45 protein-coding genes, 1 tRNA gene and 1 pseudogene (1 of these 47 running past the window's edge) are annotated in these 57671 nt (G+C 65.5%); 19 read left to right on the forward strand and 28 right to left on the reverse strand.

All coding sequences use genetic code 11. The features are described 5' to 3' along the window. Positions 1 to 551 precede the first annotated feature (551 nt). The 5 genes from QX124_RS25585 to QX124_RS25605 all read left to right on the forward strand — a co-directional run bounded on the left by QX124_RS25585 (position 552) and on the right by QX124_RS25605 (position 7563). Positions 552 to 2636 (forward strand): hydantoinase/oxoprolinase family protein, encoded by a 2085-nt coding sequence (locus tag QX124_RS25585; protein WP_315798629.1) that lies wholly within the window; start codon positions 552 to 554, stop codon positions 2634 to 2636. A 1-nt stretch (position 2637) separates the two neighbouring features. Then, positions 2638 to 4296 carry a hydantoinase B/oxoprolinase family protein gene (locus QX124_RS25590; protein ID WP_315798630.1) on the forward strand — a complete coding sequence of 553 codons (1659 nt, stop codon included), beginning with the start codon at positions 2638 to 2640 and terminating at the stop codon, positions 4294 to 4296. 274 nt (positions 4297 to 4570) lie between these two features. After that, positions 4571 to 5572, forward strand: a complete 1002-nt coding sequence (locus QX124_RS25595) for a TRAP transporter substrate-binding protein (protein WP_315798631.1) — start codon at positions 4571 to 4573, stop codon at positions 5570 to 5572. After that, positions 5565 to 6170, forward strand: coding sequence for a TRAP transporter small permease (locus QX124_RS25600; protein WP_315798632.1), 606 nt, complete (start codon positions 5565 to 5567; stop codon positions 6168 to 6170). The genes QX124_RS25595 and QX124_RS25600 overlap by 8 nt, the downstream gene beginning before the upstream one ends. 88 nt (positions 6171 to 6258) lie before the next feature. Continuing rightward, complete coding sequence (locus tag QX124_RS25605) at positions 6259 to 7563, forward strand: TRAP transporter large permease subunit (RefSeq protein WP_315798633.1); 1305 nt, start codon at positions 6259 to 6261, stop codon at positions 7561 to 7563. A gap of 6 nt (positions 7564 to 7569) precedes the next feature. On the opposite strand, the gene QX124_RS25610 is transcribed toward QX124_RS25605, so the two are convergent. Beyond that, a complete protein-coding gene (locus QX124_RS25610) occupies positions 7570 to 9273 on the reverse strand; it encodes a methyl-accepting chemotaxis protein (protein WP_315798634.1) in 1704 nt (567 codons plus the stop codon). 126 nt (positions 9274 to 9399) lie between these two features. Here QX124_RS25610 and QX124_RS25615 point away from each other — a divergent pair, with 126 nt between their 5' ends. Both QX124_RS25615 and QX124_RS25620 read left to right on the forward strand, forming a co-directional pair. Next, the gene (locus QX124_RS25615) at positions 9400 to 10845 is read left to right on the forward strand and encodes a deoxyribodipyrimidine photo-lyase (RefSeq protein ID WP_315798635.1); all 1446 of its coding nucleotides are present in this window, start codon (positions 9400 to 9402) and stop codon (positions 10843 to 10845) included. A gap of 72 nt (positions 10846 to 10917) precedes the next feature. Then, positions 10918 to 11223: a histone gene (locus QX124_RS25620; RefSeq protein ID WP_315776586.1), complete on the forward strand. Its 306-nt coding sequence runs from the start codon at positions 10918 to 10920 to the stop codon at positions 11221 to 11223. Between the two features lie 235 nt (positions 11224 to 11458). On the opposite strand, the gene QX124_RS25625 is transcribed toward QX124_RS25620, so the two are convergent. Continuing rightward, positions 11459 to 11902: a hypothetical protein gene (locus tag QX124_RS25625; protein ID WP_315737660.1), complete on the reverse strand. Its 444-nt coding sequence runs from the start codon at positions 11900 to 11902 to the stop codon at positions 11459 to 11461. 224 nt (positions 11903 to 12126) lie between these two features. Here QX124_RS25625 and QX124_RS25630 point away from each other — a divergent pair, with 224 nt between their 5' ends. Together QX124_RS25630 and QX124_RS25635 are read left to right on the forward strand one after the other, a co-directional pair. Beyond that, a complete protein-coding gene (locus QX124_RS25630) occupies positions 12127 to 12387 on the forward strand; it encodes a hypothetical protein (protein WP_315737659.1) in 261 nt (86 codons plus the stop codon). A gap of 116 nt (positions 12388 to 12503) precedes the next feature. Next, positions 12504 to 12580, forward strand: a tRNA-Arg gene (locus QX124_RS25635). Positions 12581 to 12690: 110 nt separating this feature from the next. Here QX124_RS25635 and QX124_RS25640 read toward each other — a convergent pair. From QX124_RS25640 to QX124_RS25660, 5 genes are all read right to left on the reverse strand, one after another. Further along, positions 12691 to 23235 carry a LysM domain-containing protein gene (locus tag QX124_RS25640; protein WP_315798636.1) on the reverse strand — a complete coding sequence of 3515 codons (10545 nt, stop codon included), beginning with the start codon at positions 23233 to 23235 and terminating at the stop codon, positions 12691 to 12693. Between the two features lie 14 nt (positions 23236 to 23249). After that, positions 23250 to 24665, reverse strand: a complete 1416-nt coding sequence (locus tag QX124_RS25645; RefSeq protein WP_315737657.1) for a hypothetical protein — start codon at positions 24663 to 24665, stop codon at positions 23250 to 23252. Continuing rightward, positions 24662 to 28285, reverse strand: coding sequence for a hypothetical protein (locus tag QX124_RS25650; RefSeq protein WP_315798637.1), 3624 nt, complete (start codon positions 28283 to 28285; stop codon positions 24662 to 24664). The genes QX124_RS25645 and QX124_RS25650 overlap by 4 nt, the downstream gene beginning before the upstream one ends. 7 nt (positions 28286 to 28292) lie before the next feature. Further along, positions 28293 to 29045 (reverse strand): hypothetical protein, encoded by a 753-nt coding sequence (locus tag QX124_RS25655; protein WP_315737655.1) that lies wholly within the window; start codon positions 29043 to 29045, stop codon positions 28293 to 28295. Between the two features lie 224 nt (positions 29046 to 29269). Further along, entirely contained in the window at positions 29270 to 29665 is a 396-nt protein-coding gene (locus QX124_RS25660) for a hypothetical protein (protein WP_315737654.1), read from the reverse strand. 369 nt (positions 29666 to 30034) lie between these two features. On the opposite strand from QX124_RS25660, the gene QX124_RS25665 reads away from it, so the two are divergent. Next, positions 30035 to 31435, forward strand: coding sequence for an acyltransferase (locus tag QX124_RS25665; protein ID WP_315798674.1), 1401 nt, complete (start codon positions 30035 to 30037; stop codon positions 31433 to 31435). A gap of 205 nt (positions 31436 to 31640) precedes the next feature. Here QX124_RS25665 and QX124_RS31940 read toward each other — a convergent pair whose 3' ends face one another. After that, on the reverse strand, positions 31641 to 31880 hold the full coding sequence (locus QX124_RS31940; protein WP_409997750.1) for a hypothetical protein: 240 nt from the start codon (positions 31878 to 31880) through the stop codon (positions 31641 to 31643). Between the two features lie 472 nt (positions 31881 to 32352). Between QX124_RS31940 and QX124_RS25670 the strand changes: the two genes are divergently transcribed. Both QX124_RS25670 and QX124_RS25675 read left to right on the forward strand, forming a co-directional pair. Continuing rightward, complete coding sequence (locus QX124_RS25670) at positions 32353 to 32535, forward strand: hypothetical protein (RefSeq protein WP_315737653.1); 183 nt, start codon at positions 32353 to 32355, stop codon at positions 32533 to 32535. Between the two features lie 163 nt (positions 32536 to 32698). Further along, entirely contained in the window at positions 32699 to 32893 is a 195-nt protein-coding gene (locus QX124_RS25675) for a hypothetical protein (RefSeq protein ID WP_315737652.1), read from the forward strand. Between the two features lie 63 nt (positions 32894 to 32956). Here QX124_RS25675 and QX124_RS25680 read toward each other — a convergent pair whose 3' ends face one another. From QX124_RS25680 to QX124_RS25695, 4 genes are all read right to left on the reverse strand, one after another. Continuing rightward, positions 32957 to 33403 (reverse strand): host attachment protein, encoded by a 447-nt coding sequence (locus tag QX124_RS25680; protein ID WP_315737651.1) that lies wholly within the window; start codon positions 33401 to 33403, stop codon positions 32957 to 32959. Positions 33404 to 33470: 67 nt separating this feature from the next. After that, positions 33471 to 33884: a DUF3775 domain-containing protein gene (locus QX124_RS25685; RefSeq protein WP_315737650.1), complete on the reverse strand. Its 414-nt coding sequence runs from the start codon at positions 33882 to 33884 to the stop codon at positions 33471 to 33473. 204 nt (positions 33885 to 34088) lie between these two features. After that, positions 34089 to 34541 carry a hypothetical protein gene (locus QX124_RS25690; protein WP_315776591.1) on the reverse strand — a complete coding sequence of 151 codons (453 nt, stop codon included), beginning with the start codon at positions 34539 to 34541 and terminating at the stop codon, positions 34089 to 34091. 114 nt (positions 34542 to 34655) lie between these two features. After that, a complete protein-coding gene (locus QX124_RS25695; RefSeq protein ID WP_315798638.1) occupies positions 34656 to 35360 on the reverse strand; it encodes a hypothetical protein in 705 nt (234 codons plus the stop codon). A 221-nt stretch (positions 35361 to 35581) separates the two neighbouring features. On the opposite strand from QX124_RS25695, the gene QX124_RS25700 reads away from it, so the two are divergent. Further along, positions 35582 to 35965: a VOC family protein gene (locus tag QX124_RS25700; protein WP_315798639.1), complete on the forward strand. Its 384-nt coding sequence runs from the start codon at positions 35582 to 35584 to the stop codon at positions 35963 to 35965. Positions 35966 to 35981: 16 nt separating this feature from the next. Here the strand turns inward: QX124_RS25700 and QX124_RS25705 are convergent, their stop codons facing one another. From QX124_RS25705 to QX124_RS25745, 9 genes are all read right to left on the reverse strand, one after another. Further along, on the reverse strand, positions 35982 to 36443 hold the full coding sequence (locus QX124_RS25705) for a hypothetical protein (protein WP_409997751.1): 462 nt from the start codon (positions 36441 to 36443) through the stop codon (positions 35982 to 35984). A gap of 145 nt (positions 36444 to 36588) precedes the next feature. Further along, a complete protein-coding gene (locus tag QX124_RS25710) occupies positions 36589 to 39270 on the reverse strand; it encodes a PAS domain-containing protein (protein ID WP_315754293.1) in 2682 nt (893 codons plus the stop codon). Between the two features lie 114 nt (positions 39271 to 39384). Next, positions 39385 to 40188 carry an NUDIX hydrolase gene (locus QX124_RS25715; protein WP_315798640.1) on the reverse strand — a complete coding sequence of 268 codons (804 nt, stop codon included), beginning with the start codon at positions 40186 to 40188 and terminating at the stop codon, positions 39385 to 39387. A 2-nt stretch (positions 40189 to 40190) separates the two neighbouring features. Continuing rightward, positions 40191 to 41144, reverse strand: coding sequence for a dihydrodipicolinate synthase family protein (locus QX124_RS25720; protein WP_315798641.1), 954 nt, complete (start codon positions 41142 to 41144; stop codon positions 40191 to 40193). A 75-nt stretch (positions 41145 to 41219) separates the two neighbouring features. Then, a complete protein-coding gene (locus QX124_RS25725; protein WP_315798642.1) occupies positions 41220 to 42098 on the reverse strand; it encodes an SDR family oxidoreductase in 879 nt (292 codons plus the stop codon). Between the two features lie 140 nt (positions 42099 to 42238). Next, complete coding sequence (locus QX124_RS25730; protein WP_315798643.1) at positions 42239 to 43099, reverse strand: MaoC family dehydratase; 861 nt, start codon at positions 43097 to 43099, stop codon at positions 42239 to 42241. Positions 43100 to 43430: 331 nt separating this feature from the next. After that, the gene (locus tag QX124_RS25735) at positions 43431 to 43820 is read right to left on the reverse strand and encodes a Zn-ribbon domain-containing OB-fold protein (RefSeq protein WP_315780868.1); all 390 of its coding nucleotides are present in this window, start codon (positions 43818 to 43820) and stop codon (positions 43431 to 43433) included. Continuing rightward, a complete protein-coding gene (locus QX124_RS25740) occupies positions 43820 to 44968 on the reverse strand; it encodes a thiolase domain-containing protein (protein ID WP_315798644.1) in 1149 nt (382 codons plus the stop codon). Before QX124_RS25740 ends, QX124_RS25735 begins: the two co-directional genes overlap by 1 nt. Before the next feature lie 587 nt (positions 44969 to 45555). Beyond that, positions 45556 to 45747: a hypothetical protein gene (locus QX124_RS25745; RefSeq protein ID WP_315798645.1), complete on the reverse strand. Its 192-nt coding sequence runs from the start codon at positions 45745 to 45747 to the stop codon at positions 45556 to 45558. Positions 45748 to 45955: 208 nt separating this feature from the next. On the opposite strand from QX124_RS25745, the gene QX124_RS25750 reads away from it, so the two are divergent. Both QX124_RS25750 and QX124_RS25755 read left to right on the forward strand, forming a co-directional pair. Then, on the forward strand, positions 45956 to 47008 hold the full coding sequence (locus tag QX124_RS25750) for an alpha/beta hydrolase (protein WP_315798646.1): 1053 nt from the start codon (positions 45956 to 45958) through the stop codon (positions 47006 to 47008). 102 nt (positions 47009 to 47110) lie between these two features. Then, entirely contained in the window at positions 47111 to 48088 is a 978-nt protein-coding gene (locus QX124_RS25755) for a sensor histidine kinase (RefSeq protein WP_315798647.1), read from the forward strand. 77 nt (positions 48089 to 48165) lie between these two features. On the opposite strand, the gene QX124_RS25760 is transcribed toward QX124_RS25755, so the two are convergent. The 3 genes from QX124_RS25760 to QX124_RS25770 all read right to left on the reverse strand — a co-directional run bounded on the left by QX124_RS25760 (position 48166) and on the right by QX124_RS25770 (position 53243). Then, a complete protein-coding gene (locus tag QX124_RS25760; RefSeq protein ID WP_315798648.1) occupies positions 48166 to 48675 on the reverse strand; it encodes a DUF4262 domain-containing protein in 510 nt (169 codons plus the stop codon). Between the two features lie 114 nt (positions 48676 to 48789). Then, positions 48790 to 52281 carry an indolepyruvate ferredoxin oxidoreductase family protein gene (locus QX124_RS25765; RefSeq protein WP_315798649.1) on the reverse strand — a complete coding sequence of 1164 codons (3492 nt, stop codon included), beginning with the start codon at positions 52279 to 52281 and terminating at the stop codon, positions 48790 to 48792. Positions 52282 to 52598: 317 nt separating this feature from the next. Beyond that, positions 52599 to 53243 carry a trimeric intracellular cation channel family protein gene (locus QX124_RS25770; protein WP_315737635.1) on the reverse strand — a complete coding sequence of 215 codons (645 nt, stop codon included), beginning with the start codon at positions 53241 to 53243 and terminating at the stop codon, positions 52599 to 52601. A 155-nt stretch (positions 53244 to 53398) separates the two neighbouring features. Between QX124_RS25770 and QX124_RS25775 the strand changes: the two genes are divergently transcribed. Together QX124_RS25775 and QX124_RS25780 are read left to right on the forward strand one after the other, a co-directional pair. Then, positions 53399 to 53803 (forward strand): hypothetical protein, encoded by a 405-nt coding sequence (locus QX124_RS25775; protein ID WP_315798650.1) that lies wholly within the window; start codon positions 53399 to 53401, stop codon positions 53801 to 53803. Between the two features lie 172 nt (positions 53804 to 53975). Continuing rightward, complete coding sequence (locus tag QX124_RS25780; RefSeq protein WP_315798651.1) at positions 53976 to 54293, forward strand: hypothetical protein; 318 nt, start codon at positions 53976 to 53978, stop codon at positions 54291 to 54293. Positions 54294 to 54396: 103 nt separating this feature from the next. Here the strand turns inward: QX124_RS25780 and QX124_RS25785 are convergent, their stop codons facing one another. Beyond that, the gene (locus tag QX124_RS25785; RefSeq protein ID WP_315798652.1) at positions 54397 to 55215 is read right to left on the reverse strand and encodes an isocitrate lyase/phosphoenolpyruvate mutase family protein; all 819 of its coding nucleotides are present in this window, start codon (positions 55213 to 55215) and stop codon (positions 54397 to 54399) included. A gap of 48 nt (positions 55216 to 55263) precedes the next feature. Continuing rightward, the gene (locus QX124_RS25790) at positions 55264 to 55578 is read right to left on the reverse strand and encodes an NIPSNAP family protein (protein WP_315798653.1); all 315 of its coding nucleotides are present in this window, start codon (positions 55576 to 55578) and stop codon (positions 55264 to 55266) included. 75 nt (positions 55579 to 55653) lie between these two features. Between QX124_RS25790 and QX124_RS25795 the strand changes: the two genes are divergently transcribed. Continuing rightward, positions 55654 to 56352, forward strand: a complete 699-nt coding sequence (locus tag QX124_RS25795; protein ID WP_315737631.1) for a winged helix-turn-helix domain-containing protein — start codon at positions 55654 to 55656, stop codon at positions 56350 to 56352. Between the two features lie 124 nt (positions 56353 to 56476). Next, positions 56477 to 56603 (forward strand): annotated as a pseudogene (locus QX124_RS25800) (alpha/beta hydrolase); the annotation flags it as partial. A gap of 62 nt (positions 56604 to 56665) precedes the next feature. Here QX124_RS25800 and QX124_RS25805 read toward each other — a convergent pair. Together QX124_RS25805 and QX124_RS25810 are read right to left on the reverse strand one after the other, a co-directional pair. Further along, positions 56666 to 57025, reverse strand: coding sequence for a twin-arginine translocation signal domain-containing protein (locus QX124_RS25805; protein WP_315780855.1), 360 nt, complete (start codon positions 57023 to 57025; stop codon positions 56666 to 56668). A gap of 448 nt (positions 57026 to 57473) precedes the next feature. Next, positions 57474 to 57671 carry the 3' portion of a hypothetical protein gene (locus tag QX124_RS25810; RefSeq protein ID WP_315780852.1) on the reverse strand. 267 nt of this gene lie beyond the right edge of the window, so 198 of the gene's 465 nt are visible here — the last part of the coding sequence; the start codon falls outside the window, past its right edge — the gene reads right to left on this strand; its stop codon occupies positions 57474 to 57476.

Below are 57671 nucleotides of genomic sequence, written 5' to 3' on the forward strand. Positions count from 1 at the left end.
CTTTGCCTGTGGTACCTGCCGCCTGCATTTTTTTCGCAGGCGGGCCATGGGTGAGGCCTTCACCCGGCATTCCCTGCACCCTCTCGTTTTGCAGAGGGTAAACAGGCCGCAGAACTCGGGCTGATCATGCCGCGGGAATGCAAACGCACGTCTTCGAGATGCTCCGCACGCGCTCCGATCTCCGTTGTCGTCCCGGACAAGCCACGGCGCGCGTCAGCGCGACGCGGCGCCGATCCGGAACCCATACTCCGCGGCGGATATGATGTGGTGGGTGTCAAACGATCGGCCTGCCCCAAACCGCTCCCTGGGGTTATGGGTGCCGGCTTTCGCAGGGACGACAGCGGAGCATGTGAGCAGCACTGAACGCTGCGTCGTATTCAATATTGCTAGCAAACAACCGCCCCACGATCAGCAAGGTTGCGCGCCCATCGCACCGCGACCTCAAATCCGCACCGCACCAAACGCAGAGCAGCAAGCTGCATCTCCGCTGGCGCAATGGCATAGGAATTGCTGAACTCGCACATCAATTCGTCGCTTGCGGAGACCATCGAATGCTTGAAGGAGCCGAAGTCCGGCTGGCCGTCGATATCGGAGGCACGTTCACCGATATCGTTCTCGACATCGGCTGTCAGCGCCGGACACGCAAGCTGCTGACCACGCCGGCGCAGCCCGAGCAGGCCGTGCTCGACGGCGTCAGCCTCATTCTCGCCGACGCGAAGGCGCGCATCAGCGACATCGACGTCTTCATTCACGGCACCACGCTCGCGACCAACGCCATCATCGAGCGCCGCGGCGCCAAGACCGCGCTGATCGCCACTTCCGGCTTTCGCGATGTTCTGGATATTGGAACCGAGAGCCGCTACGACCAGTACGATCTCTCGATCGACAAGCCGAAACCGCTGGTGCCGCGCTCCCTGCGCTTCACCGTGCCCGAGCGCGTCGATGCCCACGGAGACGTCAGGCTGCCGCTCGACGAAGCGGCGGTGCGTGGGCTGGTGCCGCAACTGCGCACGCTCGATGTGGCCAGCATCGCTATCGCCTTCCTCCACGCCTATGCCAATCCCGCGCATGAGCGCCGCGCCGCGGAGATCCTGGCCGAGGAAATGCCGGGCGTTTCGATCACGCTTTCCTCGGCGGTCTGTCCCGAAATCCGGGAATACGAGCGCACCTCGACCGCGGTTGCCAATGCCTATGTGCAGCCGCTGATGGACAGCTATCTCGCGCGCATGGAGCAGGCGCTAAGGATCGAGCAGTTCCGCGGCGCGATCTATCTCGTCACGTCGGGCGGCGGCGTGACCTCGATCGCGACGGCGCGGCGCTTCCCGGTGCGCCTCGTCGAATCCGGTCCCGCAGGCGGCGCCATCTTCGCCGGCCAGATTGCGGCGCGGCTCGGCGAGCGCAAGGTGCTGTCGTTCGACATGGGCGGCACCACCGCCAAGATCTGTCTGATCGAGAACTTCGAGCCGGAGAGCTCGCGCGTGTTCGAGGTCGATCGCGCTGCGCGCTTCCTGAAAGGCTCTGGCCTGCCCGTGCGCATCCCCGTCATCGAGATGGTCGAGATCGGCGCCGGCGGCGGCTCGATTGCGCGGATCGACGCAATGAAGCGCGTCACCGTCGGCCCTGAGAGCGCCTCCTCCGAGCCGGGACCGGCCTGCTACGGCCGCGGCGGCCAGCGTCCGGCGGTGACCGACTCCGACGTCGCGCTCGGCATGATCGATCCCGATGCGTTCGCCGGCGGCACCATCAGGCTCGATCCCGAGCTGTCGAAACAGGCCCTGCTCCGCGACGTCGGCGCGCCGCTCGGCCTCAACGCGGAGACCGCCGCCTACGCCGTGCACGAGGTGGTGTGCGAGAACATGGCGAGCGCGGCCCGCGTCCACGCCGTCGAGCGCGGCGCGGTGATCGGCCAGCACACGCTGATCGCGTTCGGCGGTGCTGCGCCGCTGCATGCCGCCCGCGTCGCCGAGAAGATCGGCGTCACCAGGGTGATCGTGCCATCCAACGCCGGCGTCGGCTCGGCGGTCGGCTTCCTCGCCGCGCCCATCGCCTATGAGCTGGTGCGCAGCCGCCATGCCCGGCTCGATGATTTCGACACGGCCCTCGTCTCCGGCCTGCTGCAGGAGATGGCCGACGAGGCCCGCGCGCTGGTTGAGCACGGCGCATCCGGAGCGCCATTGCGCGAACGCCGCGTCGCCTTCATGCGCTATGTCGGCCAGGGTCACGAGATCACGGTCGAGCTACCGAACCGTCCGCTGACCGTGGACGATCTCACCACGCTGCGCGCGACCTTCGAGGCCGGCTACGCCGCATTGTTCGAGCGCGCCATCCCGGGCGCCGCGATCGAGGTGCTGAGCTGGTCGGTGCTGGTGACCACCGAGCCGCGCAATCCCACGGCGGTTGCCGAGGTGACGCGCAAGCCCGCCGGGCAAGCCGCCGGCCACCGCAAATTCTTCGACGGCCGCGCCGGACAGTTCGTCGAGATCCCGCTGTATCGCCGCGAGCAGATGGCGCCGGGCGCCGTCATCGCCGGCCCCGCCGTGATCGCCGAGGACGAGACCTCGACCTTCATCTCCAACAGCTTCGATGCGCACATCGACGGCGCCGGCAGCATCGTCATGGAACGGAAGGCGGCCTGAGATGAGCCAGTCACAAGCGACGAGCCTGATCGACCTGCAGATCATGTGGCACCGGCTGATCGCCGTGGTCGAGGAGCAGGCCCAGGTTCTGCTGCGCACCGCCTTCAGCCCGATCGTGCGCGAATGCGGCGACCTCTCGGCCGGCGTGTTCGACCTCCGGGGGCGCATGCTGGCGCAGGCCGTCACCGGCACGCCGGGCCACGTCAACTCGATGGCCGAGTCGGTGAAGCACTTCATCGCGCATTTCCCGATTCATACGATGAAGCCGGGCGATGCCTACATCACCAACGATCCCTGGATGGGCACCGGCCATCTCAACGATTTCGTCGTCACCACGCCCTGCTTCAAGGACGGCGAGCCGGTCGCACTGTTCTCCTGCACCAGCCATCTGATGGACATCGGCGGCATCGGCTTCGGCCCTGACGGCACCGACGTGTTCATGGAGGGGCTGTACATCCCGATGCTGAAGCTGATCGACCAGGGCGTCGTCAACGAGACGCTGATGGCGATGATCCGCGCCAACACCCGGCTGCCGGTCGACACCGAGGGCGACACCTATTCGCTCGCCGCCTGCAACGATGTCGGCTGCCAGCGCCTGGTCGAGATGATGCGGGAGTTCGGCATCGCCTCGCTCGATGAGCTCGGCGACTACGTCTGCGACCGCTCGCGCGAGGCGGTGCTGGCCGAGATCGCCAAGCTGCCGAAGGGCACCTGGCGCAACGAGATGGTGGTCGACGGCTATGATGCGCCGGTCACGCTCAAGGCGGCGCTGACGATCTCGGACGACGGCATCCACGTCGACTTCGACGGCACCTCGCCCGCCTCGAAATTCGGCATCAACGTGCCGCTGTCCTACACCACAGCCTACACCGTGTTCGGGCTCGGCTGCGTCGTGGCCTCTGATATTCCCAACAATGCCGGCTCGCTGTCGCCGCTCACGGTCTCGGCGCCGTCGGGCGCGATCCTGAATGCGCCGAAGCCGGCGCCGGTCGCCTCGCGTCACGTTATCGGCCAGATGCTGCCCGACGTCGTGTTCGGCTGCCTCAGGCAGATCATCCCGGAGCGCGTGCCGGCCGAGGGCACCTCCTGCCTGTGGAATCTCAACGTGCGCGGCCAGACCCGCTCCGGCGCCGGCGGCAATTACGGGTTCTCGATGGCGGTGACGTCCAACGGCGGCACCGGCGCCCGCTTCGACAAGGACGGGCTGTCGGCGACCGCCTATCCCTCCGGCGTGCGCGGCACGCCGGTCGAGATCGCCGAGACGCAGACGCCGCTGATCTTCTGGCGCAAGGAGCTGCGGCCGGATTCCGGCGGCCCCGGCCGCACCCGCGGCGGCCTCGGCCAGATCATCGAGGTCGGCAGCGGCGTCGACGCCCCATTCGACATCCTCGCCGCCTTCGACCGCATCGACCACCCGCCGCGCGGCCGCGACGGCGGCCACAACGGCCAGGCCGGCTATGTCGGGCTCAAGTCAGGAAAGAAGCTGCGCGGCAAGGGTTTCCAGACCGTGCCGCCGGACGACCGGCTGGTGGTGCTGACACCCGGCGGTGCTGGCATCGGCGATCCCATGGAGCGGGCCGCAGAGCTGGTGCGGAGCGATGTCGAGAGCGGACTGGTATCGGCGGACAATGCAGCAAAGCTCTACGGACAGGCGCGGTGAGATCTCATGCCCGCCGGAACATTTGTGGCCTCATGGTTCGAGACGCGTCGCAAGGGCGACGCTCCTCACCATGAGGGTTTAGTACCGCGATCGATGCTGCACATTGACCATGAGAAAAGTCCTCATGGAGAGGATCAGCATCTTGCCGCGCAACGTACCCTCATCCTGAGGAGCCCGCCGCAGGCGGGCGTCTCGAAGGATGGCCGCGAGCATAGTGCTCGCCCAACCTTTTTCGATCTCGTGCAATAGCTCAGCAACGAACCCGGAGACACTCATGATCACGCGACGGACGTTCACGGCAGGTGCAGCGACCCTGCTCGCAGCCAGCCATGTCTCAACGCGGGCCCGCGCCGCAACGACGACCTGGGACATGTCGACGGTCTGGCCCGACGGCAACTTCCACACCCAGAATGCGATGGCCTTTGCCGAGGAGGTGAGGAAGCAGACCGGCGGTGCGGTCGACATCACCGTGAAGGCCGGCGGTCAGCTTGGCTTCAAAGGGCCTGAGCATCTGCGCGCCGTGCGCGACGGCCTGGTGCCGCTGGCGGACGTGCTCAACATCCAGCAGGTCGGCGACGAGCCGTTCATGGGCGTCGAGAGCATCCCGTTCCTCGCCGGCTCGATGGACGAGCTCAAGGTGCTACACAAATATGTGCGGCCCGAATATGAGAAGATCGCCGCGCGCAACAACCAGAAGATCCTCTACATCGTGCCGTGGCCGACGCAATATCTGCACCTCAAGGCCAAGGTTGCCGACGTCGCCGGGCTGAAGAACATCAAGATCCGCGTGCCCGACAAGAACGCGGTCGACATGCTCAACGCCGTCGGCATGGCCGCCGTGATGATCCCCTGGGGCGAGACGATCCCGGCGCTGGCCTCCGGCGCGGTGGCGGGCGTGTCGACCTCGGCAGTCTCGGGCGTCGACGGCAAGTTCTGGGAGTTCCTCAAGTTCATCTATCCGACCAACCATGTGTGGTCGTCGCAGATGCTGAACGTGAACCTGGATTCGTGGAAGGCGCTGACGCCGGAGCAGCAGAAGACGGTCGCCGACATCGCCGCGAAGATGGAGCCCGCCTTCTGGACCAACTCCCTCAAGGCCGACGCCGACAGCCTGAGCCGGCTCAAGGAGGGCGGCATGGAGGTGGTGCCGGTGTCGGACGCGATGATGACGGAGATCCGAACCAAGACCGCGCCGCTGATGGACGCCTTCCTCAAGCGCGTGCCGGCCGCGGAAGCGCCGGTGAAGGCCTATCTCGCCGAGATGAAGCGTGGCTGAGGCCCTCGCGGAGCCGTCGCCGGGCGATCAGGCGAGCCTCAATGCAGCGGCGCCTGCGCCGCTGCGCATCCTGCTCGATGTCATCGACCGGCTCGGCCGGCTCGATGGCTGGATCGGCGGCGGCTGCCTGCTGACCTTGACCGGCCTGATGCTGGCGGAGGTGACGACGCGGGCGCTGTCGAACGTGCTGCCGTTCTTTCCGCCGACGATCTCGATCGCCTGGGAGTACTCGTCCTATCTGATGGCGGCCTCGTTCACCTTCGGCGCCGCCATGACGTTGCGGGTCGGCGGCCACATCCGCGTGGTGCTGCTGTTGAAGAACGTGCCGGCGCCGCTGCAGCGCGCGATGGAGGTGCTGGCGGCTGTGGCCGGCTTCGCCTTCATGGCATTCCTGACCTGGGCGATGACGAAGTTCGCCTTTGGCTCGTTCATGCGCGGCCAGGTCTCGACCTCGAGCGACACGCCGCTGTGGTTTCCGCAGGCCGTCGTCACCTTCGGCATGCTGCTGCTGACCCTGCAATTCCTCGCGCGTGCAATCCAGGCCGCGCTGGGGCTGCCCGTGGAGGATCACCGGATGAAGGCCTCGCCGGTCGAATGAAAACGTCCTCCCTCCGTCATGCCCGGGCTTGTCCCGGGCATCCACGTCCCTCCCCGCCCGCCCCACTCACCGCGGACTCCGTCGCCTCATGACCATCGAAGTCATCGCCCTGTTCGCCATCCTGTTCGCGCTGCTCGCCGGCGGCCTGTGGATCGGGCTGACGCTTGCCTTCACCGCAACCCTGCTGCTGGCGATGTTCCGGTCGATCCCGCTGGACAAGCTGCTTCCGCAATATGCCTGGAACATCCTGACCACCCAGGAGCTGCTGGCGCTGCCGCTGTTCATCCTGATGGGCGAGCTGCTATTCCGCACCCGGCTGTCGCGCTCGCTGTTCCAGGGCCTGGCGCCGTGGGCCGGCCTGCTGCCGGGCCGCCTGCTCCACGTCAATGTCATCGGCTGCACCATCTTCGCCGCGATCTCCGGCTCGTCGGCGGCGACGACGCAGGTGATCGGCCGGATGTCGCTCAACGAGCTGCTGCGCCGCGGCTATTCGCGCGACATCGCGATCGGCTCGCTGGCCGGCGCCGGCACGCTCGGCTTCCTGATCCCGCCATCGAACATCATGATCATCTATGGCGTGCTCGGCGACGTCTCGATCTTAAAACTGTTCACCGCCGGCGTGCTGCCGGGGCTGCTGCTGGCCGGCACCTTCATGGGCTGGGTGATGCTGCACACCACGCTGAAGCCGGCGATGGTGCCGAAGGCGGAGGCGCTGCTGTCGCAGGTCCCCTGGGCCAAGCGCTTCGCGGCGCTGAAGGACCTGGCGCCGGCCCTATTCCTGATCGCTTGCGTGCTCGGCTCGATGTATGGCGGCCTCGCCACGCCGTCGGAGGCCGCCGCCGTCGGCGTGCTCGGCGCGGCGCTGGTCGCCTATTTTCAGGGGTCGATGTCGCTGCAGGTGGTGCGCGACGTGATGATCGGCTCGGTCATCACCTGCTCGATGATCGCTCTGATCGTGCTCGGCGCGTCGATCCTGGGCAATGCCGCGGCCTTCCTCGGCATCCCGCAGGCCGTGGCCGCCTTCGTGAAGGGGCTCGGCCTGTCACCGTTCATGCTGATCGCCGTGCTGATCGTGTTCTACCTGATCCTCGGCTGCTTTCTCGACGGCTTCTCGATGATCGTGATGACGCTCCCGATCGTGCTGCCGATCGTGAAGGGCGCCGGCTTCGACGAGGTCTGGTTCGGGATCTTCCTGGTGCTTGCCGTCGAGATGGCCCAGATCACGCCGCCGGTCGGCTTCAACCTGTTCGTGATTCAGGGACTGACGGAGGACGGTCTCGGCTACATCGCCCGCGTGACCGCCCCCTACCTCGTCATCATGATCGCCTTCGTGCTGCTGCTCACGCTGTTCCCGGGCATCGTGACCATCCTGCCACGATTGCTCTACGGGTAGCGCTTGTCAGGCCGCGCGCATCCCGTCGAGGAACTTCTGCACCTCGGCCTTCAGCCGCAGGCTCTCGCTGGACAGCGCCTGGGCCGAGGCGAACATCCGGTTGGAGCTTTCGCCGGTCTCGCCTGCCCCACGCGCCGCGCTGCGGATGTTCTCGACGACCTCTGCGGTGCCGGTCGCGGCCGAGCGGACGCTCTGGGTGATGTTCTGCGTGGCGGCGCGCTGCTGTTCGACGGCGGCCGAGATCGAGGCGGCGATCCCGTTGATGCGCTCGATGGTCGAGCCGATCGCCTTGATGGCGTCGACCGATTCCTGGGTCACGGTCTGCATGTTGGCGATCTGGCTCGAGATCTCCTCCGTCGCCTTGGCGGTCTGCCCGGCCAGGGTCTTGACCTCCTGAGCGACCACCGCGAAGCCGCGGCCGGCATCGCCGGCCCGGGCCGCCTCGATGGTGGCGTTGAGCGCCAGCAGGTTGGTCTGCTCGGCGATCGAGGTGATCAGCTTGACGACGTCGCCGATGCGGTTGCCGGCGTCGGACAGCTCCTTGATGCGCTGGTCGGTCGCGGTCGCCTGGTTGACCGCCTCGGCGGCGATGGCGTTGGACTCCTGCACGCGACGGATGATCTCGGCGATCGAGCCGGACAGCTCGTCCGAGGCAGCAGCTGCGGTGCGGACGTGCTCGGAGGCGGTTTCCGAAGCGCCGGCCGAATGGCCGGACAGGTCGGCGGTGGTCCGCGCGGTCTGGGTGAGCTGGCGCGCCTCGCGCTCGAACTCGCCCGACGAGGTCAAGACGTTCTCGATGATGCCGCCGATGCTGGCCTGGAACGAATCGACGAAACGCTGCAGCTCGGCCTTGCGCTGCTCGACGGCCGCGGCGGCCGCAGCCGTCTGCTCCTCACGCATCCGGCGCCGCTCGCTCGCGGCACTGCGGAACACGACCAGGCTGCGGGCGATCTCACCGATCTCGTCGCTGCGGTCATCGGACTTGATCGCAACGTCCTCGCGGCCCTCGGCGATGGCGGTGAGCGCGTCGGTCACCGCGGCGAGAGGCTTGGTGACGCGGCGCACCGCCAGCATGGTCAGGCCGAGCACCAGCAGCGCGGCGATCGCAGCGGCGACGACCATGGTCCGCATCGCCTGCGACAGCATGGCGTCGAGCTCGGCCATGGGCACGCCGACATACAGAATGCCGATCACCTTTCCAGCCGGATTGGTGACGGGAAAATAAGCGGTCATGAACGACTTGCCGAACAGCGTCGCGGGGCCCTTGTAAGCCTCGCCGCGGCGCAGCAGCGCCTGCGCCGGATGATCCGCGGCAAGCTGGGTGCCCACGGCGCGGTCGCCATTCTCCTTCTTCACGTTGGTCGAGCGGCGGACGAACTGGCCGCTGTCATCGACCACGAACAGCGTGGCGCTGCCGCCGACATAGGACACCGCGCGATCGACGATCGCGTGATCCTTGATCTCGGGAATCGCCGTAATCTCGATGCGCGTAACGACGCCGTTCTGCACGCTGACTTTCGCGTCCTTGAACGTTTCAGTGAACGTCAGCGCAAAGGTGCGCAGATTGCCTTCGATGTCGCGCTTGGCGCGGTCGGCGAAGTCAGAGGACAGCGACCAGTACGCTGCGCCGACGACCAGGGCGGTATTCAGGGCGATCACGACAACGGCGCCGATCAGCGCCTTGGTGCCGAGCTTCAATTTGACGGACACGTCATAAACCTTCCAGGGGAACTGCAACTGAATCTCAAAGTGCCCGTAGTTCGTTTCAAAGCAGTTATTTTCCGGAGCGTAGAATACCGGAACTCTCTATAAATACGGCAGTAAGATACCCTGATCATGTCCTCCTCCCCCATCATCGTGTGGTTTCGCGAGAGCCTGCGGCTCTCTGACCACCCCGCGTTGTATGAAGCAGCAAGGTCGGGCACTCGGATCGTTTGTAGTTACGTCCACGATCAGGAAAGCCCTGGGTTGCGTCCGCTCGGCGGCGCGACGCGCTGGTGGCTCGCGCAATCGTTGCGTGCACTCCAGGCCGAACTACATGCGCTCGGCGCCGGGCTCGTGATCCGCCGTGGAGCCGCGGCCGAGGTGCTCTGCGAACTGGCGCGTGAGACCAAGGCCGGCGCGGTGTACTGGAACGATGTCGCGCAGGCCGCTCCCCGCGCCGTGGCTGCCGATGTCGAAGCAGCACTCGCCGAGATCGGCGTCTCTTCACGCGTGTTTCCCGATGACCTTCTGGTCGATCCGGCCGAGTTGCGCGGCAAGGATGGACGCGGGCCGCGCGTGTTCACGCCGTTCTGGAAGCGCGTGCTCGCTCTGGGTGATCCGCCGAAGCCGCTGCCGCGGCCGGCCCGGCTGTCGCACGCCCCCGGCGGCGCGAGCTTGCCGATCGACGAGCTCGCGCTCGAGCCGCTCAAGCCCGACTGGGCGGGCGGCCTGCGCGCGTCATGGCAAGCCGGCGAGCGCGCGGCACAGGCGCGCCTCGCCAGCTTTCTCGAAACGGCCGTTCAGACCTATGCCGCCGATCGCGACCGGCCCGACATCGAGGCGACCTCCCGGCTGTCGCCGCATCTGCGCTTCGGCGAGATCAGCCCGCGCCAGGTCTGGCATGCGGCGCGATTTGCCGCCGCCGAGCGTCCGGCTTCCGCCGCCGGCATCGACAAGTTCCTGAGCGAGCTCGGCTGGCGCGAGTTCAGCCGCCACCTGCTCTACAACAATCCCGACCTCGCAACCCGCAACCTGCAGCCGTCATTCGACGCCTTTCCCTGGGCTCAGGATGATGCAGCGCTGCAGGCCTGGCAGCGCGGGCGAACCGGATATCCGATCGTCGACGCCGGCATGCGCGAGCTCTGGCATACCGGAAGCATGCACAACCGCGTCCGTATGGTGGTCGCCTCGCTGCTCGTGAAGCACCTTCTGATCGACTGGCGGCTCGGCGAACAGTGGTTCTGGGACACGCTGGTCGACGCCGACCCGGGCAGCAATCCGGCAAGTTGGCAATGGGTTGCAGGATCGGGCGCCGACGCCGCGCCGTACTTCCGCGTCTTCAATCCCGTGCTGCAGGGCGAGAAGTTCGATTCTCACGGGACCTATGTCCGCCGCTGGGTGCCGGAGCTGGCGCGCCTGCCGGCCGCGCTGGTCCACCAGCCCTGGGCGGCAAAGCCGCTCGAGCTCGCGGAGGCCGGGGTTGCACTCGGCCGCACCTACCCGGCGCCGTTCGTGGATCACAAGCCCGGGCGGGAGCGCGCGCTGGCAGCCTACGCGAGCTTGCGCACAAGTGATTAGTTGGGGTGCGCTTTGACAGCACGGAGAATCCAGCTATCGTCGCGGGGTTTCCAACAAATCGGGGGACCCGATATGGACGACACTCCACTCTCTGATCCGACCGTGACCGAGACCAGCATGCCCGCCGAGGCGCCGAAGGATCCGGTGATCACGACGGCACCTAAGGCCCGGCGAGCGGCCAAGAAGACCGCGAAGAAGACCTCCAAGAAGGCTGCACCCAAGCGGGCCGCCGCCAAGGCCAAGAAGGTCGCGACCAAGAAGTCCGCCAAGAAGACTGTGAAGAAGACCGTGAAGAAGGCGGCCAAGAAAGCTGCGAAGAAGACGGCCAAGAAGGCCACCAAGAAAGCGGCCAAGAAGACGAAGAAGGCCAAGCGCTGATTCTGCTCGGCCCGGCCTGAAGGCAGGCGATCGGCTTGCCCGGCCGACTCGGCGAAACAATCCAGTGCCCGGTCGTGGGGGACAATCTGGCGCTGGATTGTTTCGTGAGGTGTCGTCCGGATGCCGGCCCGGAACCACGATCCGGTGTCCAGGGCATAACGCAGCAAACATGCGGCACCCGGCGCGACGATCGGAGCCGTCGGAGAGGCCGGCGTCTCGAGGAGGAACGTCGTCCTCACCAGACGTCAGGACAGGGGTCGACGATCTTCCAGAGCTCGATGCCGTTCTTGATCCGCTTCATCTCGGTGGTGAGCCCGCCGTTGCGCCGGATCCAGTCCTTCACCGAATCGGGGTAATAGGACATCAGCTCGGACGTCCCCTCCACGCTGGTGACCTTGATGCCGAACGTGAACGCCTTGTCGTAATAGGCCTGGTGGAAGCCGAGGCTGGCCCTGGGCGTGACGCAGATCCTGTTGAGCGGCACCAAGCCGAAGACGAGCGTACAGGCCGAATTGCAGATGCCGTCGATGATGACGCGCTGATGCGTTTCCCGGATGTGCTTGTACTTGGCCTTGTACTCTTCGATGTAGCCACCATGATCGCGCGTAATGTGCAAATCCGCACGCACCGGGCTAGCGGCGACCAGCAGGAGCACGACGCTTGGGATCAGGCGATTCATGGATCGGACGGGCAAACCCGGTCTTTTCTGGCGCTGTCGCGACAACGCCTCGAGCCAAATGCACGACGGCACTTGCCGGACCTTGTCATGGTCTCCTTAAGCATGCGGAAAAGGCCAAAATTTTGACGAACTATCGCCTTTTGCGCACCCTTTCCGCCACTTCCGCGTTAGGCTACCGGCCAGACGGCCGGCCTTGACGTCGTTTTCCGGAGAAGAGAAAAGTCATGAGCAAGCTCGCATCCCTCGCCGCCGCCTTGATCGTGTCAACTGCCGCCCTGGTGCCCGCCACGTCCGAGGCACGCAGCCATCATCGGCATCATCGCCACCACTACGGGCTGCCCTACGCCATCAGCTTCCTGCACAATTATGGCCCCGGCCCGCTGCCCGGCACCTTTGCGTTCTATGACGGTCCTTCCACCAACCACTGCTACCAGAGCTCGGCCGCCTATATCGGCCAGGACCGACGCCGGCATCCCTGCTTCTGATGCCATCCGGGGACGCCGAGCCAGGTTCGGCGAACGACCATTCATGCGCGGCGGAGGCTGGCCTTGCCCATCCAAGTCTGGTATCCCGGTGACGCGGGAGATTTGGCCCGCACCGCGCGCTCGTAGCTCAGCTGGATAGAGCATCGGATTTCGATTCCGAGGGTCGGGAGTTCGAATCTCTCCGAGCGCGCCAGCCATTACCCGACCCAGCACTCGACCCTTGAGCCCGTACCACCCGACGCTGCGGGCGGCATGTCCAGATGATCTCCGGCGACGGCCGCAGTTTCGATGCCGGTACCGCCTTCAGGCGCTCGCGATGTCGTGAGTGAGCCGGCCGACCTGGATTAACGGCTGCGTCGCATCGCCGACGCCACCGAAGACCTTCAGCTCGATCTCGACGCGGGCATGGCCCGACGTCGTTGGCTTGGTCGTCGCCCGCCACATATCGATCATCTGCGCGAACGGGGCCACGAAGGGCGGCTTCACGCCCGGATCGACCGCTGACGGGGTCGGCGTCAGCAGGTTGATCGGCAGCCGTACGCGCGGGATGGCCGGCTGGCCGGCTACGACCTCGTAGCTGTACATGCCCTGCATCGCGACCTCGTCGCTGGTGCTGCCATTGCCGTCAGCATAGAGTCCCGCGAAGAACTTGGTCAGGCGCGCGTCGAGGTCGCCGGAGGCGCCCGACATCGCGTCGAGCGAGAACGCCGTGTAGTTCAGCTGCGGGACCACCGTGGACGCGAAACGCACCTCGGGCGTCTGGAACAGGAATGCCGGATTGGTGCTGGTGGTCTTGAGATCGGCCAGCGGGAACAGCGCGAGATTGCGCTGCACGAACACCGACGCCCAGGCGCTCTGGTACAGCAGCACATCGAGCGGAGCGATCGACACCGTCCGCGCCGGCAGCCCGCGCGCCTCCGCTTCGCGGAGATAGACCGTCTTGCCGTCGACCTGACGCGTATAGACGTAGGCTATCTCTACACCCGGGGGGAGTTCCGCCGGAGGCACGGCTTGGGGCGTATAGAGCTCGGGCGCGATGATTGCGATCACGGGCGCCGGAAGCGTGGTGGTGCCGTTCGAGATCGTATTGGCCGCCGCATTCCAGCTCGCCGCCACGCCATCGATGGTGATGTTGACGAGATTGGTGCGCGCGTGCCCGTCGCTGGTGCTGTCGAGCGTCGACATAAACTTCACGATCACATGCGCCGGTGCGACCGCCAGCCTTGCAGCCCCGACCGTCTCCCGCGCATAGGCATCCGCGATCTGCCTGGTCTCAAGGGCAAAGGCAGCGGTCGCCTTGCGCGCAGCGGCCAGCGTCGCCGGATCGGGTTCGGCGCCGTCGATGCCGACCAGATACTGGTTGAGGTCGCGCAGGATCGCCGGATAGTTGGTGACGAATTGCGCGAGCGCGGTGAACAGGTCGGGCTCGCCGCTCAACCTGGCCGAGCCGCGCAGCGTCGGCTCGGTCGGCCGGTTGAACTCCATCGTGCAGGACACCGCGTCGGCTGCCGCCTGCTGATAGAGATAGTCGAACGAATAACCCCAGGCGTTCAGCTTCGATGGATCGGTCGTGCCCTCGCCGGTGAGCTGCCGTGCCTGCTGCGCGGAGACCGTCGGCGGCGTCGGCAGATCGCGGTTGACCACGGGAATGTTGGTGACCTGCGTCCCCAGCGGATAGCTGAACGGCCCGTTGACGAAGGCGAGCCATCGCGAATCGACATAGCCGTCGATTCCGGGGACGGTACGCCGCTCGAATTCGAGATGAGTGAGCGAGAGCGTGAGCTCGAGCGGCACATAGGCCTGGTCGACGACGTTCTTGGTGGCGAACACGAAGGCCAGCCGCGGATCGTACCAGGTCTTGCTGGCGGGATCGTAGACCTCGCCGAGCGGAATGCGCGTCGGCGTCAGTGTGAAATTCTGATTGTCCGCGGCGCCCTTGATGCTGCCGCCCGGCTGACCATAGAGGTTCGGCGGACCGGCCGGGTTGCTGTCGCCTCCGCCGGTCACCTCGGTCAATCCGAACACGACGGCCGCACCGGCGCGATAGGCTGCGCCGAGCTGGTTGAGCAGCTGCTGGCGCAGCTTCTCGCTGGCGGCGAATCCGGTTGAAGGATCGCCCGCGCTGGTCGACAGCACCGGCAGCGTCTTCAGGCCGATCGTATCGGCCAGGGATTCCTTGGCCGACAGCACGCTTCCCAGCGAACCGTCCTTGAGCGGATCGGTCACGCCGTCAATCCGGTCGAGGATGAAGGCCTGCGGCGCGTAGTCGGCCGACAGGAACTGATCGATTGCATCCAGCGCGCTCTGGAACCACTGGTTCAGGTCGACGCCGTCGAGATGCAGCGTGTCGGTGTCGCCGCTGTCATAGCGCGTGATCGTCGCATCGCCGCTGGCCAGCGCCTTGGCGATCGGCTTCGGCGCGAAATAGCTCGGTGACGTGCCGAGCTTGAAATGGATGCCCTGCCCTGCCGCCTTGCCGAAGCGCACCGCCCAGAGCTGCTGAGCGCCGTCGGCCGCATCCTCGCCGTCGCGGGACAGCCCCTGCCCGACCTTGAGATACCAGTCGGCAGTGGCGAACACGGCCTCGACCGCTTTGCTGAAGACCGTATAGGACACATTGCCGTCGCCATCGGCACGCGGCAGAATCGCCGCGGCCACGCCGCTGCCGCCCTGCAACGCCGCCACCGCCGGATCGACCAGCAGCGGATTGCGGCTGAACGCGAGTGTTACATCCAGCTCGAGGATGTTGCCGGCGGCGATCGCATTGACGTCGACCGGAAGCGACAGGGTCACAGCCGGGGCTGCGGGCACCTGGCCGCGCGTCACGAGCTTCAGATACAGCACGCAGGCGCGCACATAGCCGCGAATGATGTCCGCCTGCGGGTCGCTGAGGTCCACATCGGGCTTGGCCATCAGCGAATTCGATAGCCGCATCGCCACCGCGTTGCCGGAGACGCCCGGCACATGCACGGCGACATCGGCCGAATAATCCTGATGCAGCTGATAATAGATCCGGGTGTAGAGCGAGAGATCGTCGGCGGCCCGCGCCGCGCCGTCCGGCCCGGCATAGGCGGCGGCGTTGAGGGACAGAACGAGCTTGAACGCGGCACCGGCCGTGCCGTCATAACTGTAGCTGGCGTTGGTATTGATCCAGGACCCCAGCCCGATCAGCTCGTCGCGATACAGCATCGGCACCGCCGCACCGTTGAGCGCGCCGCGGTACCCTTGCGGCGGTGCCTCGAACGGCGTCACCGTGGTGTTGCCGAAGATGTCGCGCCACTGCAGCGCGACCTGCGCCATGGTGCCGACGCCGAGATAGGGGTTGGCTGCCTTCGGCGGCAGATCCGGATCAGACGGGTCCGGCGCGGCGTTGACCAGCGCGAACTGCGCGCCGATGCCGATCGATTGGCGATAGTCGAAATCGGCGAGGGCAACCTGCGCCAACCGGTTGCCGCGCGTCCGCGCCGAGCGCGCATGGCTCTCGAACGCGCCGGACTGATCGTCGTCATGGTCCTGAGGACCGAACGGCATGCCCAGCGGAGTAGCCTTGTAGAAGACGTTGCCCGCGAGCCCCGCGGCCAGCGAGGTGTAGAGCTGATACATTGTCTTCTTGGCAAAGTCCGGCGCCGTTGGATCATCCGGCGGCAGGCCGAGATTGTCGCGCGTCAACGAGAACCCGATGTTCTGCGGCGGCAGCTGGTCGCGCAGCGAGAACAGCTGCGGGTCGAGATCGAGCACGGCATTGACCGGGAACAGTCCGGGCGCTGCGCTGGCGCCACGGGCGATCAGGTCGACATCCAACCCGTAATAGGCGGCCATGCTGGCAAAGCTCATCCCGGGCGCGGCGGAGGAACTGACCTGATAGGTCAGCGGCGGGATGTAGAAGACGGCCGCGAGCGCAACAGCGACTTGCGGATTGAACGCGGCGATGTCCTGGCCGCTGATGGAGTGGATGGCGCCGGCAGAGAACAGCCTGGCGAGCTTGTCGAGGGTGGCCTGCGCGTCGATGGACCCGCCGGCACCGCGGACCAGATCCGCGTCGGTCAGTTGGCGTACCGCGCCCACGATCGGCACCAGCGCGCCCGCGGCGAGCGGCTTGGTCGCGTTGACCTCGGCGATCCGCCCGGGCCCAGGGCCGTAGATCGCCGCGAGCGCATCGAGCGATGCCCCCGCCGCAACCGGCGCCGTCTGGCCGGTCGAGGCGAGCGACACCGTCTGTACCAGATCGCTCTGCGGATCGACGGCGTCGGTCGTCACGAAGGCGTTGACGAAATCGGGAAGCGTGGTGCCGAACGACTCGCTGCCCTGCGTAGCGAACGTCACGACCACCGTCACTATGCCCGAGCCGGAGGAATCGAAGACGGCGGCCGGCAAGCCCTCGCCGCTTTCGACGTTCTCGTAATAGAGATAGTAGCCGCCGCTGCGGACCGTGCTGAGCTCCCACATCAGGCGGATGAACTGCGCCGGGGAGTTGGCAATGCCGCGCGGCGGAGCGTCCTCGGTAGCCAGCGTCAGCCGGAGCACCGCCGCCGGATTGGTCTCGGTCGAGAGGTTGGTCTGGGTGATGAAGGCGAGGAAGTTGGCGTCCGCAGGCGTCACCAGCATCGGCGCGCCGGGTCCGGACTGGTTGTAGAGCAGGAAGACGGCGGAGGCGAGGCCTTCGCCCAGGGCGTCCATGGCGGTCAGGATGCGCTGCAGTCGCACCGCATCCTCCGAGCTGGGGCCAACCAACTCATAGACGAACGGCAGCGACGGCGCGGACGCCGGACCGCTCGGCAGATCGCCTGCGCCCACGCCCTGCGCGGCCAGCGCCGCCGCGTCGGGCAGACGCTTGATCTGAACGTCGAGCCGCGTGCACCAGGCCCAACGTGCGATGTCGGCATAGTCGGTGCGTCCCGTTGCAGGATTGCTGCGGCCGGTCTGCGGCTGGAATTTCGGCAGCAGCGCGAAGGTCGAACGAAGATCCGGCATGACGGCGCGGATCGACTGCTCCCGCGTGGCGACCAGATTGGTCTGCGCCGGCGGCAGGCTCCACAGCGTCGGCTGCACCTGCGCGCCGGCATCGGCCGCCGCGGCCACGCCGCCGCGGTTCGTCAGGGCCAACAGGCTCGCGACGGAGCCGCTCGACCAGCGCGCGTAGCCGCTGGCGGTAAACGGCCGCGGCTGGCGCTCGGCGAGCGGCAGCGCCGCGAATGTCGGGCTCGGGACGAAATTGCCCGGCCCCCTGGCCCAGCTGACGACCACATCGAGCGCCGCATAGGCCTGGCTCAGATCAACCTCCATGCTGAGGTCGGTGCCGTCGTTCAGCAAGATGAAATCGAGCGGGACGCCGTGGCTCTGAGTCTCGCGTGCGAAGCCGACCTTGTAGCTCGTGGCAGAACTGGGTGTCGGAAACTGTTGGCCGGTGAGCTGATAGACTCCATAGGCCGACTGCGTCCTCGGATAGAGGAACGCATTGGACAGCGTCAATCCGTCCTGGACCGGCAGCCGCAACCCATAGACCAGGAAGCGCGAGACCATGCCGGCGGTCTGCCCGACCTGACCCGTGGCCGCGATGGCCGACCACAGCGCGCCAACCGACAGAGCCTGAAGATTGGCGACCGTGAGCAGGCCGCGCTCCGCCTGCACGGAGAACAGGCCGGCGACGCCGCGATTGGCGTCCGCAACCGCAACGGCGGTGGTCTGGAAGAGGCTCGCCACCGTCGCCAGCGTATCGGATGACGGGCCGGATGTCCCTGCGGTCTTGTAGGCGATCGGCCAGATCGCGAGCGGCAAGGTCGGCTGCAGCAGACCGGCGACGCCGTAGAGCACGCTCTGTGCAGCGAGCGCGTCGATCGAGATCGCGCCGAGTTGCAGCGCGACATCGTCGAAACTGTCGCCCTGCCGCGTCACATAGATCTGCTCCTGACCCTGGCTGTTGGTGAGCAGCAGGACGACGCCGCCCTGCAGCATGTGGCGGGACCGGTTGGCCACGATCAGGCGGTCCGGCGTCGTGGTCCAGCGCGGAGGCGACGCCGCATCGGAATAGCGGCCAGCGATGCCTTGCAGCGTGTCCCCGCTTTGCACCACATATTCGAGGCCGTCGACATGCAGCGACAGCCCGGCCCCCAAGGCATGATCGACGTTGGGCTGCACGATATCGGCAATCGTCAAGGAATTGCCAGCGATCCCGTTCAGCTCATCCAGGATACCACCGACGTTGCTCGTCGGTGTCAACGGATAGGCATAGCTCTGCAGCGCGTCGGCCGCGGCCTGGAGCAATTGGCGTGCGATCAGGGTGAAGGTGTCGACGAACACCAGGGCCGCCATCGACTCCGCCGAGCTGCTGTCGTCCTCCGCGGCAAGCCGGCGCGTTTCCTTGTTCTGGGCCTCGATGTTCGCGGCGACCTGCGCGAATATCTTGCTGACCGCGGTCGCGTAGCCGGGCGTGGCCGTGGTGTAGGTCTCGAACGCGATCGGCGAGGTCTGGCCACCGGACATGCCGGGGACCTGCAGCTTCAATCCGTCGAACACCGGAAACAGCACCGAACCGGCATCGAGCTTGGTCTTCAGCCCCGACGATTGCGCCGTCGCCGGATTGAAGATGTCGAGCGTGAATCCGTCGGCCAGGAACTGCAGCAGGCCCTTGATCGACAGGAACGGATCGGCCGTGTCGGCGAGACGCGCGACATAGGCCTCGAGCTGGGTGAGCGTCACCGACGTGGCCAGCGTCTCGGCGAGCTCGGCCGCATCGCCGCTCTCGTTGCCCAGCGCATCGATGATCCAGGGGAAGTAGACCTCGGCCAGCACATCGAACGACGTCTTCGTCGCGGACGGCACGCTCGCGGCGGCATCCGGCGCGTCCATCGCGAGCAGGAGCACGAATGCCCCCTGGTTCGAGGCTGCGTCCGTGGCCCCCTCCGGAGCAAGCACAGTGTACTGTGCGCCGGCCATCAGCGACAGTCTCGGCTTGTCGCCGGCGGTGGCGGCAAGTCCCATGCGATGAGCGGCGGCCGGCGCCAGCCGCTTCGGCCGCGGCTTCAGGCTGCGCGCCAGCCGCATGGCCGCGTCCGGTCCGCGTGCATGGGCCCGCTGCATCAGCAAGGCATCCGCGCGCGCCCCCTGGACCTCCCACGGCGCCGTACTGGTCTGTCCGATCACAAAGGTCGCGGAGACTTGAGCCGAGAACGACAGGCTGATCGAAATCGAGAACAGGCCGAGGTTGATCTTGACCTTGAGGCTGATCGTCACGCTCGCGCTGGCGATCACTGGAATCTCGCGATAGCTCTCATAGGTGAGCTGGATCGACAGCACAATCTTGACGTTGACCGAGGCCGAAATGATCGCGAAATCGACGCTGCCGTACAGCAGGCCGATGATGCCGACCGTTCCCGACAGCTTGAAGTAATAGTCGCTCTGCAGCGCACCGCTGCTGGCGCGCGATGCCAGCGTGCGCGCGGGATTGTAGGGATGCCACGGCGCCACGACGCCTTCGACGATGCCGAACACCGTGAGCGCGAAGCCCGCCTTCAGAGGCCCCTTCTCGAAATTGTAGCCCAGGCCGAGCTGCAGCCCGATGCCGAACTCGATGACGGGATCGAAAGTGCCGAGGTTGGTCTTCGGGATCTTGGTCGATGTCGCATTGGAGAGCTTGCCGATGTAGAAGCCACCGGCGCCCAGCACCGGCACGCCGTACACGATCACCGAGATCGAGAAGGAGCGGCGGAAATCGAGATTGTACGGGAAGCCGATGTCGATGAAGAAATCGCCGTTGGTGTAGACCTTGATCCCGAGCTGCGGCAGCGTGATCGACACCGCGCCGAAATTGAGGTTGCGAATGATGTCCGGAAAGGTGAAATCGATCTGGTAGACGCCGATGTCGTCGGTGATCTTCTTGTAGAGGATGTCGACGACGAGATTGGCGAGCCCGCCCATCTTCTCGCCGGCAAGCGCCAGCCGCAGGCCGTAGAGATTGGGGTCGTTGAACACCAGCATGGCATCGATCGACCAGGCGCCAGCCACTTTCATCAGGCCGAGATGCCCGGCAATGAGCCAGTTGTTCGACTGGTCATAATAGGGCAGCCCCGGCGCGCCGCCCTCGTCCGCATTGGGATCCACCGGATTCATCTTGCCCGTCGTGCTTGGGACGGACTGCAGCGCGCAGATCACTTCCTTGGTGCTGTTGAAGCTGGAATGGCCGGTGATGCCGATGCGCTGTCCGAGCACCAGCAGGAACAGCTTGAACCATTCCTCGCCCCGGCCGGGCACCGACGGCAGGTTCTGCACGTCCTGCCCCTTGGCGGGATCGAGCAGATTCTTGAATGCCGGATCATCGGCGACGAGCGGGCTCGAGCCCTCGATGGCGAGGGTCACCTTGCCGTCGGTGCCGCGGCGGAAGGTCAGCGCCGTGATGCTGATGAAGCCGAGATTGATCGGGCTCGACAGCTCGTAGCTGGCCGAAAGGCGTTGCGAGAAGCTCTCGCCGCTCTTGAGCGAGACGTTGACACGGAGCGCATCGAGCGAAATCTGGTTGAGCAGGTCCCATGGCGAATCCAGCGTGAAGTAGGGATTGCCGAGCGTACGCACCAGCGCCTGCACCAGCGACCCGATGCTCCAGCCCTTGAGGCTGAAGGTGACCAGCTCCTTGCCGCTCTCCCAATCCGCGCGGAATCCTTCCCACTCGACGAACAGGATGTTGTTGGAGCCCGCCTCCGTCGTCTTGAACTCATAGCCCATCGTGAGCTTGAGGTTGATCGCCGAATAGACCCAGGTTCCCTGCGCGAAGCCGGAGAACTGTTGCTGGGCCGGCTTCTGGCCGTCATAGCTGACGCCGAGCCGCGCCGGATCGATGCCGACGGTCTGATCGCCGAAGGTGAACGTCCAGCTGAAACCGACGGTGATGTCGTAGCTCGTCTTCAGCTCGCCCTGCTCGGCCGGAATGGTCGCGGTGATCGCAAATTCGGAGATGATGAGATCTCCGGGCAGGAAGCTGGGGAATCCATAGGCGCTGCCGGGCGAAAAGAACTGGTTGATCAGTTCCGAGACCTCGAGCGGCTCCTCCAGCGAGGCGGCGAGGTCCCACCGCTTCGGCGTTTCGAACCCGTCATAGGTCACGCTGACCTTGGTGTGCAACGGCCCGACATCGAGGAAGCCTCCGACGCTCGACTTCCATTGCGTCTGCGAGGCGGTCTGCAGCGCGACCACTCGCGAGGTCCGGAGCATCGGCAGCGGCGCCGCGCGCAACAGCGTCGTCGCATTGCCCCCGTCTGGCGTCTGCGTCGGAGTCTGCGCCGCGATTGAGACCGTTCCCTCCCGCACGGCAAGGATCGGCTGGTTGTTGATCTTGAGCAGATTGAGCGTCAGGCTGAAGCCAGCATCGAACTGAAAGCTCTGCGCGCTGTAATCGACCGCGACCGCGATGTCGCCAAGCTCGAAATCGCCGACATTCTCGACGTCGAGCACGACGGCACCGCCGGACAGGGCCGTCAGGAAGTCGCTCAGCTTCGCGGTCCCGGCGAAGGACGCGAAGAACTGCTTCGCGGAGGTGAACTGGACGGTGAACACGCCGTCGCCCTCGCCGTCCGGCCCCTTGAAGACGCTGGGCGCCAGTACGAACACGGTCGTGAAGTCGTAGGTCTGCTGCCGCTTCGTGCCGTCGAACGGATAGGCCATCGACCATTGCAGCGCGAAGCTCGTGATTTTGAAGTCCAGCACGCCGGTCGGCGGCAGGACCTGCCAGCTCGTATCCTTCGAGCTGCCGATCTCGATCGAGACCGCCGTGATCGTCGGCGAGCGGCCGAGCGTGCCGGCGATCGAGAAGCCGTTGAGACCGACGAAGGCAAGGAACTGCTGCAGCACGTCCGGGGTCGCGGCGAGATAGCCGCCGTTGCCGCCCATCACCTCGATCACCGTGGCCGGCGTCAGCGGCGCGCCGCCTTCGACGACCGCGAGCGCCACCGAATAGCTGGTGTCCGCGCCGGGCGTGATCTCGACGTCGAGCTGATAGGAGCCGGTGCTGCCGACGTCGAACTGCGAGGAGATCGCGAGCGTCGGCGCCTGATCGCCGGCATCCGGATCGGCGGGATCGGCCAGCACCAGCACGCCATCGACCTCGTCCGCGCCATCGGGCGCGGGAATGGTCAGAGCCAGGCTCGGATCCTTGACCGTGAACTGCGACGCGAGCTTGAACGTGCCGTCCTGGATCGCGGCCCGCAACTGCCCCGGCGGGAACAGCACGGTCTCGCCGTTGAAGATGCCCATGTTGAGCGCGCCGCTCAGCAGCAGATCGCCGGCCGGCGCGGTGAGGCCAGGAAACAGCAGCAGAAACGGCTTGGCGACATCCGGCAGAGCGACCTTGGCAACGAAATTCTGCACCGCGCCGCCGCTCACGGCACGCCCTGCGGAGTCACCATACGGGTAGGTGCCGGTCGCCGTCGAGAACACGAAGCTGACGTTCTTCAGCGTGCCGAACTGATTGAACGGGAAGCCCCCCATGAAGGCGAAGCTGCTGGTCCAGGTCCAGTTCGACGGCGTCGCCTCGGCCTGCACGATCAGTTGGTCGCCGTCCACGGTGAACACGAGCGTGGCCTTCGCGGCCAGCGGGGTCGCGGCGCCGATGAAGGGGATCGTCGCCGACTGCACCGTGAACGCCGTCCCCTCGACCGGGCCGACGTCGGATTTTGCCACCGTCACCTTGAAGTCGGCCGCGGCCTTGAGGAAAAAGGCCTGGCTCAGCCAAGTGTCGTAGTCGGCGGGAACCTTCACGGCGGGATCGGCGAGGCCTGCCGTCAGGAACGCTGCATCGAGCGCGAAGGCCGTGTCGCCGGCGGCGGCCTCGACAGCGGCGCGAAGATTGTCGATAGCGCTCATGAGCCGGCGCTCCCTCAGATGTCGGCAGAGATGCCGAAGTGATCGCTGGTGTTGCGAACGCGCCCGTAATTGCTCCAGCCGGTCAGATTTCCGGCGCCGCCGATCCCGGGATAGTTCGCCGCCGTCGGCGCGCCCGGCCACCCCATCGGCGCCGCGGTGAACTGGTGGGCCAGCGCAACCGCGCCCGGGGGAGGATTGTCCGGCGGCGCCATGACCGCGTTCATCGGCGTGCCGGTCACCGTGTTCATGATCGTGGTCTGATAGTTGTGCATGCCGTTGTGCGGCCAGACCAGGATGTTGTCGATCGAGTAGAACGGCGCAGCGACGAAGTTGGAGCCGACATAGCCGTAGCCGGGATAAAAGCTCTGCCCCGGGCCGCCGCCGTTGGACCAGAGGAATTTGGAGGCCGCCGTCTTGTCCTTGCCGCGGATATGGGTGGAGAAATAGCCCTTATACTGGTCGAGATTGACAGGAACTCCCACCGCCGTCGGACTGACGAGCAGCGTGTAGGCACCGGGCCCCCCGGTGAGCGGATTATAGAGGCCCGAGGCCGTGCCGTTGACGGCGAACAGATTGACGTTGAAATCGCCGCCGATCACCCGCGTCTCATTCACTCCCAGGGCGCCGACGATATCGTTGATCGTCGACAGCGTGGTGATGTAGTTCGCCGCCGCGGGATTGTTCGGCGGGGAATGGATGCCGAAGATGGTGAGGTCTCGCTGCACGACGCCGAGATTATCGGTCTCGGTGAACGTTGCCATGAACGGCTCGCGCAATCCGCCAAAGGCAACGGGCGCACCGAGCGTGGTCGTGAAGGCGATGCGCGCGGCGACGACGTCCTCATTGAGGCCGCCATTGTGCTGGGCGCCCGCAGGAATCTGGCGCACGCCGCCAAGCCCCGGCGGCACCAGCATTCCGTTGACGTTCACGGCACCGATAGGCACCACCATGCCATTGTACGGCGCGGCGGCGCCGCCGCCCGGCGGCACCGACAGGCCGCCATGACCGCCGGTCCAGATGTTGGGCCCGGTGAAATAGCGACGGAGGTTGCCTGCAGTGTCGGTGCGGCGATAGAGAATGCCGACCGTTTCGGCGCGCCCGCCGGTCCCGGTGTAGAGCGGCGGCACGGCATTCCAGCCGCCTGCCACCATCGTGGCGGGGTTGTTGAGCCCGAACTGCACCATGGCGAGTGCATTGATGCCGCCGGTCTGGCTCGCCAGCGCGTTGGGCGCATTGTCGCCGGAGCTCACCTCGATGATGACGATGATGTCCGGCTGCGTGGCCGTCAGCACGGCATTGATCACCGCGCGGCGCTGGATCGCGCTCTGCATGTCGTTGAGGCCGCCATGGCCGCGCTGCCGCTTGATCGACGCGGAAAAGATCTTGTTGACCGAGAAGCTCTCGATATTCCAGAACAGGATCCGCGTCATGATGACGGCTCCTGCAGCTCGGGCTTGCGTGTGGCGAATGCGAGCGACTGCTCGCAGCCCGGATTGTCGTCGGCGACATAGGCCGCGTACCAGCCGAGGCTGCCGGTGTTGTCGGGATCGCCGAACAGGAAGAACTGGATGTTGGCGGACGGCGGCAGCTTGGCGATGCCGAAGATCTTGATGGCGATATCGTCGATCCGCAGGCAGTAGAACCACTTCGGACCGTCATCAGACAGCTTGCGTCCCGATGCGGTCGGGACCGGCTGGCGCAGGATCGAGATCGCACCGACCGCAACCTTGATGACGCCCTGGATGCTGAACAGGCTGGCGCCGGGCGCCGCGCCCGGCAGGCTCATGCCGATGAAGACCGCATGCTGCGCATCCGAGCCGGTGGTGATCGGTGACCATGCCGCGAGCAGCTGCGACTGGAAGCCGACGCCCGAGGCGAGCGCCCCCGGACCGCCCAGCGTGATGTCATAGACGACGCCGAACCAGGGCCCCTCGAGTTCGGTCAGGTTGAGCTGCGACGTCACCGGCAGGAAGCCGAGATCGGACGGCTTCTGATCGCCGGTCGCGTTGACGAAGCTCTTCAGCTGCAGCGCGAAGCCGCGGAACAGGCTGGTGTCGCGCATCGTCGAGCCGTTGAGATTCCAGGCCAGGTTGCCGGTCGCGACCTCGAACCGCTTGGCGCCAGGCGTCGCCTGCGGATAGGTCATTCCGACGGCGAGACCGGAGAAGGCGAGGCCGACGCCGAGCGCCGCCTCTGGCGTGTCCGGCGGACTGCCGAACGACAACAGGTCGAGCGTCTCTTCGGCGGTGCTCTGAAGCGCCGTGAAATCGAGCCGCCCCCAGACGAGGAAGTTGCTCGCCACCGTGGCGCCCTGGTCCTGGGTGCCGATCGTGTTGAACTGCACGCGGTCGAAGGCGACGGCAGGCAGCACGTTCGACGGGCTGGTCAGCACGTTGGTCGTGTTCTGCTCGAAGACATAGGCGCCGCGGCCGCCCTGATCGACATAGCTGCCCTTCAGCACGATTCCCGTGAATGGCTGCGGCTTGCCGCGTGAGTACAGCCGCGACACCGGCGCGCCGAACAGCGCCGCGACCGAGAGCTGGACGTGGCTGTCGAACCGCGTCAGCCTGGCGTTCTCGAACAACGACTGCAGCTGCAGCACGGTGAAGTCGAACTCGCCGCTCATCTGCACCGCCACGGGCACGTCGGGCGCAACGCCGCTCGAGACGTTCACCGCATAGCGCGGATCTTCGTAGTCGATCAGGCCGAACAGGCTCGAGCTGCCCGAGGGCATCGTGATCCGGCCGCTCCGGCCGTCGACCGTGACGCGACTGACGGTGAAGCCGAAATGATGGGCATTGAAGCGCGTGAAGTCGATGCCGGCGGCAAGACCCGCAATCTCCGGCGGCATGTCGCGCTGGCCGAGATCGGCGGCGAGCACGATGACGCCGGTCCAGTTCGGATCCTGGGCAATGCGCGCGAAATTCTCATAGAATGGGCCGGACGCTCCCTTCGAGCGTGCGATGGCGTCCGCAATGTAGTCCTGCAGCCATTGCGAGAGGCCGGTGTAGGACAGCGCGGCGGTGACCGTCGGTGTGCCGGGCAACAGCGAGAACTGCTCCGCGGACGTCCAACGATTGGCATTCGTGACCCGCTCCAGCAACGAGCCGGAGCAGAACTTCATGATCATCACGTTGCGGTAGGCGGTGGCCGACGCGCCGGCGCCGACCGCCGCGGTCATGGTCCAGCCCGCAATGTTGACGGTATTGGCGAACTGGGCGCCGGTGCCGAACGGCTCCGGATTGACAGCGACCAGAAAGAGCTGGTTGGTCTGCAAGGCGTCCTGCATCGCCTGGGTTGGAGCAGATAGCGCGAATGGCAGGGTATTGCCGTCGCGGTCGAGCGATTGCGCCATGCTGACCTTCAGATAGGCCCCCGTCGCCGGATCGCGCTCGATGATGAAGCCCTGAGGCGTCGTCCCATCGGTGCTGGGGCCGTCCGCCAGCGTGCCGTGCAACGCGTGAGCCCGCGCCGCCTGCACCCGCGCCGACCACGTCTTGCTGCCATAGCCCGAGATCAGCGACTTGCGGGTTGCGGCCACGATCTGGCTCTCGAACTGGACGAGCGTCGCGCCATCGAGGCCGCTGCTCGCAGCAGCTCCATAAGGCGCCAGCGGGAACGTCTTGTCGCTGCCCTGGGCGAGCGGCATGAACGGCGGCGCGGATTGGAGTATCTCCGCATTCGCGGCGCCGGCCGCGGCCGCACCGTAGATCGCGCTGCCTTCGGGCTCGGCCAGATAGTCGACGGCCCCGCCCCCGGCGACGATGGTCACCCAGGAGGTCTGGTGGTCGTCGGTCAGGCGCGGCGCAACGGCGCCGCTCGCGGGACGGTTGAGATCCGCCGTCTCGAACGGGAACACCGGCGCGTAGCCTGGTTTCGAGGGGATCGCGTTGAGGCGATCGTTTTGTGTTGCAGGCAGGCTGACGTCGTACGCCTTGAAGCTGAGCGCTTCCGATCCGAACAGTCCGCCCATCAGCTTCGCGACCTGGCCGGCCGCGCTGCCGTCGGCACTGAGCGCATAGTGGCCGGCCAGGCTCAGATAGGCGGTGCCGGTGTCGGTCTTGGCCGATCTCGCGACACTGGTGGCAAAGGCGAAGCCCCCGGCGCCGAGCGCCGGCGCCGTATCTCCGCTGCCAGCCCCGAGCGGTGTCAGTTGCACGACACGCCCGCCGGTCGTGCGGAATTCGCTGGTCAGCGCAGGCGCCCCCTTTATGGCAAAACCGGAACGCAGATAGCCCTGTTCGAGCTGCTCTCGGCTGATCACGCGGTTGGCCGGATCGCCGAGGTCGAAAGCGCCCGCGATCGAAAGCTGCGATGGCAACGCCGCCACCGTCATGGCTGCATACTGCGCAGCTTGCAGCGACGCCGTCGCATTGTTGTTGATGACGTAGCGGACGCCCTGCCCCAAGCCCTGGCTGACGAACGCCTGTTTCGAATCGAGCAGCCCATCAAAGGTCACGCAGCCGGTGTTGGCGCCGCCGAAGGGCACGTAGGCGTAGATGCGATTATTGGAGGCCGGCGCAAGCCGAATGCCGAGCGGGTTGTCGCCCTTGCCCGCGAAGCCGATGAACGGAGGTGAACTCAGCGCCGAGCCCGACAGGCGCAGCGCCCCACCGTCAATATCGATCCGGCTCTGATCGAGGATGTAGAATTTGGCGTTGCTGGCGAACCAGAGGTTCATGTTGCCCGAGACCTGGTAGACCGGCGGCAGATTGATGAAGGAGACGCCATAGCGCTCGAAGTCGCCAAACACGACCGGATTGGCCGAGGCAAGCCAGACGACGGCGCGATTGCGCGTCGCCTTGCTGATATAGGTCCGTGCACGCTCGGCGAACCCGCCGGGATCCCGATCGAGATCGGCGGGCCGCTGTGTCGCGAACAGATAACTGCCACCGTACTTCTTCAGCGAGTCATCGTAGTTGATGAACGGTGGCAGCGACGAGCCCGCGCCGAGAAGGTAGCCGGCCCAGCCAACCGAGCCGGCAACCCTGGTCTCGTAGATCGCGGAGGAGTCGACCTGCTCGAACTGCGCTGACGCGGACGCGTCCATGCTCGTATCACCCGATCGGGAAGATGCCGAGCAAGGTGCCCGCCAGTGAATAGAGGGCGCGATCGTCGATGATGTCGCCCTTGATGATGGTCACCGTATATTGCGTCGAGCCCAGCGCCGCATATTGCACCGTGATGCCCGCCTTCCACGTCGTCGCCCCGATCGTGATATCAGCACCGAGGACCGCAGTGATCTGCGACTGCGAGACGATCGGCGTCCAGACCGGGATTCGGCCCTGATACTGGAACGAGACGTAGGTCGTGTTGTTGGTGTCGCCGCTCGGCGTCGTCACCACGTTGCTGTTCGGACTGGTCGGGGTGTTCACCGTCGGCAGCGCCGTGAAGGCCGCGCGCGGATACTCTTCGGTCCGCGTCGCCGCGGGCGCCGCTGACTTGACGGACGAACTGATCGGGAAGATGCCGAGCGTCACGCCCTGGAGCGAGTAGAGCCCACGATCGTCCACGATCTCGCCCGAGATGATGGTCACGGTGTACTGGGTCGATCCCAGCGCCGCATACTGGACCGTGATGCCCTTGCGCCAAGTCGTTGCGCCGATCGTGATGTCGGCCCCCAAGACGACTTGAGGTTGAGCCTGCGAAACCACCGGCGTCCAGACCGGAATGCGGCCCTGATACTCGAAGACGAGCTGCGTCGTGTTGTTGGGATCGCCCGTCGGCGTCGCGACGACATCGGTGTTGGGACTCGTGGGGGTTTTTACTACGGCGGGAGCGGTGAAACGAATACCTTCACGATCAGACATGACTATCTCCTTTTGTAAAACACAGGTCGAAACCTGCAGCGCGCAGCTGCTGAGCGCAGCTGAGGCGAGTCGAAAATCAATAAACTACCAATGATCGAAATCTATCAGAGGTTGCATCGTGTAACAGAGTTCGCAGGGGCGGTCAATCGGGCCAGATCACAGTCCTGCCCCCCACGCCCGATAACATTCTGGTGTTTACATCTCACGCGAAGCCGGGCCGGCCCTCAGCGGCTGCCTTGTCTCCGAAGCATTTGCATCGCACGCTTCATCGCTGCGGACCGGGTGAACGAGCCGAGCACGATTCCGGTAAAGCTGCTCTCCTTTCCGGAATCGACGATCGCTCCTGTCATCGTGACCGTGTAGTAGGGACCCATGGGGTTCATGGTCACGGTCAGCCCCTTGCACAGGACAATGCCGGCAACAGCGACATCCTCGGCCAGCGTGACCTTCACCTCGCCAATCGACACGAGCGTCCTCCAGCACGGGATCGTACCGTTGACGAAGAAGGTCACCCAGGTGCTGTCGTTGGTGTCGAACGTTGCGGCCACCTGCGCATTGCAATTCGTCGTCAGCTGGGTGTCGACGGTTTGATCGGTGAGCTGAGATGGCGCAGCGGGCAAGGCGGCTTCCGTCCTCGTTCAAACGCTCAGCGTCATGCAAGATGACCAGCCGGAGGTGACAAATAACTAGCCGCCGTCGGTTTGCGAGTCCATTTGCAATCCGGCCCCTGCAGCAATCCGGCCGAGGCTCCGCATCCCACGCAGGTGCGACCAAGGCCCTGGCCGTAACCTCCCCTGGCCAAGATTCCCGGCGGGGTTTCGCAACAGGCACGATCCGCTGCAAAAGCTGCTCTTCCCGGTTTTCTTCAAACCTACCAGCCTGTTGCCCGCCCCTCCCGCCGATCGCATGCCGCACCGGGAAACGCCTCGCCCCTTGGATGGGACGCCGCCGATGCCAAGGCTGATTTCTCTTTATTTTTCAGCTCGTTGGTGTTGACAGCAACGTGGGACGCCGCCGCATCGGACGCCGCAAACGGCAGACGCCGGACCGATCGGGCGCAGAGTCATCTCCGGCCTGAACGCCAGAGCGTCGCTCGAGCGGGCGGCAATCCCGTCTCCGGCGGCCTGCGTCGGGTTGCCTCCGGACCCTGCTGTTTCTACAACAGCCGGAGCGCCTCCCAAGTATCAGGACCATCCCTCAAAGTGAACGAGCAACGCTTCATCGGCTCGCTGACCGGCTTACGCTTCGTCGCGGCCGCAACGGTCGCCATCGGCCACGGCGCCCCGTCGTTGGCGCAAGGCCTGCTGCCGGAGCTCATCGCTCAGGTCAGCAGCATCGGAATGACGATGTTCTTCGTGCTGAGCGGATTCGTCCTGTGGCTCAACTATGCCGCGCGCTTCCAGTCGCAACCGTTCGGAAACGCTCTTCGTGAATTTGCCATCGCGCGATTCGCCCGGCTCTACCCGATGTACGCCGTGATTGTGCTCGCGGTCGTCGCATACGTCGTGATCGCGCGAGACCTCTCCGCGCCCTCGCTCGGCTTCATCCTCACGATGACGCAAGCCTGGTTTCCCGTGCAGAACGGCACCATGCTGGTCGCGGTCGTGCCGTCGCTGCAGCACTTCTGGTCCATCAGCGTCGAGCTGTTCTTCTACCTGCTGTTTCCGTTCGTCTGCCTGCTGTTTGCAGGCGTCGCCAGGCTGCCCACGATCATCTGGATCGCGCTTGCGAACATCGTGACTTTCGCGCTGACGATCGCCGCCGCTTTCACCTTTGGCGATGCGTTGTTGCGGGCCGCCGCGCCAAGCCTCACGCAAAACGGGATGCAGTGGCTCACCTACTACTCTCCCTATCTTCACATCGCTCAGTTCCTGGCCGGCTGCCTTGCCGCCATGATCTACAAGAACCGCGCCGATGCCAGCATCGGTGACGGGGAGCGACGCTGCGTGAGGCTCCTGTTCTGGCTTGCGCTGGTGAGCCTCATCTGTGCGCCTGTCCTGCTGTTTCTGCAGCCTCGTCTGCCCGGCTGGTCGTTCGTGATCGAACTTGCCGTACGTCTCATCGAGATCTCGGGATTTTCGATCGTCTTCGTCGCCGCCAGTCGGTACGGCCATGCCGCTTGGCTGTCGTCCAGAGCCCTGATCATTGGTGGCGAATGCAGCTATTCGATCTATCTGCTGCATCCCTTTCTCATTCGGCTTGCGATGATCGGAAAGTCAGATGCTCCCGGCGCTCTCGAGCTCGCACTGCGGCTCGGTCTGTTCGTTGCGATTGCGACGGCGGTGGCCTGGGTCACCTACATGCTCATCGAGGCGCCCTCGCGAACATGGTTACGGAGAGCCTTCCGCACCAGTGCACCGCGCGACGTGATCCATGCGACGCCGGTCTGAGCGCCGTGTCACCGGCCCGTCCGTGCTTCGCGGTGCGCCTCTACCAGCGGCTTATCCGGAGCCTTGCCGTACCTTGAATCAGGAGCCAGACGAAGCTGCCGCCGCTAACGACAGGGCGCGACGTCCAACGTGAACAATCGCTGATCCCCCGCGGCAGCCGGCAGCCCGGTACACGCTCCCGCGGCGATGATCAGCCATCGCATGTTCACCTGCTGACACAGGCCCTCGCCTGTCTGCTCCATTTGAACGCGGTTCCGCATGGCGGCCTTGGCCGAGCGCCCGCAGGGCATTCGTTCCACACCGGCGCTCCCACCTCCCAGCCATTCACGACGCAGCCGCCATTGGGCGCGACGTGGCACCCTGGGCCGCAGGACTCGTTGGCGACCGACCGGCCGCCTCCTGCCGCAAGGCCAGTCAGCAGCACAACCCAAAACATCAGCCTCATCGCTTTGCTCCATTGACTCCGAGGCGACGAGCCCCTGCGACTGCGCCCCAGCGGAAACCATGAACGTATCAAACCGTTCCCCCGTCGATCGCAGCCTGCTCGCGCTGAGATCTCGTCGGAGATGGTCGCCGCCAGCCTGTGACGAAACATCGCGCCGCCACCACACTCTAGCCCTACTACGCGCACGACCGCGCCATATCCGTGCACGGAAATGGGAAACCATCGTAGCGAGAAGGTTTTCACCATGTTGGGCGATGATTGCGCAGCCTGGGCGAGCGGTAAGCGGAAAAATCACCTCTCCACGCCAATTTGATCGTGGTGAGCCAGCAAGGCGTTGGGGCGCGCGCGCTCAGAAACGTGACGAGCCGAACAACATCAGGAGCCGGCGGCACGAACTGCCGGCCAGCCTTGGATCGTCCGGATGCGCGCCGGACGAGCCCGTGGCGAATGCAGGGAGCGATAGATCGACATCATGACACGAAAGCTTTCAGTCCGCGAAGTCATTGCCAGATCCTATCCCAGCTGGGACTATGCCATGGCCGACCGGTTGATCGCATGGCTCGATCATTGTGGGTACGAGATCGTGGAGAAGAAGCCGGAGCGCACCTCGGCTCCCGTGACCGACGACGCGCAGCCACACGTGGTCAGCGCTTGATGAATTCAGCCCCGTTTCGCCGAGGCGCTGTGAATGATCAGCGCTCCTCAAGCGGCAGCGCTCGGGCGCCGCAGGAACCGCGCATCGCGTTCTGGGGTTCAAGATGACAAGACCAGACGCTCGACGTCTCATCGAGCACCATGAGATCAGGGAAGGATCACCAATGTCTCGCAAGCTCACGCCACGCCAGGTCATCGCACGCTCCTACCCGACCTGGGACTACGCCATGGCCGATCGCCTGATCGCCTGGCTGGATGATTGCGGCTACGAGATCGTCGAAAAAGGAGCCGCGCACCTGGACACAAGTCTGGTGCCTGCTGCGCCGGAATCGACACCGTCGCATGAAAGCACACATTGATCCCGTCGCGGTCGAAACCGCGAACGGGGCCTCCGGGCGCTCATTGGTATGAGAAAGCCGGCCTCAGGCGAGCAGCTGCTTCTCGATTTCGTAGACCGGAAGCTTGACCAGATCCTTGTGGACCTCGCCATGCAGCACCTTTCGTACCGCGTCGGAATAGTCGGCGCGGATGATCCCGAGCGCGCGCGGCGACGCCACCATCGTGACGGCTTTGGTTTCGCCCGACAGGACAGCCTGATGCAGGCGATCAGCAAGCTGCTTGAGAAAGGCGCGCTCAGCCTGATCATGCCAATCCGTCTGATCCACCGAACTCCGAGCATTGCCAAATGACTGCTGCACCGAGCCGGGCGCATCAGTGCCCTGAGCGCTCGTGCGGTCGTTCTCCTGCTCACGGACCTCTTTGGTGTGCAGGTTCGGAAACATGCTGTCACCGACGTTCTCGAGGATCAGTGCCTTGCGGCCGTCGCACACGACGATCCAATCACCGGTTCCGACCTTCAGCTTGTCCATGAGATTACTCCATCATCCGAATTGCAACGAAGAACGTGCTGGGAATCCATCGGGAGACGCCGCCCAGCTATATGCCTTCTTCGAAGTCTTCCAAGGAAAGGCCGAACTCCGAGAGAGCCTCCTCCAGATAGTCGCCAAGCATCGGAGTTTCGATCAGGTACGTCGCGGTGCGATTGTTGTGCGCCTGAGCGGCCTGCGCACGAAGCTCATCCCAATTGTCCAGCGAGCCGTCACCCCGGCCCAGCCACATCAGCGTGACCAGATCGATCTGTTCGTCGACATTGAGGCCCCTGATGAAGCTGACGAGCTCCGACCTGTCCGTGTTCAAACCTCGCCCACCGGTACCGGGCGCCGCGTCGTCATCCGCCAAATCTGCCAGCAATTCGGGTTCGGCCGCTTCCATTTCATGCTTGTGGATCTTGGTCACGACGAAGGCGACCTTCTCCGGCGAGATCGAGAGGGTGGGCGTGGTAGTCGTCATTCAGCGTCTCCTGGGTCCCCGGGCAAACGCTCCCAGGTCCCATGCAAGGGACGCTAGGCGTTCCGGAAGGAGCGCACTTTGCGCAAGATCAAGGCAGCGCGGCGGCGTGAAAAACGGCGCAGCAGCCCACGTCAGTTCGACCGCCCCCGGCGCGCGATTGCACCGGGACTGCTTGGATCGACCAGGGACTGCGGGCAATCGATACTACCAGGTCCAAGCGAAAGGGCCGACATGCGGCTGCTGCGCGACCAGGATCATCGGTCTGCCCAGATGAGCTCTTGCGACCTTTCGCTTCTTCGCCTTGCTCGTGTCGGCAATCCGCGTCGCGCGAGGCTTCTCGGCGGCCTTCACGGCCGCAACCTGCGGGTTGGCTTCGACGGCGCTCATCTGCGCGAAGGCGTCGCGGAGACCGTTCTTGGCCACTTCTGCCGGAGGCTGCTCCGCCTTCGCGAGCTTCACCGGAGCTGGCGTGGCGATCGAGGTGTCCATCACGATCCGCTCCGGCCACTTTCGCGTCGACTGAATGCGCACCGGGGGAAGATCCGACGCAGACGACAGGCTTGCAGGCAATGGCACGCTGGGAAGCACGGCATCCGCCAGGACGAGCAGCGCCAGCAGAGTTCCACCGACGAAAAGAAAGTAACGGAGAATGGGCATAATTTACCGCTCCGTCGGCACCTGCGCCGACATCCACCTAACGGAGGATCATGACAGTATGTTCCCGCGTCGAACGCTCGGGTTCAAAGACCGTGGGAGACTAGCGCGACATAATTAGATTTTGGTCGCTGCAACCAGCGCGCATTTGGCCGCGCTGACGTTAACGTTGACGAATCCGACATGGACCGCCGCGAAGGTCTTGCGGCTGCGCGACCCGACTTGGCCGGGCACGATCCGTCGGCGGTCGGTGACGTGACTGCCGTCGCGCCGGCTGAAGGCGCAGCTGATTTCGACGTCCTTGACTGCGAAACTGTTGGCATTCCGTAGCGTGAAGGTCACCAGCGCCTTCGATCCAAGCCCGCCGCGCCGCCAGGACTGGGAACTGATCCGCAGGCCGGACAGAGCGGCCGGGTCGAGCGCAGTGGATGACGCAGGTAGCATCGTCGGCGACAGACTGGCATGCGCGTCCATGACGTTCCGGCCGGAGCCGACGACCGGGGACGAATCGGGGTGCGCATTGGACCCCAGACTGGGCACCACGGACGAGAGCCCATGCGATGGCTCCGTCCCGTCTTCATCTCCTTCATACCGGCCGCTCGGGGAGGCCGATGTGACTTGCGCAAGGCGGAGGTCGGCCATCTCCTCCTCTTCGACCGACATGATCAGCCACCCGACTGCGCCGAACATGATCAGCGCGAGGATCGCCAACCCCGACACGGCGGCTCCCAAAGGGATGGACGCTCCGCCGCTTCGGCGCATGGCCAGCGACGCCGCGGCATCGGGCTTGCGACCCAGCAAACGAGAGAGACCCGCGCTCATGTCTGCACCATCGGCTGCCCGGCGGGGGCATCTGGAAGCTTCAATCGGCAAACATCGATAGGGTTGCATGCAAAGCCGACAATTGGAGGGCAGGCCCGGATACCGGTCGGTTTGCCGGCTGGCGCGGCCGGCGACGGGCCGGTAAACATCCGCTCCGCTGCCGACGCCTCAAGGAACGCCGCCGCGCCGCAAGCGGTTCACTCTTTCGAAAGATCTCGACGATGTTGAATGTCACGTGGGACCATATCCATCTGCGCAGCCCTGACCCGGAAGCCACCGCCAACTGGCTTCACGACATTCTCGGCGGCGAGATCGTCCGCAATCCCGGCCGCATCGACGTCAAGCTCGGCGGCGCCAGCGTGTTCATCGCCAAGGTCGAGCCGGGCGACGGAGTGAACGAGCCACCGGTGACCCCGCACCAGGGCCTCGATCATTTCGGCCTCACCGTGAAGGAGATCGACGCCGCGGCCGCCGAGCTCAAGGCCAAGGGCGTCACCTTCACGACCGAGCCGACCACGGTCCGCCCCGGTGTTCGCATCTGCTTCATCCGCGGGCCCCAGGGCATTTCCATCGAGCTCCTGGAGCGCGACAAGAAATACGTCTGAGCGCCGCCCCGCTCGGCTACGTCATGCTGCCCGGCATGAAGCAGCGGATCGAGAGGCCCTGATAGCCGCGCATCGGCCACACCATGGTGCGCCCGACGCGGTTGGGCTCGGTGATGACCGCCTCGTCGGGAACGTCGAGCCATTCCCCCTCGATGCGGACGCGGTAGTGACCGCCCCTGCTCTCCCAGTCGACATCGCTGACGGCGCTGCCGTCGGCATCCGAGCAGCACGGGCCCTTGCCGCTGCGCAGGCCGTCGAACCATGCCTTGATCTCCGGCGACGAGTTCGCATACTGGCCGCGATCGCGCGCCAGTGACGGTGGCGCGCAGAGTGCGATCAGCAGCGCCGCACCGCCGACCTGGATGGGCGGCTTCCATGGAGCGACCGCCGGTCGCCTCGAACCCGTGTTGCTGATGTCGGCACGATCAGCTCGATGCGGCTCATGGCCGCGGGACACGATCCATTTGCTCATTTCCATCTGGTCCATCTGGCTCCTGCACCACCCCAGGGTGCACGGATAATGATGCATCAACTGGGCCAGATTTCGATTCGATCTCGGCTTCGTGAGAGTCAATCCGGAGTTTCACGCAGCGGCGCGGCATCCCCGCGCATTGCGGATCTCCCTACTCGGCCGCCTGCTCGAGAGGCGCGACCCGCGGCAGAATGATCTGGACGCGCGTGCCGGCGCCCGGCTCGGAGTCGAGATCAAGCCGGCCGCCGAGCCGGTTGGTCACGATGCTGTAGACGATGTGCAGGCCGAGGCCAGTGCCGCCCTGGTCGCGGCGCGTTGTGAAAAAAGGATCGAAGGCGCGGCGGCGAACGTCGAGCGACATGCCGCAGCCATTGTCGGAAAAGATGATCTCGACATTGTCGCGCCCGGATTCCCGCGCCCTGATTTCGATCACACCGCTCCTGCCGTCCGGAAACGCGTGCGCGACCGCATTGAGGAAGAGATTGGTCAGAACCTGCCCATAAGGCCCGGGGTAGCTGTTCATCACCAGATCGGGCTGGCAATCCACATTCACCGTCAGGTTCTGTCTGCGCACGCCCGGGCGCAGACTCATCACCACCTGCTCGGTGAGATCGGCGAGATCGAAGGTGCGCTTGTCGGAGTAGTTGCGGTCCGCTGCGACCTGCTTGAACGACTGGATCAGCTCGGCCGCGCGATTGAGATTTGCGACGAGCTGCCCAGCCGCACTGCGGCTCATCTCGATGAACTCGTTGAGGCTCGACCGCCGCAGTTCGCCCCGCGTGACCGCCTCGCTGAAGCGCTCGGTCTTGCGCTCGAGCGCGGAGGCGACCGTGAGGCTGATGCCGACGGGGTTGTTGACCTCATGGGCAACGCCGGCGACCATGCGCCCGAGCGCCGCGAGCTTCTCAGCTTCGATCAGCGAGGCCTGGGTCTCGCGCAGGTTCCGGAGCGCCGTCTCGGCGGCCTCCTTGGCCTTGCGCATCTCCAATTCGCTCTTCTTGCGCTCTCCAATGTCGAGCGCCACGGTGACGATCTTGTCGACCTCGCCGTCGGCGTCGAGAAGCGGCAGCTTGTTGACCAGCCATTGCCGCATGACGTTGCAAGAATCGAGGTATTCCTCCTCGTAGAACCCGAGGCCGGCCTTCGTCGCCAGCACGCGCTTGTCGTTCGAGTCCGTCTTGTTCGCACCGTAGCGCGACATCAGCTCGCCGGTGGTGCGGCCGAGCGCATCCTCGGGCTCGACGTTGAAGATGCCGGCCATGTAGCGGTTCATCAGGACATAGCGTAGCTCGCTATCCTTGACGTTGATCACCGCCGGCACGGTGTCGATGACCTGCTGCAGCAATCGCCGGCCTTCCGCGATCGCGTCCTCGGCACGCTTCTGATCCGTGATATCGCGAACCACGCCTTCGTAGCGAATTACCTCGCCGTTCTCATCCCGCACCACCGTGGCGCTGTCCGAAAGCCAGCGGATCTCACCGGTGCGCCGGCGCACCTGGTATTCGAACTCGCGCACCATGCCGTCGCGCCGCATCAGCCGCTGGTAGCGTTCGCGCGCCAGGGGATGGACATAGATCGTATCCGCGATGTCGTTGACGCTCTGGATCAGCTCGCTCGCGGATTCGTAGCCCATGATGCGCGCGAGCGCCGGATTGGCATTGAGCACGAGACCACTCGGTGTGGTCACATAGATGCCGTCGATCGAAGCTTCGAACAGCTTGCGATAGCTCTCCTCGGCCAGCCGCTGCTCGGCCAGCGCGCGGACGGCCGCCTCGCGCGCCGCGTCGGCATCCTGCAAAGTCTGCCGAAAGACTTCTGCCGCCCGCGCGATGTCGCCGATCTCGTTCTGAACGTCGGTCTGCGGGATCGACGCAGCTTTTTCGCCCGCCGCCAGCGCCCGAATCGAGCGTGCGATCGAGGCCAGCGGCTTCACCGTGCGGCGCACCACGAACGAGGCAGCAAAGATGCCGATCAGAACGCCCGCCGTGCCGAAGATGATGCTCTGCCATTTCGTCTCCGCCAGCGTGCGGGCGAAGTCGCGCGACAGCACCTTGCCCTGGCTGGCACTCAAGGCGCGCAGCAGCTCCGTGACCCGGCCGATCAGCCGCCCCTCGATGCCCAGCACCTCCTTGTCGAGGCGTGCGATCTCGTCCTCGGTGCCGGCAATGGCGATGATCGCCTCGGCGTAGCGGTCCGCTGCCGCGCGCAGGGCGCTGTCCTCGATCGGCATTGCGCGCATGCTGCGGGCGGCCTGCTCGGCGCCAGCCGGGTCGCGCGCCAGCAACGCCGCGCCGACCTGGTTCTGCACTTGGAACAAGGCCCGCGCCGTGGCGCGATCAGTCAGGCCGGCGATGGCGTCCTCGAAGCTCTCGCGCGCCGCCGGCAAACCCGACAGCAGCTCGGCACGCCGGGCGATCAGCGCACTGATCCGGTCGATGCCCTCGCGGTAATTGGCGAGCCGCTGGGACACACCATCGATGGTCGCCTGCTGCTCCGGTGCCAGCTGCAGGCGCGTCTTCTTCAGGAGCGCGCTGAGCTCGGTCGCCGCCTCCATGGCACGGTCGGAGCGCGAGCCGGGATCGGTGACGAAATCGCGCGCCGCGAGCCGCAGCTCGTTCATGCGCTGGTCGATCTCCTCGGCGAGATCGCCGACGCCCTGCAGCCGCTGCAACTCGGCAAAGGTCGAATCGATGTGGCGAATGGCGATCACGCTCGCCATGCTGGTCGCGGTGATCACGGCAAGCAGCAGCAGAAAGCTGCCAAAGATCATCCGCCCGATCGTCATCGATCGGAGGCTGCTGCAGGCCGTGTCGAGGTCCGGTAATCTACTCATGGGATCCGATGGTCGGAACCGCACTATATACGAGCCGCCGGGCGGCCAAATGAACATATAGAGAACAATTCTCGTCCGCGTATCATCCGCCGGACGAAAAAATAGCCCGTGCGGTTAACCGGCCGCACCGAACTCGAACACCTCGCCATCATAGCCCGCCTCGCGCGGAATGCGCAGCTGGCGACCGCCCTCGGCGGTCTTGGTCATGACCGGCATCACGGTGACGATGTCCATGTCCCGCGCCGCCGCCAGGGCGCCGGCCACCGCGGGCTGCTTGCCGAGCCGGATCAGGTTGCGCGTGGTCGGGAACGGCAGCTTGAAGCGGCCGTCCTCGCCGCCCGCCAGCGCCTCGCGTGGCGAGACCCAGACGGAGTCGGTCGATTCCCGGCCGTCATGGGCGCCGAGCTGGTCCGGCGGCGCCGCCGCCAGAAAGAACCAGGTGTCGAAGCGCTTGGGCATGCCTTCGGGCGTAATCCAATGGGCGTAGGGAACGAGCGCATCGAGCGCGAGCACGAGGCCGTGAGCTTCGAGGACCTGGAAAAAGCTGATCTTGCCCTCGCACAGCGCCAGACGATGCGCAGCCTCGATCTCGCGGGCGGCAGCAGCATCGATCAGCGCGTCCGATCGGCCCGGCCGCGCCAGCAGGATGCCGCTCTCCTCGAAAGTCTCGCGCACCCCGGCGATGCGGAAGCCGAGCGCCTCGGCCTCCAGGCCCTCATCGCCGGCATAGAGCTCCGGCCTGCCGGCGATCTCCTGATCGCCTCTGTCGACGCTGCCGCCAGGAAACACCAGGGCGCCCGAGTTGAACTCGATCTGATGGTGACGCACCATCATGAACACCTCGATCTCGCGTGCGGCTGCGCTGTCGCGCAGCAGCAGCACGGTCGAGGCGGGACGGACGGCGGCGGCGTCAGCCATAGTCACTCCGCGGCGGTGGCACGAGGTTGCAGGTTGGCGCGGGCATCATAGCGCGCCACGCGCGACAAGAGATAGTCGACCTCGGCCTTGGCCGCGGCGCTGATGCCGGACGCCGGCTTGCGCTGGGCGCTGGAGGCAATGGCGCCGCGCTTCTGCAGCACGTATTTGCGCACGGCAAGCCCCGCCCCCGGCTGCTGCTCGTAGCGCACGAGCGGCAGATGCGCGTCGAACAGGTCGTGCGCGGCGTCGCGTTTTCCGGCCTGCGACAGCTTGACGACATCGACCAGCATTTCCGGGAAGGCATAGCCGGTCATGGCGCCGTCGGCGCCGCGCTCCATCTCGAAGTCCAGGAACAGACCGCCATTGCCGCACAGGATCGACAGCGGCCGCAGCGAGCCGTCCTTCTGGAACGCGCGCAGCGTCGAGATCTTCTCCAGGCCCGGCCAGTCCTCATGCTTGAGCATCACGCAGGAGGGGCTTTCCATGACGATCTTGCGGATCACAGCCGGCGTGAACTGGACGCTCAGCGTCAGCGGGTAATCCTGCAGCACCCACGGGATGTCGTCGCCGATCGCCTCCTGGGCCTGCTTGAAATACCCGGTGATCTGATCATCGGTGCGCAGGCTGGGCGGCGGCGCGATCATCACGCCGGCGGCGCCCGCATCCATCGACTTCAGCGCCAGCGCGCGCATGGTGGCAAAACCCGGCGCGGAGACACCGACGATGATCTGCAGGTTCTTGGCTCGCTTGGCAAAGCGCACTGCAACCTGCTCGGATTCAGCGGCGTCCAGCTTCGGCGCCTCGCCCATGATGCCCAGCACGGTGATGCCGTCGCAGCCGGCCTCGGCATAGAAATCGACCAGACGGTCGATCGAGGCCTCGTCGATGCGACCGTCATCATGGAACGGCGTCGGCGCGATCGCGAAGGTGCCTTTGGCGGCGGCGGTGAGCTTCATCTCGTCTGGTCTCCAATCTCTCTGGCGTCATTCCGGACGCGCCAGGCGCAGGCCCGAAATGACGTCCTGAATACATCAAAACCGCCGTGCGGACTTGGCTATATCGGCCTCCGAAAAGAATATCTCCTCTGCGTGCGCGGCGATGTCCTGGGCGTTCCAAGCCGAGGACGGTGGCTTCCAGCCCTCCATCTCCATCATCCGCATCTCACGGACGCCGCGCGCGGCGGACACGCCGAGCACCTTGCCGGTCTGATCCCCCGAGAGTCTGCTGACCATGTAGAGCACGGCTGGCGCGATGCCCTCAGGTGTCAACGCCGCGTCCGGGTTCTCCTTGTAGCGCGGCAGGTCCGCGGTCATGCGGGTCAGCGCGCCCGGCGCGAGCGTCCACACCCGGATGTTGTACTTGCGGCCCTCGATCGCCAGCACGTTGGACAGGCCCCAGATACCGCCCTTGGCGGCGCCGTAGTTGGACTGGCCGAAATTGCCGATCAGGCCCGAGGTCGAGGAGGTGTTGACGATGACGCCGCCGCCATTGTCGCGCATCCAGCGGAACACCGGCAAGGTGCAGCAGAAGGTGCCCTTGAGGTGCACCTGGATCACCTTGTCCCAGTCGGCCTCGCTCGACTTGGCGAAGGTCTGGTCGCGCAGGATGCCGGCATTGTTGATGAGGATGTCGGCGCGGCCGAAATGGCGGATGGCGTCGTCGAACACCGACTGCCCACCGGCCATGGTCGAGATGTCGGCGCCGTTGGCGACCGCGCGCCCGCCCTCAGCCTCGATCGCCGCGACCACCTGCTCGGCCATCGACAGGTCGGAGCCGGAGCCGTCACGCGGGCCGCCGCGATCGTTCACGACGACCGCCGCGCCCTCGCGCGCGAACAGTCTTGCGTAGGCCTCGCCGAGACCGCCACCTGCGCCGGTGATCAGCGCCACCTTGCCGTCGAGCAGTCCCATATGTGGCTCCTCCGCTGTCTTCTTTGCTTTCGTTCGTCATGGCCGGGCTTGACCCAGCCATCCATCTTCGGAAGCGGATGGATGCCCGGGTCAAGCCCGGGCATGACGACAACGAACTGGTGTGCCTCACATGGCAAGTATCAACCCAGCACCGTCTTGCCGTTCTTGATCACGGTGACGTTGCGCGCCTTGACCCGCGCCTCGAACGAGATCACGTCGCCGTCCTTCCAGAGATCGACCGTCACGGTCTCGCCGGGAAACACCGGCGAGGAGAACCGCGCGGCGTGCTGGCGGAACGCTGACGCATCGTAGTCGGCATAGGTCTGCAGCACGGCGCGGCAGGTGAGACCGTAGGTGCACATGCCGTGCAGGATCGGCCGCGGGAAGCCGGCGCGGCGTGCGAACTCGGGGTCGGAGTGCAGCGGATTGCGGTCGCCGCACAGGCGGTAGATCAGCGCCTGGTCCGGCCGCGTGGAAATGTCGACGCTGCGATCGGGCGCGCGCGACGGCACCGGATGCGGCTCGGGGATGCCGCCGGACGGACCGCCGAAGCCACCGTCGCCGCGGGCGAAACGCGACGCCACCAGCGTCGCCAGCGGCGCGCCGCCCTCGTCGCGCAAAATCGTCTGATGGCGAATGACGGCGCCCTTGTCCTTGCCCTTGTCGGACACCGCGAGCACGGAGGAGTCGGCGGTAATCTTCGCCGCTGTCGCCAGCGGCTTGTGGAAGGTGATGTCGCGCTCGCCGTCGACCACCAGCACGCGGTTGAGCTTCATGTCGCCAGGGCCCGAACCCCACGCGGCGACGGAGGCAAAGGTCGGCACCACCTTCAACGGCCGCGGCTCGGCGGTGGCCTCGTTGACGAAGGCGAGCTCCCTCTCGTCCATCGGATCGGCGCCCATGCCGATGCCATAGGCGTACAGCATCACCTCGCGATCGCTATAGGCATATGGCTGCCCGATCGCCTTCATCGCCATCAGCTCATCGTAGTTGATCGGCATGTTGTTGGTGTCCTCCCCGAAACGCGTTCCTTGTAGGGTGGGCAAAGCGAAGCGTGCCCACCGCCTTTTCGTCTGGCAACGGTGGGCACGGCGCTCCGCGCCTTTGCCCACCCTACGCGCTTGTCGTTGCGCGGTGCCCATTGCTGCGCCCTCTCCCCCAAGCGAAGCGGAGCTTCGCAAGGGCGGGAGAGGGCTCCACCGACGTCAGCCTCACACTCACTCGGTCGTCATTGCGAGGAGCGCAGCGACGAAGCAATCCAGAGTCTTGGAAATAGCCCTGGATTGCTTCGCTTCGCTTGCAATGACGTCCACCGGCATTGTTGCTCCTCAACTACACCGGCGTGAAGAACGGCAATGGCGCGCCGTCGGTGGGCTTGAACACCACCTTCACCTTCTGACCAATCTTCAACGCGTCGAAATCGCAGTCGACGAAATTGGTCTGCAGCGATGGGCCTTCCTTCAACGTGACGTAGCCGATCGCGTAAGGGCCGGTCGGCGACTTGCGCATGATCGAGAACGTGTAGATCTCGCCTTCGCCTGCGCTCTGCTCCCACACCGTCTGGTCCGAGAAGCAGAACGGGCAGATCGAGCGCGGAAAATAATGCGCCTCGCCGCAGGCGGTGCAGCGCTTGATCATGAACTTGCCCTCGGCGGCGGCATCCCAGAACGCCTTGGTCTCGGGATTGGTAACGGGGGCCGGCAGCTTCTTCTGATCAGACATCACACGCGCTCCAGAATGCAGGTCGAGGCGGCGTGGCGCACGCCGAGCAGGCCGCCGGTGCCATGGGCGATGGCGAGATCGCAGTTTGGCACCTGCACCTTGGGATGGGCTTCGCCGCGCAGCTGGCGCACGGCCTCGATCACCTTGGTCATGCCACCGCGGTTGACCGGATGGTTGCTGCAGAGGCCGCCGCCATCGGTGTTGAACGGCAGCTTGCCGACGCCGGAGATGAGGTTGCCGTCGGCGACGAACTTGCCGCCCTCGCCCTTCCTGCAGAAGCCGAGATCCTCGAGCTGCATCAGCACGGTGATAGTGAAGCTGTCATAGATCGAGGCGTATTTGATGTCCTTGGGCGTGATCCCTGCTTCCTCGAAGGCACGCGGGCCAGACCACACGCCGGCGGAATAAGTGAGGTCGAGATCCTTGCCGCCGCGCGGCCCCTTCATCGCCTCGCCATGGCCGATCAGGCGCACCAGCGGCTTCTTCAGGCTCTTGGCGATCTCGGGCGTGGTGACGATCAGCGCGCCGCCGCCGTCGGTGACGACGCAGCAGTCCATGCGATGCAAGGGATCGGAGATCATCGGCGAGTTGATGACGTCCTCGACCGTCACGACCTCCTTCAGCATCGCGTGCGGATTATACTGCGCGTGATGCGAGGCCGCGACCTTGATCCAGGCGAGCTGCTCCGACGTGGTGCCGTAGTCGTGCATGTGGCGCATCGCGCACATGCCATAGGCGTTGTGCGTGGTGGCGCCATAGGCCATCTCGAAATCGGCCTCGGCGCCGGCGGCGCGCGGCGGCATCGGCCCGGTGCGCGGCTTGCCGGCGAGCGTGATCAGCGCGATCGAGCATTTGCCGGCGGCGATCGCCTCGGCGGCGTGGCCGACATGAATGAGGTAGGAGCAGCCGCCGGTCTCGGTGGAATCGATGTGCCGGACCTTCAGTCCGAGATAGTCGACCATCGGCCAGGCGCCGCCGGGCGCATCGCCGGCGCAGAAATAGCCGTCAACATCCCGCACGCTGAGCCCGGCATCCTCGAGCGCGCCCTTGGCGACCTCGGCATGCAGCTGCGCCGTGGACTTGTCGGGTGCATGCCGGGTCGGATGCTCATAGATCCCGGCAATGTAGGCCTTGCCCTTGATGGTCAATTCCGTCTCCGCTTCCTGTCGTTTCGTCCCGAATGGTTGGAGATTTTTTGGACCGTTGGGTGAGGCTTGGCAAGCGTGGAAAATATTCCGCGAGGTGGAGATGAGCCGTGGTCTTGCCCTTCACTCCGCTGTCGTCCCGGGCTTGACCCGGGACCCATACCCACCGGCCAATGTTGTTAAGCGCGATGGTCGACCAGCGTGCGCGACAACTTCTCCCTGTGGATATGGGTCCCGGGTCAAGCCCGGGACGACAGCGGTGATGACGCGCGATCGTGCCCATATCGAACTACGCACGACATCGCATTCCCGCGGCAGACACTGCCCGGGTGATGCTGGTCTCGCTCACCCTCATCAAGTCGGAGGGCGCAGGGAAGGCCAGGCGTCGGCTGACGCCTGCGGCCCGCCTGCGAAAAAAATGCAGGCGGCAGGTACCACAGGTGCAGCCGGAAAACGCCCGGCCTTCCCTGCGCGATGGTCTTCACGCTTATACGCAGTCTGCTTGGTGCACCGGGCTTGTTGGCCACCATGCGCACAATGCTTGCGCATTGCGCGGGACACCAGCATCGGGGTGTCAGCACGCTGCGACTTCACGTCCGCGCCATGCCGTTCGTCCGCGCATCCGTGAGGACACGCTGCGGCACGTCGCGGCCACCGCTCCCCGCCTCGCGTGTCGTGACGATCGCGCGCAACGCCCCTCCGAAGTGAGGCGGGATGCGCTCATCAAAGCACAATTTCTGAATTTCGTAAAGAAGATTCTGCCCGACGGGCAGTTTGCGCAAGGCACATCTGTGGCGACTCCTGCCTCGAGCCAGCAGGACCGATTGCTCCGTTCGAGATCGGGCCGGACCGCTCGGAGGTCGACCTACACCCGATCATGGCTGCCAGGACCGTGTAACGGAACGAACCGCGTGACCGGCCGTTGCCCCTGCGCTGCATCATTTCTCGGATCCTCCGGTTGTCGTGCACGCCTTTCCATGAGGGCAGATGATGACCGCAGCCCGGACCACAGCGCGCAAGCTCGCAGCCCCAACGCCCAGCCTCCTGACCAACCCGACACCGTCCCTCGAGCCCCTGACGCGTCGCGGCCGGTCGCTGGCGAAGACTCATCCATTTCTTCTGGCGGCAGCGGCGGCCACGGCCGTCCTGGCCGTCACAGCGCTGATCAATCGCCGCCTCGCCAAGTCGGCCGAACGGGCCAATCCCCCCGCCGGCCAGTTCATGGACGTCGACGGCGTCCGGCTGCACTATGTCGAGCGCGGCACCGGCGTGCCGCTGGTGCTGCTGCACGGCAACGGCAGCATGATCCAGGACTTCGCCTCCAGCGGCCTGATCGATCTGGCGGCGCAGAACTACCGTGTCATTGCGTTCGACCGGCCTGGCTTCGGCCATAGCGACCGGCCGCGCAACGTCGTCTGGACACCGACGGCGCAGGCCCGGCTGATCAAGAGCGCGCTCGACCGCCTGGGCGTATCGGAGGCCTTCGTGCTGGGTCACTCCTGGGGCGCATCCGTGGCGGTGGCGCTCGCCCTCGAACATCCGGCCATGGTCAAGGGCATGGTGCTCGCCTCCGGCTATTACTATCCGACCTTCCGGTCCGACGTGGTGGCCGGATCGGCTCCGGCCATTCCGTTGCTGGGCGATATTCTGCGCTACACGATCTCCCCTCTGATCAGCCGGATGATGTGGCCGCTGCTGATGGCCAAGCTGTTCGGCCCGCGGTCGGTTCCGGCGAAGTTTGCCGGCTTCCCCAAGGAAATGGCGGTTCGCCCGTCGCAGATCCGCGCCTCCGCCGCGGAGGCCGCGCTGATGATTCCCGATGCTTTCCGCTTCAGGAGGGCGTACGGTGAGCTGAAGATGCCGGTCGTGATCGTCGCCGGCGATCAGGATCGCCTGATCGACATCGACGCGCAGTCCAGACGGCTTCATCACGACGTCAGCCAGAGCACCTTTCGCCGCGTGCGCGGCGCCGGCCACATGGTGCATCAGACGGCCACCGAGGCCGTCATGTCCTCGATCGACGAAGTCGCAGCGGCGGCGTAGTCGGAGGGCGAATATGGCTGCGGCTGCCGGATTGCGGGATCCGTAGCTTGCGGAGCAGCGACGAAAGGGGGAATCGAACTCATGCCGGCCGAGGACGCGTGCATGCCGATCTGGCACGAAAAGCATCTGCGGGCCGCTACCAAAGCTGCCGGCGTGGCCTTGTGGTCGTGGAACGTCGACACCGATGCGATCACGATGGACGAGCGCGCCTATGAGCTGTGGGAGGTGCCCAAGAGCAAGAGCAGGATCACGTTCGAGGTGCTCTCCCAGAACATTCACCCCGCCGATCTCGAACGGGTGAGATCGGCGTTTTCAGCGACGCGGGCGATCGTCGGCGCTTATGAGATCGATTTTCGCATTCTCGCGGATGGCGAAATCCGCTGGATTTCCGCCCGCGGCCAAGGTGACGATGCCGACATCGCCGAGCGGCTGATGTTCGGCATCTTCCTCGACGTGACCCAGCGCAAGCAGGCCGAAGAAGCCAACGAGCTGCTGGCGGGCGAGATGAGCCATCGGGTCAAGAACCTGCTGACGATCGCCACCGCGCTGACGCAGATGACGTCGCGCACGGCGGCGACAAAGGAGGACATGGCCCACGAGCTCGCCAGCCGGCTGATCGCGCTGGGCCGTGCCCAGGATCTGATACGTCCGCGGCCGGGCGGGACGAACCAAGCAGCCCTGCTCGGCGATCTCGTCTCGGTGCTGCTTGCCCCCTATGACGAGAAAGGCGCCAGCGTCCGCATCCGTGTGTCGGTGCCCAAGATGAATGTCGGAGAACGCTCGAGCACGACATTGGCGCTGGTGATCCACGAGCTCGCGACCAACTCGGCGAAATACGGCTCGCTGTCGGTTTCGAGCGGCACGCTGGACGTGTCATGCAGCGCGCATGACGACGAGGTCGCGATCACGTGGACCGAGCGCGGCGGGCCGCCGAAGTCGGCCGACACCAGCGAAGGCTTCGGCAGCAAGCTGATCCATCGCAGCGTGAACGCCCAGCTCGGCGGCACCATCGCCTTCGACTGGTCCGACGAAGGCCTGGTCGTGACGCTGCGCATGAGCCGCGAGCGGATGGCGAATTGACACGGCGGAGGCGGAAGCTGGCACCGATCGCATGACGGTGGGCACGGCGCTTGCGTGCCTTTGCGATGGCCGCCGGACTAGCGTGCGCAGAGGCCGGACCAATTGCCTTCCGTGAGATCGGGCTGGGCTGCCCGGATGTCGACCGGCGCGTCCGACGACCATGGAAAGTGTCCGTCGCGATCGGGATATACCAATTGCAGACATTCGAAACCGTTACCGCCGTAGAACCAGCGGCTCCAGCCGAGATGATCGGCGTAGTGCCGCTGCGAGACCGGGAGCAGCATGGCCGGAGCGTTGGTGAATATATCGGATGAGAGAACGCCGACAGGAATACGTCGTCCGACTTCAAGCTCGCGGTCCAAATGCCAGAAGGTGTCGAGGGCAATCTGAAGTGGCAGCGAGAACACGATCAGCTCAGGGTGACCGAATTTCAGACAGAAGCCGGTCGTGTACGTAAAGCCCGGCCGTCCCTCATCTGCGCCGACATGAATCGCGAACCAGCCATGCTCACGGATTTCCGCGACGAACTTGCGCTCTTTTCCATCGAGCATATCCGGATCAGCGTCTAGCGCCGTGCGCATCTGCATGTATCTCCCCTAGGCAACAGACCGCGACAGATCGTTCATCAGTCAGCGAAAGGGTGGGCACGCGCCGCCGTTGGCGGCGCTTGGCCCACCCTACGGCACCTTGCGTGTGGCGCCCTACTCCGCCGCCATCTGTCGCGGCGCGGGCGGCGGATTGGCAAGGTCGGCGGCGAGCTGGGCGTAGCGCGCTTTCGCGTCGTTCACCGCCTTCTCCTTCACGGGACCATAGCCGCGGATGCGATCGGGCAGCGACAGCAGCTCGACGGCAATCTCGACATTGGCGGGCGACAGCAGATTCAGCGCGGTGGCGACGTCCTTCTCGTAACCGGCGATCAGGTCGCGCTCCATCTTGCGCTCGGCGGCATAGCCGAAGATATCGAGCGGCGTGCCGCGCAGGCCCTTCAGCTTCGCCAACAGGCGGAACATCTTCATCATGCCCGGCCCGAAGCTGCGCTTCTTCGGCCTCCCTTGCGGATCGAGGCCGGAATTGAGGATGGGCGGCGCCAGGTTGAAACTGATCTTGTAGTCGCCCTCGAACGCGTCATGGAGCTGCTTTTCGAAGCTGCCGTCGGAGAACAACCGCGCCACCTCGTACTCATCCTTGTAGGCGAGCAGCTTGGCATAGTTGATCGCCACTGCGCGCGGTAGCGCCTCGCCGTACCCGCCCTTGTCGGCGGCCTCTCGCACCTGATCGACCAGCTTGCGGTACCGCTTGGCGAGCCGCGCATTCTGATAGCCGGTGAGCAAGGCCATGCGATGGGCGATGATCTCGTCGAGCGTCATCGCCTCAAGCGACTTCGGCGGCACCGTCTCGTCCTTGCCGGTCATCATGTCGGCGAGCCGCTCCGGGTTGACCACCGCGAGGCGGCCGAGCCGGAACGCCTCGGTGTTCATCTTGACCGCGACGCCGTTGATCGCGATCGCCTTCTCGATCGCCTCCGCCGACAGCGGCAGCAGGCCCTTCTGATAGGCATACCCCATCATCATCATGTTGGTGGCGATGCTGTCGCCAAGCAGCGCCTCGGCCGGCTTGGTGAAATCGAGGAAGCTCGAGTCCTTGTGCAGCGCCGTTTCCAGCAGGCCCGTCACCTTGCGGTTCTGGAAGTTGAAGTCGCGGTTGAGGACGAAATCGGCGGTCGGGATCAGATGGCTGTTGATGACGCCATGAGTGCGCGCGCTGTCGCACAGCGTGATCGTCTCCTTCGCGCCCGCCACCACCTCGTCGGCGGCGATGACGAGATCGGCGGTGCCCGTGACGATGCGCGAGCAGGTCACGTCGGCGGTGTTCTCCGACAGGCGCACGTGGCTGAGCACCGCGCCGCCCTTCTGCGCGAGGCCCGACATGTCGAGGATCATCGAGGCCTTGCCCTCGATATGGGCGGCCATGCCGAGCAGCGCACCGATCGTCAGCACGCCGGTGCCGCCGACGCCGCCGACCGCGACGTTGTAGGGCCGCTCCAGCGACGGCTTGGTCAGGGGCTCCGGCATCACGCCGATGTCGCCGAGTTCGGCTGGGGCGCGGCTGCGCGGCTTGCCGCCGTCGATCGTGACGAAGGACGGGCAGAAGCCCTTCACGCAGGAATAGTCCTTGTTGCAGGAGGACTGGTTGATGACGCGCTTGCGCCCGAGCTCGGTCTCCAGCGGCTCGACCGAGATGCAGTTCGACTGCACCGAGCAGTCGCCGCAGCCTTCGCAGACGGCCGGATTGATGAACACGCGGCGCTGCGGATCCTCCATCGTGCCGCGCTTGCGGCGGCGGCGCTTCTCGGCGGCGCAGGTCTGCACGAACACGATGGCCGAGGCGCCCTTGGTCTCGCGGAGCGTCTTCATGACGTTCTCGAGCTCGTCGCGATGCGCCAGCTTGACGCCGGGCGCGATGCTGTCGGCCGGATAGGCGTCGGGATTTTCCGAGACCAGATAGATCTCGCGGATGCCCTCGGCATGGAGCTGGAAGGTGATCTGCTGCGGCGACAAATCGCCGTCATGGCGCTGTCCGCCGGTCATCGCAACCGCGTCGTTGTAGAGGATCTTGTAGGTGATGTTGGCCTTGGAGGCGATCGACTGGCGGATCGCGAGGCTGCCAGAGTGGAAATAGGTACCGTCGCCGAGATTGGCGAAGATGTGCTTCTCGTCGGTGAACGGCGCGATGCCGACCCAAGGCACGCCCTCGCCGCCCATATGGGTGAAGGTCTCGGTGTTGCGGTTCATCCACAGCGACATGAAGTGGCAGCCGATGCCGGCGAGCGCGCGGCTGCCCTCGGGCACCTTGGTCGAGGTGTTGTGCGGGCAGCCCGAGCAGAAATACGGCGTGCGCGCCACCGGCGAGATCAGCTGCATCTGCGAGGCGTCGCGGCCGTTGAACCAGTCGGCCTTGGCGCGCAGCATCGCCTTGATCTCGGGATTGAGGTCGAGGCGGAGAAGACGCTCCGTCAATGAGCTCGCGAGCGAGGCGACGGAAAGCTCGGTGGCAAACGGCAGGAAGCGCTTGTCGTGCTCGTCCATCTTGCCGACGATGCGCGGGCGGACGTCGTCGCGCCAGTTGAACAGCTCCTGCTTGACCTGGTTCTCGACGATCTCGCGGCGCTCCTCGATGATGAAGATCTCCTCGAGGCCGACCGCGAACTGCCGCACGCCTTCCGGCTCCAGCGGCCAGGGCATGCCGATCTTGTAGAGCCGCAGGCCGATCTTGGCGGCGACCTCCTCGGTGATGCCGAGCTCGCGCAGCGCCTGGCGGATGTCCTCGTAGCTCTTGCCGGACGCCATGATGCCGTAGCGGGCATTCGGTGAGTCCATCGTGATGCGGTTGACCTTGTTGGCGCGGGCAAAGGCGATCGCGGCAAAGCCCTTGTAGTCCTGCAGCCGACGGTCCTGGTCGAAGCGGTCGTCGGGCCAGCGCAGATTGAGACCACCCGGCGGCATCTCGAAATCGGGGGGAATGACGAACGGCGTCATCTCGTCGTTGAGGTTGATCTCGGCGGTGGTCTCCACCGTCTCGGTGATCACCTTCATGCCGACCCAGCAGCCGGAATAGCGCGACATCGCAATGCCGAGCAGGCCCATCTCGATCATCTCGTGGATCGAGGACGGGTAGAGATAGGGCATCAGCGCCGAGATGAAGGCATGGTCGGACTGATGCGGCACGGTCGAGGATTTGGCGCCGTGGTCGTCGCCGGCGAGACAGAGCACGCCGCCGTTCTTGGCGGAGCCGGCCGCATTGCCGTGGCGAAACACGTCGCCGCAGCGGTCGACGCCGGGGCCCTTGCCGTACCAGATGCCGACGACGCCGTCATACCTGCCGCCGGGCGACAGTGCGAGCTGCTGCGAACCCCAGATCGCGGTCGCCGCGAGGTCCTCGTTCACGCCGGGCTGGAACTTGATGTTGTACTGCTCGAGATGCTTGCGGGCGGAGAACAGCTGCTGGTCGTAGCCGCCGAGCGGCGAGCCGCGATAGCCGGAGATGAAGCCGGCGGTATTGAGGCCGGCGGCGCGGTCGCGCCGGATCTGGGCCATCGGCAGCCGCACCAGCGCCTGGATGCCGGTCAGGAAGATGTGGCCGGAGCTTGCGGTGTATTTCTGGTCGAGATTGATCTCGCTCTCGTTGAGTCCCATTCCGCCCTCTTGCCGTGCCTTGTCGGGGTGCGCAGCTGCCGCCGGCCGGCGGAAGCGCGCGTTCTGCCAATCATTTATGTCTGCTTTTGAAGAATGCGCATCACAAATCTCGTTTGCGCAGGGCAGCCAACCGAAATCGCAATTTCGTGGCGGGAGCCGGTCGCGGCTTTTGCGGTTTGTGTCGAAAACCCCCGCCCCCGCGAAATGGGATGATGCGTGCCATGGCTTTGGCGGCTCGGCGGACGGTTACTGAAGCGTTGTGGCCGGCGCGATTCCGGCACCAAACGAATTGTGCGATGCGACAAGACCGCCGCCGTTCATCCCCGATCGTCGCCCGCAAATACGAAGCGCGGCATGTTCCATTTGTAGCGGATCGCGAGCAGCCGGAACGACAGTCCGAGCGCGAAGGTCAGCGCCGTCCACCATCCGCTGGCGATGCCGAGCGACAAGCCGGTCGCATAGACCAGGCCCGTGACGAGGGACACGCTGGCGTAGAGTTCGGCGCGAAACAGCAATGGCACGTCATTGCACAGGATGTCGCGCAGCACGCCGCCGGCGCAGCCCGTGATCATCCCAGCGACGATGACGATGCCGATCGGCACGTTCATCTGCCAGGCGATGTCGCAGCCCGTCATCGTGAACACGACGAGGCCGACCGCATCGAGAACGAGGAAGGCCATGGTCAGCCTGTGAACCAGGCGCGCCATCGCGATCGTCACGAACGGCGCCAGCACGGTCAGCAGCAGCAAGGACGGCCGCTCGACCCAGGCAAGCGGATAGTGGCCGAGCAGCACGTCGCGCAAGGTGCCGCCGCCGAGCGCGGTGATCGCCCCCAACAAGCAGACGCCCATCCAGTCCATGCTGCGGCGTCCCGCCGCCAGCGCGGCCGTCATCGCCTGCGCCGCCAGCGCCACCCAGGTCAACAGATGCAACACGCTGTCACCGGGCGGCAGGTTCCACATGAGGTGAGCTCCAGAAGTTCCAATAGAACGAGAATCGCAATGCTCGCGAGGAACCTTAGCGCGCCGTGCAACGATACAAATTGGGATTCGCGCAGGTTTCGCGGAACGGCCCGGAGCCGCCCTGGTTGTCAGGTGACAATCACCAGGAGGATGAGATGGCCAACGAACGGCTTCCCAACGAACGTTATCCCGACGGCATGAACCGTCCCGACATGTCCACACGTCCCGACATCACTGGGGCTGGAATGACGGGAACAGATTATGAGCGCACGCCGCCAGTGGACAACCGGCTGCAGCCCGATCTCGAGCCGACGAACGCCCCCAGCTCGACGGGCCGCATCGCGGCCTATGCCCTGGGCATCGCGATCCTGCTCGGCGCGGTGTTCTACGGCCTGAACAACATGTCGATGCGCAACGACCAGGCGAGCACCACACCGGCTTCGCAATCGGCATCGACCACCAAAGATAACACCTCGACCGGCGTGACGACCGGCGCCGCGGGAGATCGCACCACACCGCCGCCGGCGGCCCCGAGCGACAAGCCCAACGCCGTCAAGTAGTCTCGCGGACGGCAATTAGCGGTCTCACTCCTGGGCGGCGGGTGAGCAATCATCCGCCGCCGCTTTTTTGGCGAGTCCTCCAACAAATTACGCGAAATGTGCGAGGGCCGCCGTGGAACCATAGCAGCGCGAACCGATTGGCTCATTGACACTCTCACCCAGGAGATACGTAATGAAAGCTCTCTCCATAGCTATCGCAGCCGCGGCAAGCACGCTGGCCGTGACCGCCGCTTCGGCGGCACCGATCTCTCCCGCAGCCTCGGCGGTCCCGCAACGCGACATCCAGAACGTCCGGATGGTCTGTAACGAGGAAGGCCGCTGTTGGCGCGAGCGCAGTGAACGCCGCGTCATCATTCAAGGCGAAGATCGCGATTCCTACGCGTACGCTCCGCGCGAGCGCTACATCGAGCGGCGCAGCTATGAAGACCGCGGCGGCATCGGCTTCCGCGCTCCGGGCGTGAGCGTCGGCATCGGGACGGATCGCTACTAAGCGATTTCCGCGAACTCAGACTGAAAAGCCGCGGCAGAGTCCGCGGCTTTTCTACAGGCGGATGAGATCGGGATCTGCGGGAGGCCGGGCGCGCAGCCTGATCTCAACCGAAGATCCTGTTCAGCTCGCCGCCGGGATAGCCGTTGGCCAGTTCGGTGAAGGTGCCCTGCTCGGCCATCTCCTTGGCCGCCCGGATGAAGCCGGCCCAGGCCATCCGGGCCAGCGAACCGCCGACGCTGATGCGGCGCACGCCGAGCTCAGTGGCTTGCCCCAACGACAGGCCGGAAGCGCCGATCAGAAGGTTGACCGGCTTGGGCGCCACGGCTTTCACGACCGCAGTGATCTCCTCGATCGTCTTGATCCCGGGCGCGTAGAGACAATCCGCGCCCGCTTCGGCATAGGCTGTGAGGCGGTCGGTCACGAGCTTGAGGTCGGGCTTGCCCCAGAGAAACGCCTCGCAGCGGCCGGTCAACAGCACGTCGGCGCCGGTCGCATCGATGGCCTGCCGGGCCGCGCGGATACGCGCGATGGCGAGCGCGCGCTCATAGAGCGGATCATCCTTGTCGCCCGTGGAATCCTCGATCGACAGACCGGCGACGCCGGTCGCGACCGCGCGCGTGACGTTGGCCGCCACACCCACCGGCGCATCGGCGAAGCCGCCCTCGAAATCGGCATTCACGGGAATGTCGACGGCGGCGCTGAGCGATTTCAAATGGGCGAGCACCTCATCCAGTTCGACCTTGGTGTCCGCCTTGCCAATCGACCACGCGAAGCCGGCGCTGGTGGAGGCGATCGCGTTGAAGCCGAGATGCTGCAGCATCTTCGCCGTGCCGACGTCGAACGGGTTCGGCAGCACGAAGCAGCCGGCCTCGTGCAACTTGCGAAAGGCCGCGCGCTTGTCCGCCGTGTTGGTCACCGTCATGTCATCCTCCCATGCATCGTCGCGTTGTGTGGCAGCATAGAGCCGCGATCATTGCGCCGCCACGACATTGCGCAAGAATGTTCGCTCTTCGCCCAGAATGAGCTTGTGCTCCTCGGCCAGCGCGAAGTTCGCCCGGCCCTCGGCATCGCCGCGCAAGGTCGCGCGATAGCGCTCGTAAGCCGCGAGACTGTCGAATGAAATCAGGCCGTAGGCGATGTCGTTGGTGCCTTCGTGAGGCATGAAATAGCCGATCAGGTCGCCGCCACAGCGAGGAATGATCGACAGCCAGCGCTTGGCGTAGGCTTCGAACACGTCGCGCTTGAACGGATCGATGCGATAGCGGATGAAGACGGTGATGGTCATGACAACCTCCGGTGAGTTCTGTATCATCGACACTATCCGCTTGCCCGACGAGAATGCTTCGTCTAGCATCGAAGTATGAAATCAGGTCCGGACATTGCGATGGTGGCGGCGCTGGTCGGCGATCCCGCCCGCGCCAACATGCTGACTGCGCTGCTCTCGGGCCGTGCGCTGACCGCGACCGAGCTCGCCCAGGAGGCCGGCGTGACGCCGCAGACGGCGAGCTCGCATCTTGCCAAGCTCGAAGGCGGCGGCCTGATCGAGCCGGAGAAGCAGGGCCGTCACCGCTACTACCGGCTCGCCGATCCCGACGTCGCCGACGTGCTGGAGAAGCTCGCCGGCCTCGCCGCGCGCGCCGGCCACATGCGGGTGCGCACCGGACCAAAGGAGCCGGAGCTGCGGCGCGCGCGCATCTGCTACGACCACCTCGCCGGCGATCTCGGCGTGCAGATGCTCGACAGCATGACGCGGCAGAAGCTGGTGCGCCGGCGCAAGCAGGAGATCGTCCTGACCGAGGACGGCGAACATTTCCTGGCGCAGCATCTGCGGATCTCGCCGGAAATGCTGGCGCATCCCCGCCGGCCCGTCTGCAAGGCCTGTCTCGATTGGAGCGCGCGGCGGCATCATCTCGCGGGCACGCTTGGCGCAGCGTTGATGAAGCGCTTCACCGAGCTGAAATGGGCGGCGCGCGATGCCACCCCAGGCAGCCGCGTGGTGAATTTCAGCCGCGCCGGCGAAAAGCATTTCGCGGCGCTGTTCGGTCCGGCCGAAGACTGACGATCACGCGCTCTTTATCGCAGCGCCTTCCTGCCTTGCGGCCCAAACCAACGCGGGGCACGGAACGACCATCTCATCCCCGTCTTTCCTGGAATCTCCATGTCCCGTTTCGCCGGGCGCGACAATCGCCGCGAAAGCGAGCACCGCATCGCAGAGGACAACGCCGCGCGAGCCCTACGGCATCAATCTCGAAGGCTTCCCCTACCCCGTACCCGGTCAGCCTGCTGCCTCTGTTCAATGACGGCGAGCAGAACGCGCCGAAGAACCCACTCGCGACGGAAGCAGCGCTTGTCGTGAGGCAGCCGTGCCGACATCACCAGTGGTGACGACGGTGCCAACGGCGGCGCCAGTGCCGATGATGGTGATGCCAGCCCCAATGACGGCGCCGCCAACCCCAATGCCGCCGGCGCCAGCCCCAATGATGGCCGTGACCATGGTGTCCGTGATGATGACCGTGATGCCCCCAGCGAACCTGCTCCGGCGCGAGCCGATCGGCCTCATCCTGCGAACCGACCGCGCGCTCGACGTGCTGATCCCTTGCTGAAGGCGCCGCTTCGTTCAGCGGCAACGGCGAGAGCGGCGCAGCGACCGCATCGGTGGTGCGGAGCACGGCGCCGGCCGCCGCCGCGCAGCCGAGCCCGAATGCCAGCTTGAGGAAATTCCGTCGTTCCATCGCACGCCTCCATGATCCACGAGCCAGAGCATGAAGTGAGTATTCGGCCGATCACCTGAACGTGAGCTGAACTGGCGCATGCCCGCGACACCACCATGGCTCTGCCACCTTCGCCGATCTTGGTGCGCGCCGCCGGCCGATCACTCCTCGACCGCCTGCGCCAGCACGAAGCTCTCACGCGTCCGCGTCACGTACGACGAAGATGGCTGACGGCGTCGAGTTGCCTCCGGTCCGTGTTGGTGTCGTCACGGAGCACGATCAAAAACGCGACCTTGCCGTCGTCTCGATCATCGCCGCGCGATGACGGGAGACTATCAAAATCAACGAGGCCCGGAGTGCCTAGGAGTCCGGGCCTCGTCACCTCGCGACCTCGCGCGAGCGAAGCCGGTCGGTATTCAATAAAATCTAGCGCCTGTTCACACGGATCGCATTGAGCTGGCTCAAAACGTCAGTAGCAGCGCGTGATCGTGACGGAGTGATCGCCGCCGCGGCGGCCCGGTACCGTCACGGTCTGCATCGGACAGCTCGACACATAGGGGCGATCGGACGGCACGACATTCGGCGGATAGCGGTGAACCCAGTCCCACGGGACGTCATACGTATAAGTGTAGCGCACGTCGGCCGATGTGTGCTCGGGGATCTGCTG

Origin of the sequence: Bradyrhizobium sp. SZCCHNRI3043 (assembly GCF_032377735.1) — a bacterium.
Taxonomy (GTDB): domain Bacteria; phylum Pseudomonadota; class Alphaproteobacteria; order Rhizobiales; family Xanthobacteraceae; genus Bradyrhizobium.

What these genes read in the sequence shown, in the direction of transcription:
- QX124_RS25795 (WP_315737631.1), top strand. Translation starts at nt 55,654, where the DNA reads ATGAAATCAGGTCCGGACATTGCGATGGTGGCGGCGCTGGTCGGCGAT.
- QX124_RS25615 (WP_315798635.1), top strand. Translation starts at nt 9,400, where the DNA reads ATGTCCTCCTCCCCCATCATCGTGTGGTTTCGCGAGAGCCTGCGGCTC.
- QX124_RS25690 (WP_315776591.1), bottom strand. Translation starts at nt 34,541, where the DNA reads ATGCCCATTCTCCGTTACTTTCTTTTCGTCGGTGGAACTCTGCTGGCG.
- QX124_RS25675 (WP_315737652.1), top strand. Translation starts at nt 32,699, where the DNA reads ATGTCTCGCAAGCTCACGCCACGCCAGGTCATCGCACGCTCCTACCCG.
- QX124_RS25650 (WP_315798637.1), bottom strand. Translation starts at nt 28,285, where the DNA reads ATGGACGCGTCCGCGTCAGCGCAGTTCGAGCAGGTCGACTCCTCCGCG.
- QX124_RS25735 (WP_315780868.1), bottom strand. Translation starts at nt 43,820, where the DNA reads ATGTCTGATCAGAAGAAGCTGCCGGCCCCCGTTACCAATCCCGAGACC.
- QX124_RS25720 (WP_315798641.1), bottom strand. Translation starts at nt 41,144, where the DNA reads ATGAAGCTCACCGCCGCCGCCAAAGGCACCTTCGCGATCGCGCCGACG.
- QX124_RS25645 (WP_315737657.1), bottom strand. Translation starts at nt 24,665, where the DNA reads ATGACGCGGATCCTGTTCTGGAATATCGAGAGCTTCTCGGTCAACAAG.
- QX124_RS25775 (WP_315798650.1), top strand. Translation starts at nt 53,399, where the DNA reads ATGGCCAACGAACGGCTTCCCAACGAACGTTATCCCGACGGCATGAAC.
- QX124_RS25785 (WP_315798652.1), bottom strand. Translation starts at nt 55,215, where the DNA reads ATGACGGTGACCAACACGGCGGACAAGCGCGCGGCCTTTCGCAAGTTG.
- QX124_RS25640 (WP_315798636.1), bottom strand. Translation starts at nt 23,235, where the DNA reads ATGAGCGCTATCGACAATCTTCGCGCCGCTGTCGAGGCCGCCGCCGGC.
- QX124_RS25725 (WP_315798642.1), bottom strand. Translation starts at nt 42,098, where the DNA reads ATGGGACTGCTCGACGGCAAGGTGGCGCTGATCACCGGCGCAGGTGGC.
- QX124_RS25590 (WP_315798630.1), top strand. Translation starts at nt 2,638, where the DNA reads ATGAGCCAGTCACAAGCGACGAGCCTGATCGACCTGCAGATCATGTGG.
- QX124_RS25765 (WP_315798649.1), bottom strand. Translation starts at nt 52,281, where the DNA reads ATGGGACTCAACGAGAGCGAGATCAATCTCGACCAGAAATACACCGCA.
- QX124_RS25705 (WP_409997751.1), bottom strand. Translation starts at nt 36,443, where the DNA reads ATGGAAATGAGCAAATGGATCGTGTCCCGCGGCCATGAGCCGCATCGA.
- QX124_RS25685 (WP_315737650.1), bottom strand. Translation starts at nt 33,884, where the DNA reads ATGACGACTACCACGCCCACCCTCTCGATCTCGCCGGAGAAGGTCGCC.
- QX124_RS25605 (WP_315798633.1), top strand. Translation starts at nt 6,259, where the DNA reads ATGACCATCGAAGTCATCGCCCTGTTCGCCATCCTGTTCGCGCTGCTC.
- QX124_RS25655 (WP_315737655.1), bottom strand. Translation starts at nt 29,045, where the DNA reads ATGTCTGATCGTGAAGGTATTCGTTTCACCGCTCCCGCCGTAGTAAAA.
- QX124_RS25730 (WP_315798643.1), bottom strand. Translation starts at nt 43,099, where the DNA reads ATGCCGATCAACTACGATGAGCTGATGGCGATGAAGGCGATCGGGCAG.
- QX124_RS25710 (WP_315754293.1), bottom strand. Translation starts at nt 39,270, where the DNA reads ATGAGTAGATTACCGGACCTCGACACGGCCTGCAGCAGCCTCCGATCG.
- QX124_RS25670 (WP_315737653.1), top strand. Translation starts at nt 32,353, where the DNA reads ATGACACGAAAGCTTTCAGTCCGCGAAGTCATTGCCAGATCCTATCCC.
- QX124_RS25715 (WP_315798640.1), bottom strand. Translation starts at nt 40,188, where the DNA reads ATGGCTGACGCCGCCGCCGTCCGTCCCGCCTCGACCGTGCTGCTGCTG.
- QX124_RS25755 (WP_315798647.1), top strand. Translation starts at nt 47,111, where the DNA reads ATGCCGATCTGGCACGAAAAGCATCTGCGGGCCGCTACCAAAGCTGCC.
- QX124_RS25780 (WP_315798651.1), top strand. Translation starts at nt 53,976, where the DNA reads ATGAAAGCTCTCTCCATAGCTATCGCAGCCGCGGCAAGCACGCTGGCC.
- QX124_RS25620 (WP_315776586.1), top strand. Translation starts at nt 10,918, where the DNA reads ATGGACGACACTCCACTCTCTGATCCGACCGTGACCGAGACCAGCATG.
- QX124_RS25750 (WP_315798646.1), top strand. Translation starts at nt 45,956, where the DNA reads ATGACCGCAGCCCGGACCACAGCGCGCAAGCTCGCAGCCCCAACGCCC.
- QX124_RS25805 (WP_315780855.1), bottom strand. Translation starts at nt 57,025, where the DNA reads ATGGAACGACGGAATTTCCTCAAGCTGGCATTCGGGCTCGGCTGCGCG.
- QX124_RS25700 (WP_315798639.1), top strand. Translation starts at nt 35,582, where the DNA reads ATGTTGAATGTCACGTGGGACCATATCCATCTGCGCAGCCCTGACCCG.
- QX124_RS25680 (WP_315737651.1), bottom strand. Translation starts at nt 33,403, where the DNA reads ATGGACAAGCTGAAGGTCGGAACCGGTGATTGGATCGTCGTGTGCGAC.
- QX124_RS25595 (WP_315798631.1), top strand. Translation starts at nt 4,571, where the DNA reads ATGATCACGCGACGGACGTTCACGGCAGGTGCAGCGACCCTGCTCGCA.
- QX124_RS25790 (WP_315798653.1), bottom strand. Translation starts at nt 55,578, where the DNA reads ATGACCATCACCGTCTTCATCCGCTATCGCATCGATCCGTTCAAGCGC.
- QX124_RS25770 (WP_315737635.1), bottom strand. Translation starts at nt 53,243, where the DNA reads ATGTGGAACCTGCCGCCCGGTGACAGCGTGTTGCATCTGTTGACCTGG.
- QX124_RS25760 (WP_315798648.1), bottom strand. Translation starts at nt 48,675, where the DNA reads ATGCAGATGCGCACGGCGCTAGACGCTGATCCGGATATGCTCGATGGA.
- QX124_RS31940 (WP_409997750.1), bottom strand. Translation starts at nt 31,880, where the DNA reads ATGAGGCTGATGTTTTGGGTTGTGCTGCTGACTGGCCTTGCGGCAGGA.
- QX124_RS25630 (WP_315737659.1), top strand. Translation starts at nt 12,127, where the DNA reads ATGAGCAAGCTCGCATCCCTCGCCGCCGCCTTGATCGTGTCAACTGCC.
- QX124_RS25585 (WP_315798629.1), top strand. Translation starts at nt 552, where the DNA reads ATGCTTGAAGGAGCCGAAGTCCGGCTGGCCGTCGATATCGGAGGCACG.
- QX124_RS25625 (WP_315737660.1), bottom strand. Translation starts at nt 11,902, where the DNA reads ATGAATCGCCTGATCCCAAGCGTCGTGCTCCTGCTGGTCGCCGCTAGC.
- QX124_RS25695 (WP_315798638.1), bottom strand. Translation starts at nt 35,360, where the DNA reads ATGAGCGCGGGTCTCTCTCGTTTGCTGGGTCGCAAGCCCGATGCCGCG.